Here is a 56,665-nt window from a genome sequence, read left to right as displayed (position 1 = left end):
CACCGCTCATCCACACCGTGCGGCAGGTCGGGTACCGCCTGGCCTAGCCGTCACCCGGAGACCAGCCGCAGGACCGCCGTGCCCGCCGTGACGCCGACCATCTGCACGGCGAGCACCCCGGCCTTGGGCGTGGGTGGAGGGCCCGGCTTGTTCGAGCAGGAGCTGCCGCCTCCACCGGGGTGGAACGACAGCGTGCAGTGCCCCTTGAGCGTGCCCCGGCCTCCGCTCTGGGCCAGGCTCACCTCGAAGTCGATCCCGTCGGCGTGCATCGTGCGCACCGAGAACGTGCCCGGTCCGGCCGATCCGCCGAGCGCGATGTCGACCGGGCCGGACACCGCCACCTCGCACGTCCCGTCGGCGCACGCCGCGTAGTCGGTGCCGTCCGCGGCCGTCGGCGCCGGGGGAGTGGTGGTCGTAGTCGTGGTGGTGGGCGCGGGAACGGCCGTGCCCGACACGGTGCCGCAGCCCGCCGCGACCATCGCGGCGAGCAGCCCACCGGTGATCAGCAGACGGTCCACAGTGGATGGTGTCATGCGATCCAGCGTGGCAGATCACCTGCCGCACGCCGCGCTGCGGCCGGAACCTGCCAACCGCCCGGAGCGATCCCCGCGCGTCACTAGCGTCGGTCCGGTCATCGGGTGGAAGGGGAATCGGCGTGGGAGGGTTGATGTCAGGACGCGACGCCCTCAGGGCCGACCGCGCACGCGCACGGCTGCTGGAGGTGGCGGGGCCGGACCTGTACCGCCGCAACCCCTTCCGGATCACGGGGTTGCCGACCGACGCGTCACCGCGTGAAGTGCGTGCGCGAACGGCTGTGGCGTGAGGCCGCGCGGGCGTGGGGCTTGGCGTTGGAGCACAAGGCGTTCTGGGCGCACGTCGACCACCGGGTGCGTGCGCTGGCCGATCGCACGCTCGACGAGTCCACTGTAGATGGTATGCGGAAGACTTTCGCCCGTGCCCTGCTCGGCCCCCAGGTAGCCCTCGCCGCCGTACGCGGTGACGCCGCGCTGGTGGACCTGGTCGGTGAATGGCCGTTCGACGCCGATGTCGTGGCCGACGCCCGGACCCTCGCCGCGCAGCCGTTGGTCGACCGGATGAAGGCGTTGATCGGCGAGTTCGGCGATCTGCTCGACCAACGGCAGCTCGACGTGATGGCGCGGCGCGCGCCCGCCGAGTTGGTCGAAGCGGCACGGCGGCTGGACCGGGCGTTGCCGTACGGACGTCACCCGGGGACGGCGCGCCTGCGTGAGCAGGCCGCGATCCTGATGAACAACTGCGCGCTCGCCATGATGGACCAACGCCGACCCGATCGGCTGCGGATCACGGCGTTGTTCGCCGAAGCCGAACGGCTGGCCGTGGACGAGTCCACCAAGACGACGGTGCGCGCCAACTTCGAGTCGTTCGAAGACGGTTCGGCCGATGTGGATCTCGGTTCGATCAAGAAGATGTTGGCCAGAGGGCAGTTCCTGGCTGTGGCCGGTCTCCTGGGGCAGGCGCGCAAGACCATCCGTGATCCTCGGAAGAGGCGGGAGATCGACGAGCTGCTGCGGGAGATCCGCGATATCCGGTCCAGTGGGTCGAGGTACGACCTGTCGCCCGGGCGGTCCGGGTTCTTGGCGAGTACGGCTCTGTGCCTGATCCACACGGCGCTGGTGGCGCTGCTGGTGGGCGCGCTGGACGGGTGGGCGCCGATCGTGATGGCGATCGGGGTCGCGGTGCTGGCGTTCTTGCCCTGTGTCACGATCCAGCGGCGGTGGTTCCTGATCGGGCCGATGCAGTGGCCCAAGGAAGTCGGCGCGCTGTCGGTGCTGGCGGGTCTCGGCGGTCTGGTCTGGGCGTTCCTGGTGGTCGGGGTCATGCCGGTGGTCATCAGCGTGGTGGCCTTCCTGGCCACGTGGGTGATCACCTGGAGGACCAGCCGGACGATCGCCGATTGGTGGGACGAGCGATGACGGTGTGGAGCCGATGGCGGGCCGACGCGCGGCAGCGCCGCCACCACCGGCCGTTCCGGATCGCCGAACCCGCCTGGGACGCCTCGGATCGCGCCCGGCTCACGGTGTTCGTGGACGCCGTGGCGAGCGTGCTCGCCGAACGCGCCGAGAGTTCGCGGGAGGACTCTTCGGCGGCCGAGAGCGCGCAGTCGGCCGGCGTGCCGTCGTTGGCCGAGGGGGAGCTGTCGGCGGCGGCGACCAACCTGTGGCGGGCCCGGCGCAAGATCGCGAAGTCCGGTGTGGCCGAGTCGCGCGACGGGAAGCAGGTGGCGCGGTACCTCAGGGCCACGCAGGAGGCGTTGGACCAGGCGGGCGTGGTGATCCAGGACCACGACGGGCTGGAGTTCCACCCCGACCTGTTGATCGAGGTGATGGCCGTCACCGAGGACCCGTCGCTGACCAGGGACGTGGTGGTGGAAACGATCCGACCGTCGGTCTACCTGGGTGACCGGCGCATTCAGATGGGGCAGGTCATCATCGGCGGCCCCGCGGCAGGGGGAGGCACCTCGTGAGCGACACCGTCGACTTCGGCATCGACCTCGGCACGACCAACAGCGCGATCGCCCGGTTCGTGGACGGCCGGACGGTGATGATCAAGAACAACGACCAGTGGGAGTTCACCCCCTCGGCGGTGTGGATCAACAAACGCGGCGAGGTCAGGGTCGGCCGCGCGGCTCGTGACCAGGCCATGCGGGACGTCGACAACGCGCACCTGGAGTTCAAGCTGGAGATGGGGCTGGAGGGTGCGGTCCGCAGGTTCGCGGCGGCGGGCGCCACGCTCACCCCGCCGCAGCTGTCCGCCGAGGTGTTGAAGTCGCTGCGCGACGACGTGACGCAGAGCCTGGGAGCGCCTCCGGAGGCGGCGGTCATCACCGTGCCGGCGGCGTTCCGGCTGCACCAGAACAACGCCACCAGCGAAGCCGCCGCACTCGCGGGCTTCGGTGCGTGCACGTTGCTCCAGGAACCCACCGCCGCCGCCTTCGCCTACGGGTTCCAACACCAGAGCACCGAGGCGTACTGGATGGTGTTCGACTTCGGCGGCGGCACGTTCGACGCGGCGATCGTCAGCACGTACGAAGGCGAGTTGCGCGTCCTCGACCACGCCGGTGACCCGCACATGGGCGGCAAGCTGATCGACTGGGCCATCGTGGACCGCGTGCTGGCCCCGGCCGCCGCGCGTGAGTTCGGCCTGGCCGACTTCAGCCGGGGCAACAGGCTTTGGGCGGCGAACTTCGCCAAGCTGAAGTGGGCCGCGGAGGAGGCGAAGATCGGCCTGTCCCGGCAGGCGGAGGTCAGCATGACGGTCGATCTCAGGACGGCGGACGGCCGGGACGTGGAGTTCGACCACGTCCTGCGCCGCGAGGTGGTCGACGGGCTCGCCGAGCCGTTCTACGCGCGGGCGATCAACCTGTGCCGGGCGGCACTGGCCAAGGCGAACCTCGGCGCCGCGGACATCGACCGGCTGCTGCTGGTCGGCGGGGCGACGTTGGCGCCGGGGCTGCGGGCCAGGCTGGCCGATCCCGAACTCGGGCTCGGCATCACGTTGGACCACAGCCAGGACCCGTCCACCGTGGTGGCCAGGGGAGCGGCTGTGTTCGCCGGCACCGTGCCGCTGGAACGCCCCGCGTACGTGCCCGTGGCCGGTGAATACAGCGTGGAGTTGAGGTATCCGCGCACCACCAGCCTGTCCCGGGTGGCGGTCGGCGGCCGGTTCGGCAGCACATCGTCCACAGTCGACTGGACCGCGTACCGGGTGGAGCTGGACAACCCGACGGCGCGGCCACCGTTCCGCAGCCCGAAGATCACGTTGGACGAGACCGGCGCGTTCGTCGCCGAAGTGGTGTTGACCGAGCTGGACACCTCCACGTTCACGGTGCTGTTGACCGGCCCGCGTGGCGCCAGGGAACGGGTCGTGCCGGACACGTTCACGATCAGGCACTGGGCGAACGAGCCGGGCGGGTCGGTGCTGACCAACGGGTTGGGGTTGGCGCAGGCGGACGGCACGTTCGCGTTGATGCTGGCCAAGGGTGCGCGGCTGCCCGCCGTGACCACGGAGACGTTCCGGACCACGGTTCCGCTCCGGCGCACGGACGCCGACGCGGTGATCCGCATCCCGATCGTGGAGGGCGAACGGGACCGCGCGGACCGCAACCTCGAAGTGGCGGTGATCGAGATCCGGCCTCGGGACGTGCGGATCGACCTGCCGGAGGGCGCCGAGGTGGAGATCACCTTCGAGGTGGACGAGTCGCGCCGGGTGAGCGTGATCGCCGACGTGCCGTTGGTGCAGGAGCAGTTCGAGGCGACGATCGACCTGTCCGTGGTCGCCGCGCCGTCGTCTGCCGCGCTGCGCAAGACGCTCGCCGAGGTCGAGCAACGTGCGGCCGACCTGCGTGGTTCCGCGGAGCGTGCGCTGTCGGAACGTGCGCTGGCCCGGTTCGCACAGCTGGACCAGGAGCGGATGCTGGGGCAGGCCGCCGACGAGGTCCGGGCCGCCGACGGCGACCGTGCCGGCGCGGCGGCGGCCGACCAGCGGTTGCGGGACATCCAGGCGGTGTTGGACGACATCGAGGCCGACGTGCGGCTGCCCAGGCTGCTCGCCGACATGAGCGAGGCGGTGGAGGCGTGCCGTGAGTTGGTCGACCGGGTCGGGACACCGGACGACCTGGTCGAGCTGGCGGACCTGGAGCGGCGGGCCGAGCAGGCGAGGGCTTCGGAGGACGCGGAGGCCGCCGAACGGGTGTGCGGCCGTGCGCTGGACCTCGAAGTGGTGCTGATGCGCCGTGACGGCAGCCTGGACGTCACGGTGTTCCACTACTTCCGCGCCAACGCGGACCGGATGGCGTCACCGGACCAGGCGAGGGTCTTGATCAACCGTGGCGAGCACGCCCTGATGACCGGCGACGCCGGAACCCTGGCCGAGGTGAACCAACGCCTGCGCGTCCTGCTGCCCGCCACCATGCCCGACCCGACCACCGGCGGCGTGCGACGGCAACGGGGGTTCACCGCATGACCGGCACGACCGCACTCACCGGCCCGTCGACCGGCGCGGTTGCGGCGTTGGCGTGCGATGTTCGACTCGCGGAAGCGGCGGAACAGGCTCGGGCGGGTGACTACCGGCAGGCCCTGGCCACCCTTGATCTGTTGCCTGCCGACCACCCGGACCGGCTGGACCTGGTGGCCCGCATCCATGCCCAGTGCGGCTCTTACGCGGCCGCCGAGGCGGCTTGGCGGGAAGTGTTGCGGGTTCGGCCGGACGATGCCGCCGCCTTGCGCGGCTGTGCGCTGATCAGCCGGATCAGGGCCGGTAGGCGGCTTCGACGTCCGGTGCCGATAACCGGTGTGGCGGCCGGTGCCGCTGTGCTCGGGGTGGCGTTGCTGTGGCCGGTGACGTCGACCGTGGAGCACGGCCTGGAACTGCCCAGGTCGGCCGTCGTGGAATCCGTACCCGAACCTGAACCTGAACCCGTACCCGATCGCGGATCGCAGCGGTTGGACGATCTGGCCCGCTCGCTCACCACGCCCGATGTCGTGGTCGAGCGCGGTGACAGCGATGTGCGGGTGACGTTCAGGGAAGGGCTGTTCGGACCGGACGACACCGACCTGACCCCGGCGGGCAGGCAGACCCTTGAGCGCTGGGCGGCCGTGTTGGCGGGCCGGGACGTGCGGGTGACGGTCCTCGGCCACACGGCGACCGTGCCCGGCGGGCCGACGGCGGGTGGTTCGCCGGTGGCCTTGGCCCGTGCCGGGGCAGCGGCGGAGGTGTTGGCGGCGGCCGGTGGACTGCCGTTGACGACGTTCGTCGTGGGCAGCGCCGACCAGTCGAACGTCCCGCACCCGACCGACCAGACGCGCAACCGGACGGTCACGCTGCTGGTCGTGCCACAGGGCGGGTAGGCGGTCAACCGCGGGCACGCAGGAGGGCCATGCCCAGGTGGAGGTCCTGGAGTGCGATGCCCGAGCTGTCGAACACCGTCACGTCGTCGGGTGACGAACGGCCCGGTGCACGTCCCGCGAGGACATCGCCCAACGCGGTCGGCCGGGTGTCCGCCGGTGCGTGTTGGAACTCCCCGATCGTCACGGACTGCTCCGGCCAGTCGCAGAACAGCCGTGCTGACGCGAGCAGGTCCACCGGCAGTTCCTGCTTGCCCTGGGCATCCGAACCCATGCCGGCCACGTGCGTCCCCGGCCGCACCCACGCCGCCTCGAACAGCGGGGCGCGAGAAGTCGTTGCTGTGACGATGATGTCGGCCGACCGGCACGCCTCCTCGGATCCGGTGAGCACCGCGTTCAGCCCCTCCGCCGCCAGATCGGCCACGAACCGCGCACCCCGATCGGCATCACGCGCCACCACGTGCACCACGTCCAGATCACGCACCTCGGCCAGCGCCAAGCACTCGTGCCACGCCTGCGGACCCGTGCCGAAGACCGCCAGCGACCTCGCACCCGGTCGGGCCAGCACGTCGGCGGCAACGGCGTCGGCCGCGGCGGTGCGGAACGCGTTCGCCAACCCCGCCTCGATCACCGCCCCGATCCGGCCGGTGTCCTGGTCGAACAGCAGCACCACCGAGTTGTGCCGCGGCAACCCGCGCTCGGTGTTGCCGGGCCAGTAGCTGCCGATCTTCACCCCGGCGCCCTCCGCCGCCGCGGCCGACTTGACCGTGAACCGGTTGCTCGGCGACGAACCGTGCCCCACCACGACCGGGAACGAACGGCCGGAGCCCGCCGCCTCCAGCAGCGCCGACCGGGCGGCGTCATAGGCCAACGCCCTGGTGACCAGCGCGCTCGACTCCTCTTCGGACAGGAAGATCACCAGCCGTTCACCCGCGTCCACGTCGTGCCCGCGTGACCGGCGAGGCGGTAGCTGTCGTGCTGCGCGGCGGTGGCGCAGGCGTGGTTGGGCAGCACGCGCACCTGTGTGCCGATCGGAAGATCCGGCAGTGGCCGGTCGCTGCCGGGGCGCATCGACAGGATGCCGTGTTCCTGGCTGGCATCGGTCATCAGCAGATCGGGGAACGGCGGTCCGTCGAGCGGTGCGACGAGGCCGTAGCCCTGGTCCGTCGGCTGCCGTGACGTGCCGCGGTCGCGCGAGGTGGCCATCCAGCCGCCGTCGGTCATGATCCAGCCCTTCTCGGGCCGGTGGCCGATCACCGTCACCACCACCGACAGCGCGATGTCGTCCACCGAGCACACGCCGATGCCCGCCATCACCAGGTCGAAGAACACGAAGTTGCCCGCGCGCACCTCCGTCACGCCGGTCAGGTCCGCGACGGCGTGCGCGGTGGGCGTCGAGCCGATGCTCACCACCGGGCACGCGAACCCCGCCGCACGCAGGTCTTCGGCCACCCGGACGGCGGCGGCACGCTCGGCCTCCGCCGCCTTCACCAGAGCGTCACGGGTGTAGCAGAAGTACGACTCGCCGGCGTGGGCCAGCACGCCCCGCAGCTCCGCACCGGCCAGCGCGGCGGCGATGGCCGTGACCTCCGGAGAACCGGGCAACACGCCACCGCGGTGACCGTCGCAGTCGACCTCGATCAGCGCCGGGATCGCGATCCCGGACGCGGTGGACGCCTCGGCCACCGCGCGGGCCTGCACGACACTGTCCAGCAGCACCACCAGATCCACCCCGCGCCGCCGCAACGCCACCACACGGTCCAGTTTGGACGGTGCGATGCCCACCGCGTACACGATGTCGGTGAACCCCTCGTCCGCGAACGCCTCGGCCTCGCGCAACGTCGACACCGTGATCGGGCCCGTGCCGCCGTCGAACAGCAACCTGGCCACGTCCACCGACTTGGCCGTCTTCACGTGCGGGCGCAGGGGAGTGCCGTGCGCGTCGAGGTGTGCGCGCAGGCGGTCGATGTTGCGCCGCACCTTCGCCTCGTCAACGAGCAGGTAAGGGGTCATCGTTCCTCATCGGTGGGATCGGTATCGGTGGGATCGGTCCGGCACGCGGCCAGGTCGGCGTAGAGGGAGGCACGCGAGATGCCCAGACGTGCGGCGACCCGTGGCGCCGCACCACGCAGCTGGAACACCCCGCGCTGGTCGAGAGCCCGCAGCAGGCGCAGGCGTTCCGGCTTGCTCAGGGCGTCCGCGGGTTTGGCGAGCGCCAGCTCCTCGGACCGCACCACGGCGTCGACGACCTCTTCGATGTCGTCGGTGAACGTGGTCGTCGCGGGCGTGACATCGCCACCGGCCAGGTCCGCGAGCAGGTCCCCGACCTGCCGCAACGCCGTCACGTCCAGGTTGACGCACAGCGCACCGAACACCTCGCCGCGCTCGTCCCGCAACGGCATGGTGGACGACTTGATCAACCGGCCTGCGGGCGTGCGGGTCAGGTAGTTGAGCTCGTCGACCGCCTCGTTGCCGCGGGCGAGCACGGCCAGGCCGATCTCGCTCATCGCGCTGCCGACCCGACGCCCGGTCAACTCGCCCGCCACCGCGACCACCGAGTTGTCCGGCTGCCGGTAGTCGTGCAACACCACCTCGCACGACCGGCCGAACGTCGCCGCCAGTCCGGGCATCACGCCCTTGAGCGCCCCGAGGATCGCGTCCGCTGTCATGCGCCACAGTCTAGACATAAAGTCCAAGAGTTGGACAGTCTGTCCATCGATGTCCGGATCGGCGGCTCTCGGGAACAATCCGGGGCCGGGATGTCCGGAACTGGTCGCCCGCACCCTGGGCACCGGCCCGATCGGCCCGTACCAGGTGCGGGCCGCGATCGCCGCCGTGCACGACGAGGCCCCGACCGCCGACGACACCGACTGGCTGCAGGTCCGCGCTCTACGAGGTGCTGGACCGGGTCGCGCCGGGGCCGCTGGTCACCCCCAGTCGTGCCGTCGCGGTGGCGATGGTGCACGGCCCGAAGGCCGGACTCGCCCTCCGTGCCGTACGGCTGCATTCGCCGCGCGAATCGCACAGGCGTATGCGGGTAGCCCACGGCTGGAAGGAGGACGACATGACCAAGCAGCAGGAAAAGGGCAAGCAGAAGACCGCCAAGTCCCGGTCAGCGAGAGCGGACTGGCGGAGCTGACCGTGGCGCAGCTGCGCGACAAGGCGTCCGACCTGGGCGTGACCGGTGTCCACGGCCTGCGCAAGGACGACCTCGTGCACGCCGTTGCCGAAGCCATGGGCAAGCGGAGCGCGCCGCGACCGCGCAGAAGCGACGACTCCAGCGGTGGCGGTGTCCGCCGTGGCAAGGCCTCGTCGAAGAACCTGAAGTACTCGCAGGAGGTCACCTCGACCGACGAGGAGCCCGAGCGGCAGGGTCCGCCTGGAAAACCCGGACCGCGAGGACGCCTGACCCACCCGCGAGAGTCGAACACTCAGGTCCCGAGAGTCGAACGCTCAGAACACCTGAGTTCAACGTTCAGGACAGCGGCCGGCGAACCTGAGTGTTGAACTCAGGGTACCTGAACGTTCGACTCTCGCGTTCTGGGGGTTCGACTCTCGTGTTCTGAGCGTTCGACTCTCGGTTAGCAGCAGTGGTTGCCGCGCCAGGCTTCGCGGCCTTCCTTTACGGCTACGGCGGCGATGACGAGGGCGGCGACGGGGTCGGCCCACCACCAGCCGAGGGTGCTGTTCAGGAGTAGGCCGGCCAGGAGGACGGCGGAGAGGTAGGTGCACAGCAGGGTCTGCTTGGAGTCGGCTACGGCGCTGGTCGAGCCGAGTTCACGGCCGGCTTTGCGTTGTGCGGCGGACAGGACCGGCATCACGGCCAGCGAGACGGCGGCGAGGGCGATGCCCACCGTGGAGTGGTCGGCGGCCTGCGCGCCGAGCAGGGCCCGCACCGATTCGACCGTGACGTAGAGGGCGAGCGCGAAGAACGACAAGGCGATCACGCGCAGCGCGACGCGTTCCCGGCTCTCGTGGTCCTTGGCCGAGAACTGCCACGCCACGGCGGTGGCGGAGGCGACCTCCACCACGGAGTCCAGGCCGAAGCCGATCAACGCGGTGGACGAGGCGATCGTCCCGGCGCTGATGGCGATCACGGCTTCGACCACGTTGTAGGTGATCGTGGCGGCGACGAGCAGGCGGACGCGACGGGTGAGCGTGCGGCGGCGATCGGGGGCGGGGGTCGGCTTCTCGTCAGCACAGCAGCCGTCCGCGCAGCCAGTGCCGGTCGGCGTGAGCTCCAGGCGCGGGTCGGCGGTCATCGTGTGCTCACCGCCGCTTCGTCCACGCAGTCCTCGGTCGGGTCGACCGCCAGCACCACGGCGAGCAGTTCGCTGATCGCACGGGCCAGGTGCGGGTCGGCGATGTCGTAGCGCACCTGGCGGCCCTCGTAGGTGGCGACGACGAGTCCGCAGCCGCGCAGGCAGGACAGGTGGTTGGACGCGTTGGACCGGGTCAGCTCCAACCGCTCGGCCAACTGCGCGGGGTAGCCGGGACCGTCGAGCAGGGCGACCAGGATGCGGCACCGCGTCGGGTCGGCCAGTGCGCGGCCGAGCCGGGCGAGCGCGGTCTCGCGCGTTTCACACGTCAGCACCCGCCGAACTATACAGCTTCAACTGTATCGTCGGTAGCGACAAGGATCCCTTCCGTCCGTTGGGTCGGGATCTCGTCGGGTGGCGTGTGCAGCAACGGATCCGCCTCGGCCAGCAGCTCACGCGCACCGCGCAACCCGGCCGCGATGCGGTCACGTCGTGCGCGCAGCTCGTCCACCCGTTGTCGGGCCTCGGCCACGATGCGGCGGGCGTGTTCACGCGCCTCGCTGACCAGCTGATCGGCACGCGCCCGAGCGGCGGCCTCCTCCTCGGCCATCGCCGCCATGGCCTCGGCCCGCCGACCGCTCATCGCCAGCTCGAAGTCGACCCGGACCTCCTCCCGTAACGCCGCCGCCCGCTCGTCCAGCTCACGCCGCCGCTGCTCGGCCCGCCGGGTCTCCGCCGAGATCCGCTCACCGGCCTGCCGCATCAGGTCCCGGTGCTCCGCCTCCGCCTCGCGCCGCCGCGCGTCGAGCTCGGCCACCAGCCGTTCCGAACGCTCCCGCAACCGCGTCGCGGCCCGTTCCGCCGTCGCCCAGTGGTGCTCGGCGACGGCCTGCGCCCGTGCGGTGATCTCGGCGGCCTCGTCGTGCGCGAGTTCCGCCATCCGCCGCAGGCGTTCGGTGAGCGCGTCCGGCTCGATCGGCGTGCGGCAGATCCGGTCGACGTGCTCCCGCAGTTCGCGGATCTCCGACCGGGCGGCCTCCAGTTGGCGGGCGAGGTCGTCGGCCCGCGCCACGGCCGCGTCGCGATCGACCGCGAGCAACCGCAGTTCGGCTTCGACGCCCTCCACGTAGTGCCGCACCTGCCCCTTGTCGTAACCGCGCCACACCACGTCGAAATCCGCCCGCAACGGCACCAGGTCCACGTCCACCGCCATCACCCGCAACACCTCTCCTCGTCGGCCGGTCGACCCCGGCCGTACCGAAATCCGCATGTGTGATCGACATCATCTTGGTCCTGGTGGATGTTGCGCTCCACCCCCGATCTTTGTTAGCACTCGAAGGCGAAGAGTGCCAGCAGTGGTCAGCCCGCTTGAGGAGAACGTCTTGAGCAGCCTGTCTTCCGCCGTCACGTCCTCGCGTCACGCCATCCGCGCCAACGACCGGTTGCGCGTCGCGCTCGTGGCCCCGCCCTACTTCGACGTCCCACCCAAGGCCTACGGCGGCGTGGAAGCCGTCGTGGCAGACCTCGCCGACTCGCTCGTGGCCCGCGGTCACACGGTGACCCTGCTGGGCGCGGGCGAACCGGGCACCAGAGCCCGGTTCGTGCCCGTCTGGGACCGCACGGTCCCCGAACGCCTCGGCGAGCCGTTCCCCGAAGTCGTCCACGCCGCCGCCGTCCGCCGCGAGATCGAACGGCTGGCCGACGCCGAAGGGGTGGACGTCGTGCACGACCACACCCTCGCCGGCCCGCTCAACGCCCCCGCGTTCGCCGCGATGGGACTGCCGACCGTGGCCACCGTGCACGGCCCCGTTGACACCGAGATGCGCCGCTACTACCGGGAACTCGGCGACGACGTCGGCCTGGTCGCCATCAGCGACCGGCAGCGGGAGCCGGCGCCCGAGCTGAACTGGGTCGGCACCGTCCACAACGCACTGCGGCTGCGCGACTGGCCGTTCCGGGCGCAGAAGGAGGACTACGCGCTGTTCCTCGGCCGCTTCCACCCCGACAAGGCGCCGCACCTGGCCCTGGAAGCCGCCCACGCCGCCGGCGTCCCGCTCGTGCTCGCGGGCAAGTGCGCGGAGCCGATCGAGAAGGAGTACTTCGAGCGCGAGGTCCGTCCCCGGCTGACCGAGCGCGACCACGTCTTCGGCGTCGCCGACGCGACCGAGAAGCGCAAGCTGCTCGCCGCCGCGCGGTGCCTGTTGTTCCCGATCCGGTGGGAGGAGCCGTTCGGCATGGTGATGATCGAGGCGATGGCCTGCGGCACGCCGGTGGTGGCGTTGCGCGCGGGCGCGGTGCCGGAAGTGGTGGTGGACGGCGTGACCGGGTTGGTCCGCGACCACCCCGACGAGCTGGTCGCCGCCCTCCACGACGTGCGCGACCTGGACCCGGCCGCCTGCCGGGCGCACGTCGCCGAGCACTTCGACGTCGACGGCCTCGGCGCGGGCTACGAAGCCGCCTACCGCAAGGTCCTCACCCCCGACGGCGCGCTGACCGCGCTGCGCCGCGACTACGCCGCGTTGGACTCCGCGCTCGACCGCGTCTACGAACGAAACGTCGACGAGCGAAATGCCGACGAACGCAGCGTGGATGAACACGACGTCGATGGCGGACCCGCCCTGCACGCCTCCGGGGACCGGGCGTGACCGCCGACCTGCCACCGGAACCCCTCAACGCGGGCGAACCGGCGCTCACCGGCGGCGTCGGCGGCACCACGACCCTGGTCGAGGGCAGCACGTTCTGCCTGTCCGGCGGCACCGGCGACATCGAACCCGGCACACCGCACGGGCTGTTCTTCCGCGACGCGCGGGTGCTGTCGCGGTGGCAGCTGCGGCTGGACGACCGCACGCCGCACTCGTTGTCGGTGTCGCACCCGGAGGCGTTCGCGGCGCGGTTCGTGCTGCGCAGGCCACCGGCGGCGGGTCTGGCCGACAGCACCCTGCTGCTGGTGCGGGAACGGCTGGTCGGCGACGGCATGCGGGAGACCATCACGGTCGACAACCTGGGCCGCGAGGCCACCGCCGTGCGGCTCGACCTCCACGTGGACGCCGATTTCGCCGACCTGTTCACGGTCAAGGAAGGGCGTGCCGTGCACGGCGGCTCCGACGCCACGGCCGCCGGATCGGAACTGCTGCTGCGCGACCGCAAGGACGGCACGCGCGGCGTGTCGTTCACCGCCACCGCCGAACCGGTCGTGGTGCCGGGGGCGTTGAGCTGGCACGTCGTGGTGCCCGCCGGCGGGCGTTGGTCCACCGAGGTCGTCGTGCAGCCGACCGTCGGCGGCCGACCGGTCCAGCCGCAGTTCGACCGCGGCGAGCGGATCGAGACCAGCGGTCCGGCGCGCAAGATCCGGGCGTGGCGCGCGGCCAGCACCCTCGTCACCGCGACCGACCCGGTGCTGACGGGGGTGTTGCGCCGCACGGAAAGCGACCTGGGCGCGCTGCAGATCCACGACCCGGCGCGCGACGGCCGCCCGTTCGTCGCCGCCGGCGCGCCGTGGTTCATGACCCTGTTCGGTCGCGACAGCCTGCTCACCGCGTGGATGGCGCTCCCGCTGGACGTCGGCCTCGCGCTGGGCACGTTGCAGACCCTCGCCGAGACCCAGGGCACGGCGGTCGACCCGCTGACGGAGGAGGAACCGGGCCGCATCCTGCACGAACTGCGCCTGGGCCCGGACAGCACGGCGGTGTTGGGCGGCAACCACTACTACGGCACGGTCGACGCCACGCCGCTGTTCGTGATGCTCCTGGCCGAGTGCTGGCGGTGGGGCGCGGACCAGGAGGTGGTGCGCTCGTTGCTGCCCGCCGCCGACGCCGCGCTCGCGTGGGTCGACCGGTACGGCGACCGCGACGGCGACGGGTTCGTGGAGTACCGGCGCGCCACCGACCGCGGCCTGGCCAACCAGGGGTGGAAGGACAGCTTCGACGGCATCAACGACGCCTCCGGGCGGCAGGCCATCCCGACGATCGCGCTGTGCGAGGTCCAGGGATACGTCTACGCGGCGTGGCTGGCGCGGGCCGAGTTGGCCGAGGGGTTCGGCGACGAGGCCACCGCCGCACGCCTGCGCGGACGTGCCGAGGAGCTGCGGCAACGGTTCGCCGAGGCGTTCTGGCTGCCCGACCGCGGCTGGTACGCCGTCGCGCTCGACGGGCGCAAGCAGCCGGTGGACGCGTTGACCAGCAACACCGCGCACTGCCTGTGGACCGGCATCGCGACCGACGAGCACGCCGCCACGCTGATCCGGCGGCTGGCCGAGCCGGACATGGACAGCGGGTACGGCCTGCGGACGCTCGCTTCGTCGATGGGCGCCTACAACCCGATGAGCTACCACAACGGGTCCGTGTGGCCGCACGACACGGCCATCGCGGTGGCCGGGCTGCTGCGCTACGCCCACGTGCCCGGCGCCGTCGACCTCGCGCACCGGTTGGCCGACGGCCTGCTCGACGCCGCCGCGGCCTTCGGCGGACGGCTGCCGGAGCTGTTCTGCGGCTTCTCCCGCGACGATTTCAGCACGCCCGTGCCGTACCCGACGTCGTGCTCACCGCAGGCGTGGGCGAGCGCCTCGCCGTTGCTGCTGGTCCGCGCGTTCCTCGGGCTGGAGCCGCATGCGCCGCGCCGGACGCTGACCACCAGACCGCACCTGCCCGAGCGGTGGGGCGAGCTGACCCTGTCGGAGCTGAAGCTGGGCGATGTGACCGCGCAGGTCAGCGCGACCGGGGAGAAGGCCGTCGTGTCCGGCCTGTCAGCCGACTGGACCACCTGACGCCGGTTCGTCCGGCCGGGCCGCGTCGAGCTGGTCGCGGAGGTCGGCGATCTCGGCGCGGGCGGCGGCCAGCGTGTCCTCCAGCTCCAGGATGCGCGTGGTCGCGGCGAGGGAATGACCCTGGTCGAACAGCGCCCGCACGCGTTGGACGAGTTCGAGCTGCCTGCGGCTGTAGCGGCGGTGCCCGGCCTCGGAGCGGTGCGGGCGGACCAGGTCGGCGGTGTCCAGGCTGCGCAGGAACGCCTGCCGCACACCGAGCAGGTCGGCCGCCTGCCCGATCGTGTAGGCCGGGAAGTCGGCGTCGTCGAGTTCGTTCAGGCCCACGACGGACAGCTCCTCCCACCGCAGGCCATCCCCTGACCTACTCGGCGCACGGTAAACCCGAGCGAGTACTTGACACAATCTACAGCAAGCGCTACAACAAATGTGTATCGGTCAGTGACCCGGTGATCGTGGCCTGGGAGTGATCGACGTGAACGGCAGGAGTTGCGTCCCGGAGACCGGGCAGGTCGGTTTCGCCGACCTGGTCCTGGCGGACCAGGGCTGGCTCACCGCCGAGTTCGACGCGATCATCGCCGCCAATTTCGGCACCGCCTCCGAGTACCGGCCGTGGTTCACCCAGCGGGGACCGTCCGGAGGGTTCCGCGGCCCCGACAGGTCGGCCGGACCACGAACCAGTCCCGGGACTCGCGCGGCGCACCGGGTCGATCCCCGCGAGCGGTCACCTCCGCCGCGTCGGATCGACGGTGGCTGATGGTTGACGCGAGGAGGTGAGCGGAAGCGGGGGACCGGCTCGTTCGGCGAGGTGGCTCGCCCCACCGGATCGCCGGGTGCCGTGTCGTGATCGGAATGCCCCGGCCGGCGTCTCGTGACGCATCAGGCGAGCACCACGGGTTTGAGTCCCCCGATGGAGTGTGAATCCGTTCCTGAACGTCATATCCGTCCGCCCGCTGCGACCCTGGGTCGCAGCGGGCACCGCCCTGTCCGCAGCCGCTGTGGAGGATCACCGTGATGAGCCTGGAAAAGCCGTGGAACGACGTGGCCGACCAACTGCGCCCTGTCGAGCCCGAAACCGAGGCCGGGATCGTTGACGAAGAGGCCGCGGTAGGGAAGGCGGAAGACGCTCCGGAACCGCCGGAGGTGATCGAGGCCGACCCGGCGGACGTCGCCGACCAGCAGCGCGTCGTGCCGCTGCCGGACGACCTGCCGGACGACCTGTCGGACGAGTCGGCGGACGAGCCCTGGTAGGGACGGAGCCCTGGTGGCCGGTCAGGGCCTCGCCAGGTCGGTGACCGCCTCGATCAGCTCGGGCCCGTCCAGCAGCACCCGGTCGTTGTGGTCGGCGCCCGTCACCTCGACCGTCCTGGCGCCTGCCGCTGTCGCCACCGCACGGCTCTGCTCGGGCGGCACGATCGAGTCGGACGTGCCGTAGACGACGGTGACCGGCGCGTCGACCCGTGACACGTGCTCCGCGGTCGGGAACGTGTCCAGCAGCAGCAACCGGACCGGCAGGAACGGGTAGTGCCGCGCGCCGACCGAGGCGAGGTCGGTGAACGGCGAGCGCAGGACCAGCCCGGCCGGCGGGTGCTCGGTGGCGAGTTCGGCGACCACCGCCGCGCCCAGGCTCTCGCCGAAGTACAGCAACCGCTCGGGCGGCACGCCGGCATCGCGCACCAGGAACTCGCGGGCCGCGCGGACGTCCAGCGCCAACCCGTCCTCGGTCGGGTCGCCGGGGTTGCCGCCGTACCCGCGGTAGTCGAGGAGCAGCACCGACAGGCCGCGCCCGGTGAGGGCGCGGGCGAGCGGGACGCGCAGGTGGCGGTTGCCGGCGTTGCCCGGCGCGACCAGCACGGTGGCGCCGGGCGGGTCGACCGGGAAGTACCAGGCCGCCAGGCGCAGGTCGTCCGCGGTGACGAGGGTGACGTCCCGTCCGCCGGGCATGATCTCGGCCGCGCCCGGCAACGGCCCGCCGGACGGCAGGTAGATGAGCTTGCGCTGGAACGCGAAGGCGCCTCCGAACACCACGGCCACGATGGTGACGACCACCGCGAGCACTGACAACACCCGTTTGCGCACCGGACCAGTGTCCAATGGCCGCTGCTCCGCCGAGCAGCAGACCGCCGCCGACGAAACCGACGACTTCCAGCAGGCGTTCGGCTCCCGGGACCGGCGATCGCCCGCCCGCGCCGTCCAGCGCGGCACGCACCGCCTGCTCCTGTTCGGCGGAGATGACGCCGGTGTTCACCAGTTCGCGCAGTGCGCTCGCCTGCTCGTCGCTCGGCTTCATCGGTTCCACTCCCACGGCGGGTGACCCCGTTGTCACGGCTCGCCGTGCCCCAGTGTGGTCCTCGTGGCCGTCGCGGGTACACCGCCGGTGGGGACGTCGTGCGTGCTCGGCGTCCTCTTCGGACACGGCGATCGGCCGCCATACGCTACGGGGGTAAGGTTGCAGCCGCTCGCGGGTGACCGCCGTCACTCCCGCCGGGGTCGGTTTGACCCAGGTACCCCCTGGGGGTATAAATGTCCCTGAAGGGCATCCCGTCGGAACGCAATCGGACCGGCGGGGGTGGCCGAAGGGAGTGGGGCCATGCGGGGTTACACGTCGGACAAGGAAGCCTTCCTCAAGCGCTTGCGCCGGGTCGAGGGGCAGGTCCGCGGGGTGCAGCGGATGGTGGAGGACGACGAGTACTGCATCGACGTCCTGACCCAGATCGCGGCGGCGACGAAGGCCCTGCAGGCGGTCTCCCTCGGCCTGCTCGACGAGCACTTGAAGCACTGCGTCTCCGACGCGCTGGCACAGGGCGGCGAAGGCGCCGACGAGAAGGTCCGCGAGGCGAGCGAGGCTATCGCGCGCCTGGTGCGGTCCTGAACCGACACGACAACGAGGAGTACCCGATGTCCGAGTCCACCTACACCGTCACCGGCATGACCTGCGGCCACTGCGTGGCGTCCGTGACCGAGGAGGTCACCAAGATCGACGGCGTGACCGGTGTGGATGTCGACCTGCCGACCGGTGCGGTCAAGGTGACCAGTGCCGCGCCGGTGGCGGAGGCGGACGTCCGCGCCGCGGTCGAGGAAGCGGGCTACGCGCTCGCCGGCTGAACGGCACGACCGGGGTAACCGGTCGGAGGCCGGGACAGGCACGAACGGCATTGCGGCCGATCCGGAGCCCGCCCGTGCGGCGGGCTCCGCCAGTCTTGAGGACTTGATCAATGAACACAGCAGCGAAGCTCTCCGCCTACGGTGCGGTGCTCGCCCTGGTCGCCGGTGGCGCCTGGGTGGCCGGTGGCGCTGTCGGTCCCCTGTCCGTCGAGGCCGCCTCCGGTGGTCACGGCGGGACGTCCGGTGCTGAGGGCACCGAGCAGGGGGACGACCACAGCGGCACCGTCGCGGAGGCCGCTATCGACCAGCCCGCGGGGTTGGCGTCGTCCAGGGGCGGTTTCACCCTCGCGCCCACCGATACGACGCTGACGGCGGGGACCACCAACTCCTTCTCGTTCCGCATCCTCGGCCCCGACGGGGCGGCGGTGACGGCGTTCGACGTCGAGCACGACAAGCGGATGCACCTGATCGTGGTGCGGCGTGACACTTCCGGGTACCGGCACGTGCATCCGGAGATGGCGTCGGACGGCACGTGGAGCGTGCCGTTGGATGTCGCGGAGGCCGGCTCCTATCGGGTGTTCGCGGACTTCAAACCGACCGGTGGCGAGGGCACGACGTTGGGTGTCGACGTCGCCGCGGCCGGCACGTTCGAGCCGCGCACCTACGCGCCGTCGCGGGTGGCGGAGGTCGATGGTTACCAGGTGCGCCTGGACGGTGACCTGGTCGCGGGCAAGGCCTCGTCGGTCCGGTTGACCGTGAGCAGGAACGGCGCGCCGGTCACCGACCTCCAGCCCTACCTGGCGGCGTACGGTCACCTGGTGGCGTTGCGTGAGAGCGACCTGGCCTACCTGCACGTGCACCCGGAGGGTGTGCCGGGTGACGGCAAGACTCCCGCCGGCCCGGAGATCGCGTTCGTGGCGGAGGTTCCGTCGGCGGGCGGCTACCGGTTGTTCCTGGACTTCCAGCACGACGGGGTGGTGCGCACGGCGGAGTTCACGGTGGATACCGCAGGGACGCCGGTCGTGACGTCGCCGGCCGCGCCGGCCGAGGGTGAGGAGGGGCACGGTCATGGCTGACACGCAGATCGAGCTGGCGATCACCGGTATGACGTGCGCTTCGTGCGCGGCCCGGATCGAGCGCAAGCTGAACAAGATGGACGGTGTGACCGCGACGGTCAACTACGCCACCGAGAAGGCCCGGGTCACGTTCCCCGAGGATGTCGACCCGCAGGCGCTGGTGGAGCAGGTGGAGGCCGCCGGCTACCAGGCCGCGCTCCCGGTGCCGAAGTCCGAGCAGGTCGAAGCGCCGGCGGAGGTCGATCCGACGGCGTCGTTGCGGCAGCGGTTGATCGTGTCGGCGGTGCTGTCGGTGCCGGTGGTGCTGTTGGCGATGATCCCGGCGCTCCAGTTCACCTACTGGCAGTGGATCTCGTTGACCCTGGCCGCTCCGGTGCTGGTGTGGGGTGCGTGGCCGTTCCACCGGGCGGCGTGGACGAACCTGCGGCACGGTGCGGCCACGATGGACACGTTGATCTCGATGGGGACGATCGCGGCGTTCGGGTGGTCGTTGTACGCGCTGCTGTTCGGCACGGCGGGCGTCGCGGGCATGACGCACCCGTTCGAGCTGACCATCTCGCGCACGGACGGCGCCGGGGCGATCTACCTGGAGGTCGCGGCCGGGGTGACCACGTTCATCCTCGCGGGCCGCTACTTCGAGGCCCGGTCCAAGCGGCGCGCGGGTGCGGCGCTGCGGGCGTTGCTGGAGCTGGGCGCGAAGGACGTCGGGGTGCTGCGGGACGGCCGGGAGGTCCGGATCCCGATCGGCGAACTGGCGGTGGGCGACCGGTTCGTGGTGCGGCCGGGGGAGAAGATCGCCACCGACGGTGTGGTGGACGAGGGCGGCTCGGCGGTCGACGCGAGCATGCTGACCGGCGAGTCGGTGCCGGTCGAGGTCGGTCCCGGTGACGCGGTGGTCGGTGCCACGGTCAACGCCGGTGGCAGGCTCGTGGTCCGGGCGACGCGGGTCGGCAGCGACACCCAGCTGGCGCAGATGGCGAAGCTGGTCGAGGACGCGCAGAACGGCAAGGCCGAGGCGCAGCGGTTGGCGGACCGGATCTCGGCGGTGTTCGTGCCGGTCGTGATCGCCCTGTCGGTCGGGACGCTGGCGTTCTGGCTGGGTGCGGGTGGCGGCGTGTCGGCGGCGTTCACCGCGGCGGTCGCGGTCCTGATCATCGCCTGCCCGTGCGCCCTGGGGTTGGCCACGCCGACCGCGTTGCTGGTCGGCACCGGTCGGGGCGCGCAGCTGGGCATCCTGATCAAGGGCCCGGAGGTGTTGGAGTCGACGCGTCGGGTGGACACGGTGGTGCTGGACAAGACCGGCACCGTCACCTCGGGTCGGATGAGCCTGGTCGCCGTCCACACGGCGGAGGGCGTCGAGGAGGACGAGGTGTTGCGGCTCGCGGGGGCGTTGGAGCACGCCTCCGAACACCCGATCGCCAAGGCCATCGCGGTCGGCGCGGCGGAGCGGGTCGGTGAGCTGCCCGAGGTCGAGGGGTTCCAGAACCTGGAGGGCCTGGGTGTGCAGGGCGTGGTCGACGGCCGCGCCGTGCTCGTCGGGCGCGAACGGCTGCTGGCCGAGTGGAGCGTGCACCCGGACGAGTCCCTGACGAAGGCCAAGCAGGCGGCCGAGGAGAAGGGACGCACCCCGGTCCTGGTCGCCTGGGACGGCGAGGCCCGAGCGGTGCTGGTCGTGGCGGACACGGTCAAGCCGACCTCGGCCGAGGCCATCCGGCAGCTCCGCGACCTCGGCTTGACCCCGGTGCTGCTGACCGGCGACAACGAGGCATCGGCGCGGGCGGTTGCGGCCGAGGTCGGCATCGACGAGGTGATCGCGGAGGTCCTGCCGAAGGACAAGGTCGACGTGGTGGCGCGGTTGCAGGGCGAGGGCAGGGTCGTGGCGATGGTCGGCGACGGCGTCAACGACGCCGCGGCGCTCGCCAAGGCCGACCTGGGCCTGGCCATGGGCACCGGCACCGACGCCGCCATCGAGGCGAGCGACCTGACGCTGGTGCGCGGCGACCTGCGGGCCGCGGTGGACGCGATCAGGCTGTCCCGGCGCACCCTGGCCACGATCAAGGGCAACCTGTTCTGGGCGTTCGCCTACAACGTCGCCGCCCTGCCCCTGGCCGCCGCCGGCCTGCTCAACCCGATGATCGCGGGCGCCGCCATGGCGTTCTCCTCGGTCTTCGTGGTGTCGAACAGCCTGCGCCTGCGCGGCTTCCGCAGCACGGCGACGTCGGAGGCGCAGCCGGCCCGTTCGGCTGAGTCGACCCGGGAGAAGGTGCCGGCCGGGGTTGCCTGACCGGGGTACCGGATTGACGACTGTGGCCTGGAGCCGATCGGTTCCGGGCCACAGCGCTGTGCGAGGACCTGGGGAATCGGGACCTTGCTAAGCGCAGGAGACGGTGACCAAGGCCAGCAGTCCGCTGACCGCCACGAACGGCGGCAGGACCATCGTCGTCAGACCGGCGACACCACAGGACACCGCCGTGCGCGCCCGGCCCGCGTGCTGATCGGCGTGCCGGAGGTGGGCGAGTCGGGCCTCCACCGCGTCACGGCTCATCGCCAACGCCGACCCGGGCGCACCGCCACTGGTCACCGCCGTCAGCGCCGCACGGACCGACGCCGCACCGCACACCCGCACGGCCACCGCGTCCGCCGCCAACTCCACCAACTCCCGCACCGCCGTCGGCGTCTGCCGGAACAGCGGCAGGAACGGCAGCATCGCGGACAGCGTGTCGGCCGCCGTGACGAGCAGGTGGTGGCGTCCGCGCAGGTGCGCCCGTTCGTGCACGAGCACCGCGTCCACCTGGTCACCGGCCAACTTCCGGGTCAGGCCCTCGGTCGCGACGACCACACCGGGACACCCCGGCAGGCTGAACGCCAGCGGTTCCTCGTGGTCCAGCCACAGGGTGGCCGGACTGCCCGGCTCCTGCCGCGCCGCCAACCGCAGCACCGCCAGGTGCTCGGCCCGTGCCCGCGCCCGCCGACGCACGGTGCGCGTGCCCATGACCGCCAGCCGCACGAGCAGCCCCGCCAGCAACAGCACGCCGACCACCCCGCTCAGCGCCTCGACCTGCGGCGGCGAACCGTGGAGCAGGGTGTCGAAGCACTGCGGGAAGTTGGCGAACGCGTGCGCGCCGTGATCGGGCGTCAACAGCGCGGTGACGGCGAGGCCGGAGGTCGTGACCACGCTGGCGATCGAGGACAGCCACGCCACCAGCACCACCCTCGGGTGCGAACCGGACGCGGTCAGGCGTTTCAGGTGGACGGGTGCGAGCCAGGCGACGAGTCCGGCCCCGAGTAACAGGGCGACCGCGACGGTCACTTCCGGCGGGGCTTTCTGGGCAGCGCCTTGCGCAGCAACTCGGTTTCCCGGTCCGACGCCGACCGTGCGAAGTGGAGCAACACCGCTTCGGGGTCACCCGAGGAGTCGAGCACCTCGCGCAACGCCGCCGACGCGGCCTCGGCCCGGCTCATCGCGGGCTCGTATTGGTACGCCTTGCCGTGCAGCTCGCGGACCACCCATCCCTTGCGGTGCAGGTTGTCGAGGACCGTCATGACCGTGGTGTAGGCGAGCTGCTTGCCCGTGTCCAGCCGGTCCATGACCTCGCGGACCTTCACCGGCTCCGACGTGCGCCACAGCACGTCCATCACCGCTGCTTCCAACTCGCCCAGTCCGTGCATCACGCCCCCTTCGGCGAAGCCATGGTATCGGCATCCGGTCGGGGTGGCGCGGTCCCGGACTACTAGCGGCTATAGTACTTCTGACGACTGGTGCCGTACCCGGTCGAACCGCCGGGAACCCCCGCCGACGCCCTCCGGCGCGATCTCCCCGTCCGTCCACTCGGGACCCAGGAAGTGCTGGGGGCGCAGTCCGTCCAGGGGCACCGCAAGTCTCTGAGGTGGTCCACGGTTTGTGCACGCCTTGAGGGCTGTTCCGGCACTGCGGTGATCGGTCCGGCTGACCTCAGGCGGGGCCGCGGGCGGAGGTCGATTCGCGGACCACGAGGCGGCACGGTTGGCGGATCACGCCGCTCGGGCGTTGGCCGTCGAGAGCGTCGAACAGGTACCTCGCCGCCGTGGTGCCCAACCGTTCCAGTTCCAGGTCCACCGTGGTCAAGGGTGGGCGGCAGTCGGCGGCGAACTCCTCCCAGTTGTCGTAGCCGACGATCGCCACGTCCTCGGGGATCCGCTTGCCCAGGTCGGTGAGGGTGTCGGCGACACCGGTCGCGATCTGGTCGTTGCCGCAGAACACCGCGTCCACCTCGGGGTTGGTGGCCAGCAGCATCCGGGCCGCGTGCCTGCCCCAGCGCTGCGACCACTCGCCGTACAGCGGTGCGCCGCCGGCGAGGCTCAGGCCGTGCTCGGCCAGCACGCGGTGCAGCGCGGTGACCCGGTCGCGGGCGGCGCGGTAGGTCTGCGGGCCGGTGATGTGGCCGATGTGCCTGCGGTGCAACGAGACCAGGTGTTCCACGGCCAGGCGGGCGCCGCCCTCGTCGTCCGCGATCACCGACAGGTCCTCCGGGTCGGTGGACTCGCCGTAGACGTACACGACCGGCACCGGGATGTCGCGGGTGAGCGACGGGCGGATGTCGTTGTCGTCGCCCAGGATGATGAAACCGTCGACCTGCCTGGCCAGCAGCGTGCTGATGTAGTGCCTGCGGCGGATGGCGTCGCCGCGCGCGTCGCACAGGAGCACCGACATCTGCTCGTTCGCCAGCGCGTTCTCCACACCGAGCAGGATCGGGATGGCGAAGCGGCCGCCGAGTTCGTCGGTCAGCAGGCCGATCGTGCGGGTGCGGCCGGAGATCAGGCCCCGCGCCAGCGCGTTGGGCTGGAACGACAGCTCGGCGGCGGCGCGCAGCACGCGGTCGCGCGTCGCGGGGGCCACCTCGTCCCGGGCGTTGATGGCCTTGGACGCGGTGGAGATCGAGACGCCGGCCAGTCGCGCCACGTCGCTGAGGGTCACCGCGTCGGACCGCCGTCGCCCCATCGAAAACCTTTCGAAAAGTTTGTCGAATGCCGAATCGATTGTAGACGCACGTCATCCGGCCGAACGGACATCGTCAACCACGAAGTCGGTCCAGCACAAGGAGCATTGCCGAAAAGGTTTTCGGCTGCCAGAGTGCTGGACGAGGCACCAGAGCGCGGAGGTTGGCATGACAGTGACGTCGCCGGACACCACTGCCGTCGGAGGACGTCCCGTCGTCCCCTCACGCGGTGCGCTGCGACCGCTCGGCCAGGACGAGGTCCGCATCACCGGCGGCTTCTGGGGCGCGCGCCAGGACGTCAACGCCACCGCCACCCTGCCACACGCCCGGTCGTGGATGGACCGGCTCGGCTGGACGGGCAACTTCACCGCGACCGGGCCGACGGTCTCCGTGGCCGACCGCCGTGGCCGGGAGTTCACCGACTCCGAGGTCTACAAGCTGCTGGAGGCCATGTCCTGGGAGGTCGGCCGGGTGCCCGTCGGCGGAGCCGGCAATCAGACCACCGTCGCGTTGGAAACGCAGATCGCCGAGCTGACGAAGGCGATCGCGGCGGCGCAGGCCCCGGACGGTTACCTGCACACCGCGTTCGGTCGCCCCGGCCAACCCGACCGGTACAGCGACATGCAGTGGGGCCACGAGCTGTACTGCACCGGGCACCTGCTCCAGGCGGCCGTCGCACGGGCCCGGACCGGTGGCGGTCACGAGGACCCGTTGCTGGCCGTGGCCCGCCGCGCCGCCGACCACGTCTGCGACACGTTCGGCCCCGACGCCACGCCCGGCATCTGCGGGCACCCGGAGATCGAACTGGGCCTGGTCGAGCTGGCCCGCGTCACGGGTGAGCAGCGCTACCTGGACCAGGCCGCGCTGTTCGTCGAACGACGCGGCCACCGGACGTTGCCGCCCCACCACTTCGGCTGGTCCTACTTCAGCGACGACGAGCCGGTGCGGCAGTCCACCGTGCTGCACGGCCACGCGGTGCGCGCGCTCTACCTGGCCGCGGGCGCCGTGGACGTCGCGGTCGAGACCGGTGACGACGAACTGCTCCGGAAGGTCGCCGCCCAGTTCGACCGGACGCTGGCCCGGCGCACGTACCTGACCGGCGGCATGGGCTCGCGGCACACCGACGAGGCGTTCGGCGACGATTTCGTGCTGCCCGCCGACCGGGCGTACTCCGAGACGTGCGCCGGGGTGGCCGCGATCATGCTCGCCTGGCGGCTGCTGCTGGCCACCGGCGACGGGCGTTACGACGAGATCGTGGAGCGCATCCTCTACAACGTCGTGGCCACCGCGATCGGCGACGACGGCCGGTCGTTCTTCTACGCCCACACCCTCCACCAGCGCACCCGGACCGCCGCGCTCGCGGACGACGAGGAGCAGTTGGGCTTCGGCGGCGGCCCGCGGGCGCCGTGGTTCGAGGTGTCCTGCTGCCTGCCGAACGCGGCACGCCTGCTGGCCGGCCTCTCCTGCTACCTGGTCACCGCCGACGACACCGGCCTGCGCCTGCACCAGTACGCCGACTCGGAGATCTCCACCTGCCTCACCGACGGGCGTGAGGTGGGCTTGCAGGTGCGCACCGACTACCCCGACAACGGCACGGTGACCGTGCGCGTGACCAAGACCGACGACCGGCCTTGGTCGATCACCCTGCGCGTGCCGCAGTGGGCGGCCGGCGCGGAACTCGTCACCACCTACGGACGCCGTCACGTGCCCGCGGGCGACATCGTGGTGTACCGGACGTTCGCGGTGGGCGAGGAGATCCGCCTGGAACTGCCGATGCGACCCCGCTTCACCGCGCCCGACCCGCGGATCGACGCGACGCGCGGCTGCATCGCCGTGGAACGCGGGCCGCTCGTGTACTGCGCCGAGGCGGTGGGCGAGGGCGCCGATCTCGACACCCTGCGCGTGGACGGCACCGTGCCGCCGGTCGACACCGAGGCCGGCGTCGCGGTGCGCGCCCGGTTCGACGCCCGCGGCCGGGAATCGTGGCCGTACGGCCCGCCCGAGCCGGACACCCCGAACGCATCACCGACCACATCGCTCGACCTCGTGCCCTACCACCGCTGGGCCCGGCGTGGCCCGTCGACCATGCGGGTTTGGCTGCCCACCACCTGACCCCGTCCAGACCGTGCTCGAACCAAACCGTGCTCGAACCGGACCGTGCTCAAAGGAGAGACCGGTGAAAACCAGAGGTCTTCGTGTTGCTTCCGCCCTGACGGCGGGCGTGCTGGTCCTGGCCACTGCTGCCTGCGGTGACGAGGGGACGGGTGCCGCGGACGACGGCGCGGTGCTCACGCTGTGGACCCGCGCCGCGACCGAATCGGTGTCGAAGGCCTACGCCGACGCCTACAACGCCACCCACCGCAACAAGGTCGAGGTGACCGCGTACCCCAACGAGGAGTACCCGGCCAAGCTCGCCTCGGCGGCGGGTGCGAAATCGCTGCCCGACCTGTTCGCGGCCGACGTCGTGTTCGCGCCCCAGTACGCCTCGCAAGGCTTGTGGGCCGACGTGACCGACCGGCTGGCCGGGCTGGCGGTGAAGGACCGCGTCGCGCCGTCGCACCTGAAGGCGGGCACGTGGGAGGACCGCAACTTCGCGTTACCGCACACCATCGACCTGTCCGTGCTGCTGTACAACAAGGACCTCTACACGCGGGCGGGCCTCGACCCGGAGAAGCCGCCGACCACCCTGCGCGAGTTCGCCGACCACGCCCGCAAGATCGACCAGCTGGGCGGTGACGTCAACGGCACCTACTTCGGCGGCAACTGCGGCGGCTGCGTCGAGTTCACCCTGTGGCCGTCGGTGTGGGCGGCGAACGGCGACGTGCTCGACCCCGAGGGCGAGGAGGCGAAGGTCGACTCCCCGGAGATGGCCGACGTGTTCGCCCTCTACCGCGAGCTGTACGAGGAGGGCGTGGCCGCGCCCGCGTCGAAGGACGAGGCCGGTCCGACCTGGTTGGGCGCGCTGCAGAGCGGCAACGTCGGCATCGCCCCCGCGCCGTCGGTCTGGCTCGACACGTTGGAGAAGAAGGGCCTGGAGCTGGGCGTGGCCCCGATCAGCGGGCTGACCGGCGGCGAGTCCACCTTCGTCGGCGGTGACGCGCTCGGCATCGGCGCCACCAGCGAGAAGGTCGAGCAGGCGTGGGACTTCCTGGCCTGGACCACGTCCGACGAGGCGCAGGTCGAGGTCGTGGCCAAGAACAAGGGCGTGCCGACCCGCACCGACCTGGCGGAGAACAAGTACTCCTCGGCGGACCCGCGCACGGTGCTGATCAACGGCCTGGTGGCCAAGGGCAGGACGCCCTACGCGAGGAACTTCAACGTCTCGTTCAACGACCCGCAGAGCCCGTGGCTGCAAACGGTCCGCGGCGCGCTGTTCGGGGACGCGGGCAAGGCGTTGGCCGACGGCAACACCGCCATCACGAAATCACTCCAACAGGGCTGAGGCAGCCACCGGAGGCTCGGATGTCCACGACAACGACGTCACCCCCGAGCGCGCGAACCGGTCCGCCACGCCGGCAGACCGCGCCCGCGCCACCCGCCGGACGGCGTGGTCGACGTCTGCGCGCGCTGGTCGGCGCCGCCTACGCCGCGCCGACGGCGGTCATGGTGGTGCTGTTCTTCCTGGTGCCGTTGGCGCTCGTGGCGTGGATGTCCCTGAACCGCTGGCCGCTGCTGGGCAAGCCGTCGTTCAACGCGCCGGCCAACTACAGCGGTATCGCCGAGGACGAGTTGTTGCACTCGGCGGCCTGGTTCACGGTCAAGTACACGGTGATCATCACGGTGCTGCTGTTCGTGGTCGCGTTCGGGCTCGCGGTGCTCGTGCAGCACCGCCGTCCGGGTGTCGGCTTCTTCCGCACCGCGTTCTTCCTGCCGATGGCGGTCGGCTTCGCCAGCGCGTCACTGCTGTTCCTGGGGCTGCTCAGCGACGAGATCGGGCCGGTGACCGACCTGCTGGCCGAGTTCGGACTGGTCGACGGTTACGTGTCGTGGACCAGCGGCAGCCCCGATTCCGCGCTCGCGTCCGCGGTGCTGCTGGTGCTGTGGCGGTTCGCCGGGTTCAACATGCTGATCCTGCTGACCGGGCTGCAGGCCATCCCGCCGGACGTCTACGAGGCCGCGCGGGTGGACGGCGCGAACCGGTGGCAGACGTTCCGCCGGATCACGCTGCCGTTGATGCGGCCGACGATCGCGCTGGTGGTCACCCTGATGACGACCGGTTCGCTGCTGGCGTTCGACCAGTTCTGGATCCTCACCCGCGGCGGGCCGGACAACAGCACCACCTCGCTGGTGATGGTGATCTACCGGGAGGCGTTCATCCGGCTCGACCTCGGTTCGGCGGCGGGCATCTCGGTGGTCCTGCTGGCCGTGCTCGTCGTGTTCAACGTCATCCAGTTCCGCGTGCTGCGCCGGAGGTCTTCGTGAAGGACACTTCGCGCGCCCGCTGGGGCTACTACGTCACCGGCACGGCTCTCGCGATCCTGTTCCTGTTCCCGCTGGTGTGGAGCGGGTTCGCGTCCGTGCGCACGGACACCGGGTTCGGGCTGGAGAACTACGACCGGCTGTTCAACTCCGCCAACGGCATCGAACTGCGGCACGTGCTCAACAGCGTCGTGGTCAGCGCGCTCACGGTCGGCGGCACGCTGTTCATCGCCACGCTGGGCGGCTACGCGTTCGGCCGGTTCCGCTTCCCCGGCCGGGACGTGCTCTTCCTGCTCACGCTGGCGATCCTGATGGTGCCGTACGCGACCATCCTGATCGCGCTCTACGTGCTGCTCGGCTGGTTGGGGCTGGAGGACTCGCTGATCGGGCTGAGCCTGGTGCTCATCACGTTCCAGCTGCCGTTCTCGGTGTTCATGATGCGCAACTCGTTCGAGGCCGTGCCGCTGGAGTTGGAGGAGTCGGCCCGCGTCGACGGCTGCACCACCGTCGGCACCCTCGTCCGGATCATGCTGCCCGCCGTCCGTCCGGGCCTGGTCACCGTGGGCCTGTTCGCGTTCCTGACCTCGTGGAGCGAGTTCTTCGCGCCGCTGATCCTGCTCAACTCGACCGACAAGTTCACCACCACCCTCGCCGTGGTCAACATGCGGACCGCGAGCCACGGGTCGATCGACTACGCCGCGCTGGAAGCGGGAGTGGTGTTCATGGCAGTGCCCTGCCTCGTGCTCTTCGCCGCCATGCAACGCAGCTACGTCCGCGGGTTCACCTCAGGCGCCGTGAAGGGCTGAACCCACCGGACGGAGGCTGTTCCGTGCCGATCCTTTCTGGCAAACCGGAAGGAGGATCGCAGTGTCGCGATCCTGGAAGAGAACAGTACTGAGTGCGCTCGCCTTGGCATTGGCCCTGAGCGGTGCGGGTGTCGCGCAAGCCGAGCAGGCGCGTGACGTCACGGCCGCCGCCAACCCCGCCACCTGGAGCCCGCCGTCGAACCTGGTCACCCCACTGGACCAGGTGTGGCGGCACCAGGAGAGCACCTACGGCGACCTGTACGGGTTCCGCAACTACGGCTGGGACCAGATCTTCGTCAACGGCGGGTACCTGAACTTCTGCGTCCGCTGGGACTCGTCGGCCCCGGTGAGCGCCGCGCTGCGCGACCGCATCCACGCCAAGCTCGCCGAGCAGTACAAGAAGTGGACGGACGCCATGGTGGGCCACAACAACTGGCCCTACGCCCAGGTGCCGATCAAGGTCGTCGGCTGGGCGGTCCGCGACCGCAACACGTTGCAGTGGACGGACAACTCGGTCGACATCTACGTCAACAACATCCGCGAGAACGCGCCGCAGTGCGCCGAGGGGTGCGGGCGGTTCTTCAACCGCAACGGCACCTACCCCAACTGCCCCGGCGGCACGCCGCGGCACTACGACCAGTCGCTGTGGCTGACCGCCGGCATGGGTGGCGGCGCGGGCGGCGACTGGGGCCAGCGGATGGGTAGCGAGTACTTCGTCAACAGCCTCAACTCGCCGAACGTGACCATCCTGCTGCACGAGATCGGCCACACGTTCGGGCTGGACGACTTCTACGACTGGACGCCGTCCGGTGTCAGCAACTTCATCATGAAGGCGGGCAGCTCGGCGTCGATCACCGAGTTCGACCTCTGGATGTTCCGCGACTGGTGGCGGCACCTGAAGAACCGCTACGGCCGCTGAGAGTGACGCCGGTGTCCCCGCACCCTGCGGGCGGGGGCACCGGCCCCTCCGTCACGGAAGGTGACGCGCATGTCCCCGCACACCCCATCCCGTCGTGCCGTCCTGCGCGCGGGCGCGGTGGTCGCATCGGCCGCCGCCCTGCCCGCCCTCGCGAACACCCCCGCCGCCGCCGAGCCGACCGCCGCCGATCAGAGCAGAGCCGCCGCGAGACCGGACACCGGCGTGTCGGCGGAAGCGTTCCCGCTCGGCGTGGTGACCCTGCTCGCCGGACCGTTCCAGTCCAACACCACCCGCACGCACACCTACCTGAAGTTCCTCGACCCGGAACGGCTGCTGCACACGTTCCGCCTCAACGTCGGCCTGCCGTCCTCGGCCGTCCCCTGTGGAGGGTGGGAGTCGCCGACCACCGAGTTGCGCGGCCACTCCACCGGCCACGTGCTCACCGCGCTCGCCCAGGCCTACGCGATCACCGGCGACACGGCGTTCCGCACCAAGGGCGACTACCTGGTCACCCAGCTCGCCGCCTGTCAGGACCGGGCGCAGACCGCCGGGTTCAACACCGGCTACCTGTCCGCGTTCCCGGAGAGCTTCATCACCAGGGTCGAGGAGCGCCAACAGGTCTGGGCGCCCTACTACACCCTGCACAAGATCATGGCCGGCCTGCTGGACATGCACCTGCTCGCGGGCAACGCACAAGCGCTCACCGTGCTCACCCGCATGGCCGCCTGGGTCGGCCTGCGCAACGGCAGGCTGACCCTCGCGCAGCGGCAGAACATGCTGAAGACCGAGTTCGGCGGCATGAACGAGGTGCTGGCCAACCTGTACCAGGTCACCGGCGACCCGGCGCACCTGACCGCCGCGCAGTACTTCGACCACGCCGAGATCTTCGACCCGTTGGCCACCAACACCGACGCGCTCAACGGCTACCACGCCAACACCCAGATCCCCAAGGCGCTGGGCGCGATCCGCGAGTACCACGCCACCGGCCTGACCCGGTACCGCGACATCGCCACCAACTTCTGGAACATCGTGGTGGGCGCGCACTCCTACGCCATCGGCGGCAACTCCAACGGCGAGTACTTCAAGGCGCCTGGCCGGATCGCGTCGGAGCTCTCCGACCACACCTGCGAGTGCTGCAACACCTACAACATGCTCAAGCTGACCCGGCAGCTGTTCCGCACCGACCCGAAGGCGCACTACTTCGACTTCTACGAGAAGGCCCTCTACAACCACCTGCTCGGCGCGCAGAACCCGGCGTCCGCGCACGGCCACCACAGCTACTACGTGCCGCTGCGGCCCGGCGGCCAGCGCACCTACAGCAACGACTACCAGGACTTCACCTGCTGCCACGGCACCGGGATGGAGACGAACTCCAAGCACGGCGACAGCATCTACTTCCACGCCGGCAACACCCTGTACGTCAACCTGTTCATCGCCTCCGTGCTCACCTGGCCGGGCCGGGAGATCGCGGTTCGGCAGGACACCGGGTTCCCCGAGTCGCCCGCCACCCGGCTCACCGTCACCGGTTCCGGCCCGATCGACCTGCGGGTGCGCATCCCGTCGTGGGCCGCCGGCGCCCAGGTCAGGCTCAACGGCGTGGTGCAGGACGTCCCGGTCGTGCCGGGCACGTACGCGCGCCTCGACCGGACGTGGGCGAGCGGTGACGTGGTGGACGTCAGCCTGCCCATGGCGTTGACGCGGGAGAGCGCCCCGGACAACCCGGCCGTGCAGGCGGTCAAGCACGGTCCGATCGTGCTCGCGGGCGGGTACGGCACCAACAACCTCACGTCGATGCCCACGCTCCAGCCCGCGACACTGCGCGCCACCACCACCCCGTTGCGGTACACGGCGACGGCGAGCACGGGTCAGGTGACGCTGCTGCCGTTCTACCAGATGCACGGGCAGCGCTACACGGTCTACTGGAACGTCACCGACACGCCCGCGCCGCCGCCGTTCATCGCGCACTACCCGTTCGACGAGGCGGCGGGCTCGGTGGCGGCGGACGCCACCGGCAACGGCCGGACCGCGACTCTCGCCGGCGGCGCGGGGTGGACCACGGGCCGCAGCGGCTCGGCGGTAGACCTGGGTGGTTCCGGTCAGCACGTGCTCCTGCCCGCCGGTCTGCTCACCGGGGCGACGGCGTTCAGCGTGGCAACGTGGGTGCGGCTGGATGCGGTGACCACGTGGGCGCGCGTGTTCGACTTCGGCACCGGCACCGGCGCGTACCTGTTCCTCACCCCGCGCAGCTCGGCGGGCGGTCTCCGGTTCGCGATCACCACCGGGGGCGCGAGCGCCGAACAGCGCATCGACGCGTCGTCACCGCTGCCCGCCGGCGCGTGGGCGCACGTCGCGGTGACGCAGACCGGCAACCTCGGCGTGCTCTACGTCAACGGCGCCGAGGCGGCCCGGAACACGGCGCTCACCGTGCGCCCGTCCGCGCTCGGCAGCACCACGCAGAACTGGATCGGGCGTTCCCAGTACGCGGGCGACCCCTACCTGGACGGCGCCGTGGACGGCTTCCGCGTCTACGGCCGCGCCCTCACCGCCGCCGAAGTGGCCGATCTCCACACGACCGGCCGTTAGCCCGAGAACATCCCCCACCGAAGGACACACAAATCCATGCGTACCCGACACAGGGCGGTGAAGCTGGGCGCGGCACTCGCGCTCGTAGCGTCCGCCGTCGTCAGCCCGGCCGCGTTCGCGGCCAACCCGATCATCACCAGTTACTACACCGCCGACCCCGCGCCGCTGGTCGTCGGCAACACCATGTACATCTACGCGGGCCGTGACGAGGCGGCCCAGGGCAACAACAACTTCTACATGCGCGAGTGGCGGGTGCTGTCCTCGACGGACGCCGCCAACTGGACCGACCACGGCGCGAAGGCGAACATCGGCACCTTCCCGTGGGCGGGCGCGGACGCGTGGGCCAGCGAAGTCGAGGCGAAGAACGGCAAGTACTACTGGTACACCTCGGTCAACGGCAACGGCGCCGGGTGGATGGACATCGGCGTCGCGGTCGGCGACAGCCCGCTCGGCCCGTTCCGCGACGCCAAGGGCGGGCCGCTGATCAGCGACAGCACGCCCAACTCGTCCGGCCTGAACATCGACCCGACCGTGTTCACCGACGACGACGGCCAGAGCTACATCTACTGGGGCGGCTACTGGGGCGCCCGTGCCGCGAAGCTCAAGTCCAACATGATCGAGCTGGACGGCCCGGTCGTCACGCCGCAGGGCCTGTCGAACTTCTGGGAAGCGCCCTGGATGTTCAAGCGCAACGGTCTCTACTACATGATGTACGCGGCCAACGACACCAGCGGCTGCGTCACCAACTCCAACTACGCCTGCCAGCGCTACGCCACCGCCACCAACCCGATGGGCCCGTGGACGCACCGCGGCGTCGTGCTCGACCAGGTCTCCTCGACCACCAACCACGCGGGCGTCGTGCAGTTCAACAACCAGTGGTACATCGTCTACCACAACGCCAACGCGCCCGGCGGCGGCAACTTCCGCCGTTCCGTCGCGGTGGACCTGCTGCACTTCAACTCCGACGGCACGATGCGCAAGGTCACGCAGACCACGTCCGGCCCGCCGCCGAACCCCTCGGGCCCGCCGGCCGGCGGCACGAACCTCGCCCCCTCGGCCACCGCTTCGACGTCGTACGTCTCGTCGTGGGAGAGCCTGGCCGCGATCAACAACGGCGGCGTGCCCGCGAACTCCGGTGACCGCGCCAACCTGGCCTACGGCAACTGGCCGGAGCGGGGCACCCAGTGGATCGAGTACACCTGGCCGACCGCGCAGTCGATCAACAAGGTGGCCACCTACTGGTTCGACGACGACCAGGGCATCGACCTGCCCGCGTCGTGCCAGGTGCAGTACTGGAACGGCAGCGCGTACGTCGACGTGCCCGGCCAGTCGGCCTGTGGTGTCGCGGGGAACACCTTCAACACCACCACGTTCACCACGGTCAACACCACCCGACTGCGACTGAACATCACCTCGAAGCCCGACTTCTCGACGGGGGTGTTGGAATGGCAGGCCTTCCAGGCGTGACCCGGCGGCTGGCGACGGTCGCGGTGCTCGGCGCGCTCCTCGTGCCCGTGCAGTCCGCGTCCGCCGCGCAGACCATCGGTTACCCCACGTTCAACGGACCTTCCGTGCCCGCACCGCCGGTCGGCTACAGCACCGGCAGCACCATGAAGGCCATCTACGACGCCGAGAGCGGCGGCACCGACTTCTGGGTGGACCGCCTGCTCGCCCGACCCGGCAACGACCCGGCCGGCACGTGGCTGATGACCCGCGGTCGCGGCCTCTACATGAACACCCACAACCCCGGTGTCATCGGGTTCGGCGGCAACGCCGCGTACTGGGACAACATCAGCAGCCAGAACGCCTACTCGATCGCGGTCAGCCCCGGCTCGTTCAGCGAGCAGGTGAGCAGCCGGCTGCAGACGCCGAGCCACTGGAAGGGCGTCTACACCAGCGGCTCGATCCGGGTCGAGGTGGCGAAGTTCATCACGCACAACAACGTCGCCGTGACGAACCTGACCCTCACCAACACCGGCAGCTCGTCCAGCACGCTCGCGCTGCGGGCCACTTCGCCGTACGCGACGACCGCGAGTGGTTCCGAGCTGACCGGCAGCAGGCAGGTCAAGAACAACCTGACCACCATCCGGCCCCGGTTCTCCGGTGACGGGTTCAACGTCGCCAACGGCGGGCTCGACCGCTCGGTGACGCTGGCCGCCGGCCAGTCGACCACCACCAAGGTCGTCATGGGGTTCGTCACCGACGAGATCCCCGAGTCGCTGACCGAGTACAACGCCTACCGCGGCCACTCGCCGTCGGTCGCGTTCGCCACCCACGTCCGCGACTACAACCGCTGGTGGGCGGACAACATCCCCTACATCGACGTGCCGGACCCGGCCATCAAGAAGAACATCTACTACCGCTGGTGGTTGATGCGCTTCAACTACCTCGACGTCGACATCCCCGGCCAGGACTTCCAGTTCCCGGTGTCGATCGAGGGCGTCACCGGCTACAACAACGCGATCGCGCTGACCCAGCCGATGCACATCGACGACCTGAAGTACCTGCGCGACCCGATCTACTCGTACGGGCCGTGGCTGTCGGTCGGCCAGTCGTCCAAGGGCGGCCGGTTCATGGACAACCCTGGCGACCCGGAGAACTGGTCGAACTCCTACACCCAGTACATCTCCGAGGCGGCGTGGCGCAGCTACCAGATCCACGGCGGCCAGCCGGCCGTCGCGGGCAACCTGGCCAAGTACGCCGAAGGTGACGCGAAGGGCCAACTGGCCACGTTCGACACCAACGACAACGGCGTCATCGAGTACGACTGGGGCGCCATGACCGGCAACGACGCCGACGCGGTGTCGTTCGACTGGCGGGCGGGCAACCTCGACCGGGCCGAGACGGCGTACGTGTGGAGCGGCGCCATGGCCGCGCAGCAGGCGTACTCGCTGATCGGCGACACGGCCAAGGCGAACGAGATGCAGGCGCTCGCCGACCGCATCCGCAACGGCGTGGTCAACACGCTGTGGAACCCGTCCCGGCAGCTGCTGGAGCACAAGCACGTGGCCACGAACACCCACGTGCCGTGGAAGGAGATCAACAACTACTACCCGTTCTCGGTCGGCCTGATGCCGAACACCGACCAGTACAAGCAGGCGCTGCGGCTGTTCGCGGACCCGGCCGAGTACCCGGTGTTCCCGTTCTACACGGCCAACCAGAAGGACAAGGCCGCGGCCGCGGCGGCGGGCCACCCCGGTTCGAACAACTTCTCCACCATCAACTCGACGGTCCAGTTCCGGCTGTACTCGTCGGTGCTGCGCAACTACTCGAACCAGTGGATGTCCGCCGAGGACTACAAGAAGCTGCTCTACTGGAACACCTGGGCGCAGTACATCGGCGGCAACACGCAGTGGCCCGACGCCAACGAGTTCTGGGCGGACTGGAACGTGGGCACCCGCAACATCGACTACCGGTCGTGGATCCACCACAACATCCTCGGCAGCAGCAACTGGACCGTGGTCGAGGACGTGGCCGGGTTGCGCCCGCGCACGGACAGCCGGATCGAGCTGTCGCCGATCAACATCGGCTGGTCGCACTTCGCGGTCAACAACCTGCGCTACCGCAACATGGACCTGAGCGTGGTGTGGGACGACCCGGCCGACGGCGTCACCCGCTACAACGGCGTGCCGCAGGGGTATTCGGTCTACCTGAACGGCACGCGCGCGTTCACCGTCGACCGGCTCACCAGGGTGCTGTACGACCCGGCGACCGGCCAGGTCACCTTCCCGTCCGGTGCCGGTGTGGTGAACTACAACGTCGCGATCAACGGGTTGCAGGCGCCGCAGAACGTGGCGCACAACAGCACGCGCATGGTGGACATCTTCGCCAAGGCGGGTGTCGACCTGACCTCCACCGCGCCGAACCTGGCGCAGGGCGCGGGCGTCACGGCGTCGTACACGGCCTCCGGCACGTCCACCGGCGCCGCGGTCGACGGGTTCCCGATCAACGAACCCCTGTGGGGCACGTCGGGATCACCCAACGGCTCGGACTGGTACGAGATCGACTTCCGGCAGCAACGCACGGTCGACGAGATGCGGCTGTACTTCCGCGACGACCGCGCGGGCAACCGCTACCGCGCGCCGTCGTCGTACCAGGTGCAGTACTGGAACGGCAGTGCCTGGGTGAACGCGGCCGGGCAGACCAAGACGCCGGGGACGCCGAAGGCCAACTACAACCAGGTCCGGTTCACACCGGTGTCCACGCAGCGGATCCGGGTGCAGCTGACGCACGCGTCCGGGTTCAAGACCGGGCTGACCGAGGTGAAGGTCTACAACCGCGGCGGGGGCACCGACCCGAATCCGCCGCCGGCGAACGTCGCTCTGGCCGCGACCCCCTCGGCGTCCTACACGTCGCCGTGGGAGTCGGTGGCGGCGGTCAACGACGGCATCGACCCGTCGTCGTCCAACGACACCGTCAACCCGCGGTGGGGCACGTGGCCGAACACCGGTGAGCAGTGGGCCGAGCTGACGTGGGACTCGGCGAGATCGGTGAAGTCGGCGCAGGTGTACTTCTTCGACGACAACCAGGGCATCGACCTGCCCGCGTCGTGGAAGGTGCAGTACTGGAACGGCTCGGCGTACGTCGACGTGGCGGGCGCGAGCGGTTATCCGGTGGCCGCCGACCGGTACCAGGAGGTGACGTTCACCGCGGTGAGCACGACCCGGTTGCGGGTGGTGCTCCAGAGCGGGGCCGACTCGGTCGGCCTGCTGGAGGTGAAGGCCTTCAGCTGATCGTTGCGCTTGTGGGAACGGGGGACCGGCTCTGCTCGGCCGGTCCCCCGTTCCGCGTTCTCAGCAGCCGCCGCAGTTGTAGTAGGTCACGTCCCAGTGGTTGCTCTCCAGGAAGTAGATGTTCCCGGAGCCGGAACGCCACTTGTTGCCACCGATGTAGGTGAAGTTGGCCCGGATGTAGTTGCCGACGCAGGAGTAGAGGCTGTAGTCGAGCTTGTAGCCGTTCCAGTGGCTGTAGGTGCCGCTGGCGTGGCCGGTCTCGGTGCCTCCGGTGATGTTCAACGCGCAACCGCTGGCGCGCTTGAGGGTTTCCGCGCCCTGGACCGTGGTCAGGTTGATCTGCGAGAACGACGTGCAGGTCGGGTTGTTGCGATCGCTGCAACCACCGCTGGACGACCAGGTGATGCCGGCGGCGCGGAAGCGGGCCGCGGCGTCGGCGTGCGAGAGCTTGGTGACCAGCGCCGTGACCGGGGTGTCGGCGGCGGGCTGGAAGACGACGTCCTGGTGGGTCGGGGCGGGCGAAGCCGAGGCCGTGGTCGCGCCGGTGATGGTGAGCAGTGCCGTGGCGACGGCCACGACGGTGGCGCGTAATCGACCGGTACGCATGGGGAACCGTCCTTTCGACGGGCAGCCCTCGTCGACCCGGGATGACCGGGTGGGCGGGGGGATGCGGCAGGGGTCGACGGACAGCGTAGGTGCTGTTAGGCCCCATCAGCGTTGTGACAGGGGTGCTTGTTTGCCGGTGTCCGGCAAGGAAGCCGGTCTCGGAGTGGCCGACGTCCGGCGTTGTCCGGTGCACCCGTGTCGATCACCATTAGTGCAGGTCAGCGAGGCGCTGAAGGACATTCCGCGATGACGAGGGGCACTGGGGATTCGCGGCGGCGCGGCGTTGATCACGGCGGGTACCACTGCCTTCGGTGTCCCGCTGGTCTTCCGGCGCTTCCGGGGGGACGTGCTGGTGGGGGATAGGGGATAGGGGATAGGGGGAACGGTTCGCGCCCGTCGGGGAGCGGGAACTGATCGGCGCACCGGAGCACGGGCAGCACAACGCCCGTGCTCCGGTGCGCCGCTGTCCACGTGCGGTCCGGCCGGCGGGACGCGCGGGGCGAATCCATTCCGGACGTATGGACCGGGACCGGCCGGCCGAGGAACGCGCACGAAAACTCCGCCGAGTGTCTCTACCAAACTACTAACCGGCTACGTAGGGTGCGACCGTCGAAGGGTACCGGCTCCGATTTCGGAGGTTTGTCAATGCGCGGTAGACGTGCTCGAAATGTCCGCAGGATCTCGTTGCTCGGCGTGGCGATCCTTACGCTGAGCCTGGCCACCGCCGGATCGTCCGGCGCACACCCGGACCACGGCGGCGGTCGGGAGGACTTCCCCGGCGAAGGGGTCGCCGACGGTTCCTACAAGCAGCACGACGGCGACGAGGGCCACCTGCCCGCGGTGTCGCGGAACGTGACCCTGGTCGGCAAGGCCGCGGTCACCAACCCGTCCGGCGCGGGCAACACGGGACGCGTGGCGGACGTGACCGCGTTCGGCGACTACGCCTACCTGACCGCGTTCCGCGAGCCGACGTGCGAGAACACCGGCGTGCACGTCATGGACATCTCCGATCCCGCGCACCCGGCCGAGGTGACGAGCGCGTTCATCCCGACCAGTGACGGGTCGTACGCGGGCGAGGGCATCCAGGTCGAGCACATCGACAGCCCGCTCTTCCACGGCGACCTGCTGATCCACCAGAACGAGACCTGCCCCGGCGAGACGCCCACCGGGCCGAACTCGGGCGGCATCTCGCTGTGGGACGTCACCGACCCGCGCAGCCCCAAGCCCCTGGCACTGCACACCGGCGACTTCACCAACGCCGCGGGCGGCCTCGACCCCGCGCCCAACCAGACCCACAGCATGAGGATGTGGACCAACGCGTTCGACGGGCGGGTCTACGTCGCGCTGGTCGACGACGAAGAGGGCACGGACGTCGACATCCTGGACATCACCGACCCGCGCCACCCGGTGCTCGTCAACGACGAGCTCGACCTGGGCGCGGTGTTCGGCGTCGACCAGGCGGCCCCGAGCAACCTGACCTCGGTGTTCAGCCACGACATGATGATCACCAAGGTCGGCCGCCGGTACGTCATGAACATGAACTACTGGGACGGCGGGTACGTGCTGCTCGACGTCACCGACCCGCGGCCCGGCAAGGTGAGCCTGATCGCGGAGAGCGACTACGCCGCGTTGGACGAGGAGCGGTTGGCGCGCGGGCAGGAGATCAGCCCCGAGGGCAACGCGCACCAGTCCGAGCTGTCGCCGAACCGGAAGTTCATGATCGGCACGGACGAGGACTTCAACCCGTTCCGGATCGTCGCGAAGGTCGACTCCGGGCCGCACGCCGGCACCGAGTACACCGCGACCCCCGCCGCCGACACGAAGCAGATCGACGAGAACACCACGGTCAGCGGCGCGGTCACCTACGTCGGTGACGCCTGCGCTCCGCTGCCCGCGGGCACCGGGACCGCGCTCGTCGAGCGGGGCACGTGCACGTTCCAGGCCAAGCTCGACGCCATCATCGCCGCCGGCTACACGGCCGGCATCGTGTTCCAGAACCACCGCGACGACTGCCTGAGCCAGGTGTCCATGGCCGCCGCCGGTCCGATCCCGTTCGTGTTCGCCAACCGGTTCGCCGGCCTGCGGCTGCTCGGCGTCCCGGGTGTCACCGAGGCCACCGCGTGCGCCACCACCACCCCCGCGACCGGGGGTGAGTCGACCACCATCAAGTCGGTGTTCGACGGTTGGGGCTACGTGCGGCTGTTCGGGACCGACGTGCCGTCCAAGCCCGGCACGACCGGTTCGATCCGCCAGATCGACACCTACGCCGTGTCGGAATCGCAGGACTCGGCCTACGCGAGCGGGTTCGGCGACCTGTCGGTGCACGAGGTGGCGATGGACCCGGAGAACAGCAACACCGCGTACCTGTCGTACTACGCCGCCGGGCTCCGCGTCGTGAAGTACGGCCGCAACGGCATCCAGGAGGTCGGCGCCTTCATCGACGAGGGAGGCAACAACTTCTGGGGCGTCGAGGTCTGGAAGGACGAGACCGGCGAGAAGTACGTGCTGGCCAGCGACCGTGACCACGGCCTGTACGTGTTCCACATCGACTGCTGACACCGCGATCGGACGGGGCCGCACGGCGTCACACCGTGCGGCCCCGTCGTCGTCTCCCGCAATCGTGCGGGATCAAGCCGGTCGTTCGAAGATCAGCTCCAGGCCGTCCTCCTCGTCCCACTGCTCGCCGACCTCGACGAACCCGAAGCCCGCGATCGTGGCCAGGGACGCCGTGTTGTCCGGGCCGATGGTCGCCCGCACGGTCCGGGCCGAGGGTTCGGCGGCGGCACGGCGCAGGAGTTCGACCAGCGCGGCCCTGGCGTAGCCGCGGCGGCGGAAGGCGGGGTCGACGGAGTAGCCGATCTCGACCATGCCGGACTCGTCGGGTGGGCCGTGGAAGCCGGCGTGCCCCACCACCGCGCCGTCGTCCACCAGGGCCAGCCGTGCCATCCACCGGGCGTTGCCGGGGTCGGCCGCCATCTGGTCCAGCCGGTAGCGCCACAGCCACCGCGCCCGGTCGGTCAGGAAGTACTCGGTCAACTCGACCTCGGCCGCGGTCGGGTCGCCGTCGAGCAGGGCGGCCATGACGCGGCCGTCCAGCTCGACGAAACGCACGTCGTCTGCTGTCACGGTGCGCATGGTCGTACCCCTCACGCCCCGGCGTCCAGCGAGTTCTGCCGTATTTTGACAGGTACTTGTCAATCTGCGAGATTGTCCACCGTGATCCCGCTGTCCGATCGCGGACTTGAGTTCTCCCATCTCCTGATCGAGGTCTTCCGGGTGAACGGCCTCCTGCTCGCCGCCGGTGACGAGTTGGCCGCGCCCGCGGGCCTGACCAGCGCACGGTGGCAGGTGCTCGGCGTGGTCGACCACGGGCCGACCACGGTCGCCGAGGTCGCCAGGACCATGGGCCTGACCCGGCAGGCCGTGCGCCAGACGGCGGCCAGTCTCGTGCGGGACGGCATGGTCGTGCTCCAGGACAACCCGGACGACCGCCGTGCCAAACGATTGGCGCTCACACCCCGCGGTCGGTCGGCGCTGCGCGAGGTCGAACGCCGTCAGGCCGCGTGGGCGAACGAACTGGCCGCCCGCATCTCCCTCGCCGAGATCCAAGCCGTCACCGGCACGCTGCGCGACCTCGGCGACCTCCTGGAGGACCGATGACCGTCATCCCGCTGCTCCCGTGCGCCTCGATCGACGACATGCTGGAGTTCTACTCCGCGCTGGGTTTCGAGCGAACGTACCGGCAGACCAAACCCAACCCCTACCTGGCAATGCGCCGGGAGGACGTCGAGCTGCACTTCTTCGGCATCCCCGGCTTCAAGCCGGCCGATTCCTACGGCAGCTGCATCGTGCAAGTGCCCGACACCGGCGTCCTGCACCGCGCGTTCGCCGACGGTCTGCGCACCGCCTACGGCAAGGTCCCGCTGTCCGGCATCCCGCGGATGACCCGGCCGAGACCGCGCAAGAACGCCGATGGCCTGGCGGGCTTCTCGGTGGTCGACCCGGGCGGCAACTGGATCCGGATCTTCCCGGCGCCGGACGCGCCCACACCACCCGCCGCGACCGGGAAGCTGGCCAAGGCGCTGGAGAACGCCGTGGTGCTCGCCGACAGCCACGGCGACCCGGCACAGGCGGCCAAGATCCTCGACGGCGCCCTGCACCGGGTCACGGACGCGAGCGCGGTGGAGCGGGTCGAAGCCCTGGCCTACCGCGCCGAGTTGGCGTTCACGTTGGAAGACCCGGAACGGGCCGCCGCGGTGCTGGACGAATTGGGCGGAATCCCGCTGAACACCGAGGAACGCGAACGTCTCGCGGAGACCCTGGCGAACGTCGAGGAGCTGCGCCGCGAAGGTTGACGACAACCCTCGCCGCTTCCCCGAGGCATGATGGAGGTCGTGAGACTTCCGGGACGCCACAAGGCATTCCGGCCTTCGAGGGGGAGAAAAACGAGTTGACTACAACCGAGGCAGTCACTTCCGACAGTGACGGCGTCATGTTGACCGGCAGGCTGTTCCAACCCGCCGAACGCAGCACCGAACGCGCGCCGAACGTCACGGTCGCGGTCGACACCGCGCCCGCCCACTTCGGACGGACGCTGCGATGATCCTCGTCACGGGTGCCACCGGGAACGTCGGCAGCGAGGTCGTCGGGGCGCTGCTCCGCGCCGGTGCGGACGTGCGGGCGTTGGTGCGGAACGAGAACGTCGTCCTGCCTGAGGGAGCCGAGCGCGCGATCGGCGACCTCAACGACCCGGACTCGCTGACGCCCGCGTTGCGCGACGTCCGGGGCGTGTTCCTGCTGCCCGGCTACCGGGACGTGGACGGTCTGCTGGACCGGATGTCGCGGGCCGGCGTGGAGTGGGGCGACGTGCCGGTGGCGAGCATCGATCCGCTCGACATCGGCGAGGTGGCGGCACGGGCGTTCCTGGACGGCAAGGGCGGTCAGGCCTTGCAGCTCTGCGGCCCGGAAGCGCTGCTGCCCGCGCAGCGGCTCGAGGTGCTGGGTGACGTGCTCGGCCGGGACCTGGGGTTCGAGGCCCTGCCGGACGACGTGGCCAGGGCCGAGATGGAGGCCGCGATGCCGGTCGAGTACGTCGACGCGTTCTTCTCCTTCTACAGCGACGGCACGCTGGACGAGGCGAGCGTGCACCCGACCGTCGAGGAGGTGACCGGGCGTCCCGCGCGGAACTTCCGGCAGTGGGCGGAGGCGCACGCGGACGCGTTCCGGGCCTGACGCCGGCGTGGCCGGCGTGGTGTCGTCACGCCCACGCCCACGCCCACGCCGACCGGCCGTGCGGTCACGGGTAGTCGCGCTCGTCGTACTGGTCGAGGGCGAGCAGGGTGCGGATGGTGGCGGCGGCGTCGCTGCCGTCGTGCGCGATCGCCGCCTTGACCGCCTCGACCACCGCGTCGACGGTCGGCGCGAGGGCGGCGCGCTCCCAGTGCGGCTGCGCCAGGTCGGCTTCGGCCAGCAACGTCGTCATGGCGGGGACGACGTCGGCCGGCCAGACGACGGCGCGCAGTTCGGCGACGTGGGTCCGGTTGGCCCGCGCGGTGGCGTCGGCCAACGCGCGGACGTCGGCGATCGGTCGGCCCGCGTTGATGCCCTGCTCCAGGTGCTCCAGGGCGAGGTTGTAGGGCTTCACGATCGTCAGGTAACGCCGGGCCGCCTCGTCCTTGGACAACGCGACCGGCGTGGCCGAAGTCGTCGTCGGAGGCGGCGAAACCGTCGTGGACGTCGGTGCCGCGCTCGGACTCGCCGCCGGTTCAGCGGAGCAGCCGGTGATCGCGAACAGGGCTATCAGAGCGCCCGTCGCCGCGTTGCGCATGGTTGCGAGTCCTCCCCAGTGGTGGCGCGGGCGATCGCCGCAGCCGGTCGCGACGACTCTAAGCCCAATACCGGTGACTTAGGGTCGTTTGTGGTGCTTGTTGGCGGAGACGGCGCGGTAGGGCGGTGCGATCCGGACTGCTTCGCCGGGGTCCGGGCGTTGTCCGGTGGCGGCGGTGTGCATCAGCGACCGGATCGCGTAGTGCACCAGCAGGTGCCCCCACACTTCCTGCTCGACCCCGTCCGGGGAGCGTGAGCGCAGCACCTGCCCGGCACCGGGTTGATGGGTCTTCAGCTCGTCCAGCGCGGTCTCGATCTCCCAGCGTTGGCAGTACAACGCGGCCAGTTCCGTCGCGGGCGCCTTGCGGTGGTCGAGGATGGTGGTGATCAACCGGTAGGGCGCGGCCTGTGCCGGGCGTGCGGGATCGTCCAGGGTGTACTCGACCACCCGCACCGTCACCGGATCCCTGCGCCGGTAGTGGTCTTCGGTGGCCACGATCTCCGACAGGCAGGACCCGTCGGGCAGTTCCTGGCGCACCGGCAGCACGATGTTCGCCCGGACCCGCCACAACAGGTCCGCGCCGTTCGCGGACGCGGCCCGCCACAACGGCAACCCGGCGAACCCGCGGTCGGCGATCAGCAACTCGCCCTTGCCCAGGCCGGGGAACAGGTCCCGGGCCAGGGTCGCCTCGGCCTCGGTGATCGGGCCCAGCGTCGCCGCGACGATCGCGTGCGTGCCGCACTCGGCCACCGCCACCACCCGCACCTGCGGGACGACGGCCCCGGCACGCTGTCCCGCGGCGCCCTCGACGCGCGCCGGGTCGGGGAACGGCTGGGCCCGCTGGGCGGGCGGCTGGAGGTGGACGCGGTGCCGGGCTGGGGCACGACGGTGACCGTCGAGGTCCCGCTCGGACCGCCGGACACCCCGCGCGAGGACCCGCTGACCGTGCTGGGCGCGCGGGAGCTGGAGGTGCTCGGTCAGCTGGCCCGCGGCCGGCGCAACCGGGACATCGCCCGCGAGCTGCACATCAGCGAGTCCACGGTGAAGTTCCACGTGGCGAAGATCCTGGAGAAGCTGGGCGTCGGCTCACGCGGCGAGGCCGCCGCACTGGCCCACGAGTGGGGTGCGGCCGCCGCGCGCGCCTAGCCGCAGTGCCAGTGACTCAAGCTGTTTCCCGGAGTTGTTCCCAGCCCAGCCAGGCGTCCCCGGGGAGACCGCCGCGACTGGAACCCGGGGGCGACCCGACCGGGGACTCCGGCCGGGAACGTGTGCCGCCATCACAAGGTTCCTGACCTGCGAATTCAGGCGCTGGGTCACTGGTGTTGACTCCGAGCCCGCTGTCGGAGCGTCCGTCACGGCGGGCTAGCAGCCGTTTGTCGGGGTGGCAACCGACGAAGGTCGGGAATTGTTGTTAAAGCGTCCCTGAGTGAACTGGTTAAGGCGCGGAATAGGCTGTGACCTGAATCACAGCCTATTCTTTTCCGTTCTTCGTGAGTCATCATTCCGCAGGGTTGTAAAGCCCGTCCCCACCCTGCACGGAGGACTCCGGATGCTCGAACAGCAGAACAGCCGGCGCGGACGCGCCACCCTCCTCGCCGGCGCGCTCGCCCTCGGCGCGCTCACCGTGCTCAGCCCGTCGGCGGCCGGCGGCACGACCGTCGCCCAGGCCTCGCTCGACTGCGTGACCGACGCCTTGTCCGCCGCCCGCGTCAAGCCGGGCGCCGGCGGCCAGGAGCGCAACGAGATCAGCCGGGCCGAAGCCGAGCGGATGAACCGCGACCTGCGCGAGCGCGTCGCCGCGGCGAAGGCGAACGGCCGGGTCGAGGCCGCCGCCGGTGGCACGATCCCGGTCGTGTTCCACGTCGTCACGGGCACCGGTGGCGTCGGCGGCATGACCGACGCGACCATCGCGCAGCAGATGAGGGTGCTCAACGAGGGCTACGCCGGCGCCGAGGCGCCCGGTGTCGCCGCGGACACCGGCTTCACCTTCGTCCTCCAGGAGACCAAGCGCTGGTCGAACAACACCTGGTTCACCGGCGTCGACAAGGCGCGCGTCGAGAAGCAGATGAAGTCGTCCACCAGGGTGGGCGGCGCGAGCACGCTGAACGTGTGGTCGGTCGACATCGACGGCCTCGGCTTCGCGACGTTCCCCAGCTGGTACACGCGCGACCCGCTGCTGGACGGCGTGGTCATCGACTACTCCAGCGTGCCCGGCGGCAGCGCGACGAACTTCAACCTCGGCAAGACGCTGACCCACGAGGTCGGCCACTGGATGGGCCTGTGGCACACCTTCCAGGGCGGCTGCACGGCGACCAACGACGAGGTGGCCGACACCCCGGCCCAGTCCAGCTACAGCACGGGCTGCCCGGAGGGTCGCGACTCGTGCACGCTGCCCGGTCTCGACCCCGTCCACAACTACATGGACTATTCCTACGACAGCTGCTACAACCAGTTCACCCCCGGCCAGAACACCCGCATGCAGGACGCGTGGATCGCGTACCGCAGCGGTAAGTGATCAATGCGGAAACCCCGCGTTCCTCTCCGGAGGAATGCGGGGTTTCCCATTCCAGCGGCTCAACGGCGGCAGACGCCCGCCGGTGGCTGCGCTGAACGGCCGTAACGAAAGCCCCCGCTCGGGCGAACCTGGAGCTATCAGCGAGAGCGGGGTGTGCTCGATGACCGTCGTCGACATCCACTGCCACGTGTTCAACGCCGACGATCTGCCTGTGCGTGGCTTCCTCCACCGCGTCCACCTGCACAACGCACCGTTGGGCGCGGCGGCGGCCGGTCTGCTCGACCGGGTGGTCCAGGGCTTCGCGCCCGGTTTCGCCCGCGACATGGCGCGGCTGGACGCCCTGCTCGGCGGCGAGGTCGGGCCGGACGCGGCACAGGCGGCACAGGCGTCGCAGGACTTCGAGGCGGACGTGGAGCGGACGTTCATCCTGCTCCAGGCGACCGACCCGGACCTGCTCGCCCACGCGGGCACTGCGCTCGTGGCCGAGGAGGCAGGCGTCGGCGCCCTCGGCCAGGTGTCGCTCTCGGACGTCCTGGACGCCTCCAAGCGGCTCCTGCGCTGGGTGATGCTGTTCGGCCGGTCCCGGCTGGACCTGGTGGCGAACCTGGTCCGCGATTTCGACAACCAGCTGGACCTGGCGATCCCGCTCCTGGTGGACCTCGGCACGGGCCTGGGCGACGTGGCCACGACCACCGGCAGGCAGCAGGTGGAGCTGTTCGAGAAGCTGAGCCGGGCCACGATGCGCGGCGTGCTGCCGGACGTGGGCGACGTGCGGCTGCACCCGTTCGTCGGGTTCGACCCGCTGAGCGAACTCCGGGCACGGCGCGCGGACGCCATCGAGAAGCCGCTCGACCTCGTGCGCACGGCCGTGGCGGAGTACGGGTTCGTCGGGGTGAAGGTGTACCCGCCGATGGGCTGGCGGCCGACCGGCAACCGGGAACGGCCCGGACTGCCCCGCGAGGACGCCGATGAGCTCGACCGCATCGTGCACGACCTCGCGGAGTGGTGCGCGGCCGACGACGTGCCGATCACCGCGCACAGCGCCGACACGAACTACGCCGACCCGACCTACCAGGAGTTCGGCAGTCCCGAGGAGTGGTTGGCGCTGCTGGACGCGCACCCCGGCCTGCGGCTGAACCTCGGCCACTTCGGCGGGGTGCCGACCGGGGGCAGGCCGCAGCGGATCGCCGCCGCCATGGCCATGAGACCCGGCCTGTACGCCGATATCGGCAACCACGGCGTCGGTGACGAAGCGGAGCTCCAGGCGTACTTCGACATGCTCGCCGCGCTGATGTCCACTTCGGACCTGGCCGAGCGCCTCATGTACGGCTCCGACTGGTACATGGTAGCCGCCCAGAAGGGCTACCAGGCGTTCCTCCAGACCTACCGGACCCGCTACACCGAGGAGTTCGGCGCGGACCGCGCGGCCGGGTTCCTCGGCGGCAACGCGTTGTCCTTCCTCGGTTTCGACGACCCGGCGAACCTCAACAACCGCAGGCTCACCGCGCGGTACCAGCGGTTCGCACCCGAGAACCTGCCCAACTGGCTCAAGCAATGATGTGGAGGCGACCATGCCTCGTCCGGTGATCGCGGAACTGCTCCGCCTCACGCCGAACCCCGACAACCTCGACCACCTCGCCGACTACCTCGGCGACCACCGCGACGAGCTGCTGGCGACGACCGTCCGCGCCCGTGCGGTCGTCGGTCCGCGCGTCGACCTGGCGCCGGACCTCGCCGCGGACCTCGAACCCGATATCGCGCACCGCCAGGAGGACCTGGTCGACCTGGGCGCACGGGCGCTGCGCACGCTGCGCGAGTCCGGCCCCGACGCCGAGATCAGCGACGAGGAAGCCCTCGGGCTGGAGGCGATCGTCAACCTCGCCCTGCGCCCGGCGTTGCTGATGCGCAAAGGGGAGTTCGAGCCGCCCGAGGTCACCTGGCGGGTGCTGGAGACCTTCCGCGACAGCATCCGCGACGCGTCCAGCCGGGTCGGCCGCATCCAGCTCGCCAACCCGGGCTTCGGCGCGCCGCCGTACCTGGGCACGGGTTTCCTCGTGGGCGACGGCGTGATCATGACCAACGGCCACGTGGCCAGGGCGATGCGCATGCCGGACGGCAGCTACCCGCCGGGCCGCGCCACGCTCGACTTCACCGACAACCCGGACGCGGGCGGTTCCACCCGGGTGGACATCGTGGAGATGATCGGCGTGCACCCCGGCTACCCGCCGCGACCCGACCTGGCGCTGTTCCGGGCCGATGTCGCGACGCCGCCGTTCGTCGTCCGGTCGGTCCCACCCGAACCGCTCACCGGCCGCGTCGTCTACGTGATGGGTTATCCGGCGCGGGACGACCGCAACGAGGCGGACGCCATGCGCCGCGTGTTCGCCGACATCTACAACGTCAAACGGCTGCAACCGGGCGGCGTGATGTCCTACGACCACGGCAACCGGACGTTCCGGCACGACTGCTCGACGCTGGGCGGCAACTCCGGCTCGTGCGTGGTGGACCTGGAGTCCAACCAGGTGCTCGGGCTGCACTTCGGCGGTATCTACCTGAAGCACAACGAGGCGGTCGCGTTGTGGGCGCTGCGCGACGACCCGCTGCTCGTCGGCGCGGGCGTCGAATTCGACTGAACGAGTCCGGCCGAACGGGTCGGACCGAACGGGTCGGACCGAACGAGTCCGGCTGAACTCGACCGGCTGAAGGGACGGGGAAGCGCCATGGCGAACTTCGCGATCGTCATCGGCATCGACCGGTACGACAACCCCGATTTCGCCCTGAGCGGGGCCGTTTCGGACGCGCTGCGGTTCGCGGACTGGGCGAGCGCGCACGGCGACGTGCCGCCGGAGAACCTCCGCCTGCTGCTCAGCTCCACCACCGACATCGACCGGGAGCACGGGGCCGCCGACTCCGCCGCGATCGCCGCCGTCGTCCACGAAGTCCTCCAAGGCGCGGCGGCACAAGCGGACCGGCTGTTCTTCCACTACGCCGGACACGGGCTGACCGCGCCGGGGATCGTGACCGGCGGTCCGGGTGAGCCGATGCTGGTGCCGTCCGACGTGGCGGTGTGGACGCGGGACGAGCGGCTGCTGGTGGGCTTCTCGCAGGTGATCACCCGGCTGCGGATGGTCAGGCCCGCCACGCAGTTCTTCTTCATCGACGCGTGCCGGGACTTCACGCTGGAAGGCGTGTACCAGCCGGTGATCGGGCCGGCGACGAGCGCGTGGGTGCCGGTGGGTGACGCGGAACAGGCGCTGAGCGCACAACACATCCTGTATGCGACATCCCCCGGTCAACGCGCGGCCGAGGACGAGCGCCGCAGGCAGGGCATCTTCACCCCCGCGCTGGTGGACGGTCTGCTCGGCGCGCACCGGGCGTTGGCCTGGTCGCAGGAACTCGGCCAGTACGAGGTCCGGTTCAGCACGCTCGCCCGGCACGTCAAGGCCGCGGTCCGCCGGCGCCTCGCGGCGGTGGAAGGCGCCGACGAGTTCGTGCAGGAGCCGCAGACGCCGCTGACCGGCGCGGAGGACGCGGTCCTGGCCCGCTTCGCGCCCGACGAGGTGCCGAAGGTCCAGGTGCGCATCCAGGTCGACCCGCGCCTGGCCAGGCAGGCGTGCCGGCTCAAGGTCGCCTACCCGTTGCCGGGCACGGAGGCGGTCATCTGGGTGGACGGTCCGCCGGTCGAGCAGAGCTCGGTGGTGGAACTACCGCCGTTCGACTACACGTTCAGCGCCGAGTCGCCCGGCTACACCGAGGTCCGCCAGAGCCACGGCGTCTACGAGCCGAGGGTGATCGCGCTGCGGTTGGACAGCCGGTCCGATCCCGCGCGGTCGGACGTGCCCGAGGGCGGGGACGGCGAGTTGGTGGTCACGAGCCCCGACAGCTCGGCCGTGATCGGGATCTGGAACGGCGAGCGCAAACAGGTGGCGAGCGGTTCCGGCATGGTCTACGCGCGACTCGGACCGGGCCTGTACCGGGCACGGCTGATGCTGCCGGAGGGTGGCGGGGGCGAACGACTGGTCGAGGTGGTCGCGGGACGGATCATGTCGATCGTGCTGGACGCGCCGCCGCCCGCGCTCACCGCCGCGCCGATGGAGTTGTTGCGCCGGCACGAGATCCGGCCCGACGAGCACGGTTACCTGGAACCCGCCGAACAGCTCGGGCCGATGGCGCGGCCGTCGCTGGGGTCGCTGCTCGCGTTCGCCGCGTTGGCCGCCAACGGCGCCGAACAGGCGGAACGGCTGCGCGGCCTCGGCGTGGCCGACGTGTGGGACCTGCCGCACGGCGGGTCCGCCGTGTTGGCGATCGTCGGCTCGAACCGGTCCGAGGGGCTGCCCGCGGACGCCGAACTGGTCGTGCGGGACCAGTGGGGGAGCACGCTGGACCGCGGCCTGTTCGACGTCCTGCCGCGGTTCCCGGTCGCGGCGCAGCGGCACGTCGTGCTCCCGCCGGGGCCCGCGCACGTCGAGCTGCGGTTCCCCGGGCACACGCCGACGCGTTACGCGATCACCCGGCTGCCCAACCGCATCACCGTCCTGGTGACCGTGCTCGAACCGCACGGCCGGGTCGAGGTCCAGCAGTACCTGCTGCCCGCCGCCGGCGACAACCCGAAGGCGCGCCTCGACCTGCGGCGGATGCACCGGATCGAGCTGGCGCAGCGGTTCTACTCGACCGGCCAGTCGGTGCCGCGCCTCGACGATCTCGACGACCTGTTGTACGGCAAGTGGATCGACCCGCTGTTGGGGTGCCTGGCCGGGTACATGCTCATCCGTCAGGGAGAGACCGATCGCTTCAGCGCGATCGCCGTGCACAACATGCTCAGGCACTTCCCCGGACTGCCGGACAGCTACGTGCTGGCGGCGTTGTGCGAGCCGGAGGAGCGCGACGAGTTGTTCGAGCGGGCGTTGGCGACCGGGATCCCGGTGTTCGCCGAGGGGTTCCGGGCGCTGTACGAGTGGGTGGTCGCGTCCGGTCGGCCCGTTCCGCCCGAGATGGCGGACATCGCGACGGATTCGGTGCCCGGATCGCCGTGGACGGCGTGGGCGGCGGACCGGCCGACGTTCGTGGTGCGCGACGGGACGTTCGAGGTGCCGCCCTTCGGGTGGGACGACCTGACCAACGCCCACGACCGGATCCGGCGGGTCATCGGGGGCGTGGGGCGGGTGGAGCCGGCGGACGGCCCTTCGTTCAGCGGCACGGCGTTCCTCGTCGCTCCCGGTGTGGTGGCGACACCGACGTTCGTCGTCGACGGTTTCGCGGCCGGGCGGCGGTTCACGGTCGACTTCCGGGCCGAACCCGAAGGCCGGCCGATGCGGTTCGCCGTGCTGGACGTCTGCCGCGTCGTGGGGACGGACCCGGAGACGGTGCTGTTGCGCTTGGCGGAGCGTTCGGACGAGGACGAGGCGCTGCCCGACCCGGTGCCGGTGGCGCGGCGGGCGGTGGAGCCGGTCAGCGGCCGGACGGTGGTGGTCGTCGGGCACCCGGCGTTCGACTCGCCCGCCGGGGCGGTGAAACGCGTCCAGCCGGGGCGGATCCTGGGCTTCGACGGCCAGGTGATCCGCCACGACGCCACAACGGCGCCCGGCACCGCGGGTGCGCCCCTGGTCGATCCGCACACGGGCCTGGTCATCGGCATCCACTACGCGGCACAGTTCGGCGACCGCAAGGAAGGCCGCGCGTTGCCGGTCTGGAAGCTGTGGCCCCGGTGAGCCTCACCCGGCGCGTCGGCTGCCGGCCCCGGCCGGTTCGACGGCTTCGGCGAGGCGTTTGTCGAGGGTGACGCGGACCAGGGCGGCGGCGAACCGGGCCAGGTCCTCGGCGGGCACGAGGCGGGCCAGCGCGCGACGGTCCTCGGGCAGGCCGATGCGACGCGCGCCGGCCAGGGCCTTGTCGTCCAGGAACGGCCGCAGTTCCGGCCACACCAGTTGCGCCTCGCGGCAGAAGATGGCCGAACCCACCGGGCCCAGGCGTGGTGTCTTCTCGAGTGACGCTCGGATCTCGGACACGTCGCCGCCCGCTTCCCCGCGCAGCCTGCGGAGGTCACCCCGGTAGTCGTCCAGCAGCAGTTGGGCGCCGTCACCGAGTGCGGTCGCGGTGCTCTCGTCGTAGCGGACGTAGTGGGCGCGGCCGAGTGCGTCGACGCGTTGCTGCCACGTCGTCTTGAGCGTGCCGCGCGGGGTGGTGCAGCCCGCGTCCGCCAGCTCCCGTGCCGCCGCCACGGCGATGTCCGCGCGGATCCGGGTGGACAGCAGCACGCTGAGCACGAGCAGCCGGTACAGCGCCGACGGCGTGTCCGTCAGCCGGATGCCCGCCTGCTCCGCGTACGTCTGCCCGCCCTGGTCGAGCAGCCGCCGGGCTCGGTCTTTGTGCGTGGTCATGCCGTGGGGTTACCCCGCCGGGTCCACGGCCACGTCATCAACGCCCACACGCCGAGCACGATCATGCTCTCGGGCACCAGGTACCACGGCCAGTCCCCGAGCAGGTCCAGCACGGACCCGGTCGGCGGTTTGCGGTTCAGGTAACCGTAGTTGGAGCCGAGCGCCAGGTTGAGCACGAACACCGCCGCCGCCCACGCCGCGGTGATCAGCACGGCCAGCCGGTAGCCGCGCCAGTCCGGCCGCAGCCCGAGTCCCCACGTCAGGTAGATGGCGGCCCAGACGACGAACAGGTGCGTGGCCCAGAACAGCAGGAACCCGAGGGCCGGGAAGTCCACCGTCAACACGGGCGTGACCAGGGCCTGGACGCTCAACGTCAGGCCCCAGTAGTAGGTGAGCGAGAACGCCCACCGGCGTTGGGACCACAGCGCGTACGCGGCGATCGGGCCGGCCAGGTCGGACAGTTGCAGCGGCAGCGAGTACTGGACGTTCCAGCGCGGCGGCAGCATCAGGTACGTGTGGATGGCCACTTCGAGGAGCAGGACCACCGCCGCGAACGCGCGTGAGAAGCGACGTGACGGCCGGGCGCGCCCGATCGTGACCACGGCCGCCGCTCCCACCGCGAACAGCCCGAGCACCACCCAGTGCGACGGGCCGTACGCGGTGAACTCGTGGTCGATCGCTAACGACACCACACATGGGGCTACCCGGACACCGGCGGTCGATACGCGGCTCAGTTCGGGCTGGCGGTGCTCGGGTGGACGTCGTCGAGCGTGGGGACCACGGTGAGGAACCGGTCGACTTCGGTGAGTTGCAGCGGGCGGATCACCGAGCGGTGGTTCGCCACGACCACGAGCTGCACGCCCGCCGCGACCGCGCGGGTGTGGGCGTCGATGAGGGCCGCGATGCCGAGCGAGCCCAGCACCGTCACCCCGGACAGGTCCACGACCAGCACCGGCGGTCGCCGTTCGAGTTGGGCGTCCAGTTCGGCGCGGATCAGGTCGACACCCGCCAGGTCGACCTCGCCGGTGACCAGGGTGACCGCGAGGCCGTGGACCTCGGTCGTCTCGACGGCCAGGTCCTGCGTCTCGACGGCCCGGTCCTCGGTCGGCCGATGCCGATCGGTCATGAGTCGCCCCCTCGGTGACCTGCTTTGTGACCGTGGCGTCGTCCCGGGCGCGCCCGGCGTTACGTCCGGGTCGACCGTGAAACCGAAAGGGTTACCCCGTTCGCCCGCCGGGTACTCGTCCGATCTCCGGCACTTGCGGAGGTGGTGCGAATGTCCGGACCTCGGTACCGCGATGCGCGTGGCGCGGTTGTGGTCGGGTTCGACGGCTGGTCGGGGGCTTGGTCGGCGGCGCGGCTGCCCCGGGCGGTGGTGCGCGGGCACGTCTCGGTGGAACCGTTCACAGTCGCCGCCGAATGTGAACGACCGCGTTCGGCGCCTCTCCGGAGTGCGGGCACGAATCGTTTCGAGGCGGCACACCAACCCGATCCGCCCGATCCGCTGCTCCCGCACCCCGACCCGGTCCCGCGCCGACCGCAGCCGCCGGGGCCCGAGCCGGTGCCGCCGAAGCCGATCCCTCAGCCGGTGCCGCCGACGTCCGGCCGCTGACCGTGCCACGACAGGAGGAGCAGGGCGGTCGGAATCACGACGCCCATGCCCAACGTGAGACCGCTTGGGCGAGCGCGTCACCCGGCGGCAGGTCGTGCAGATGGGTGGTGTGGAACACACTGTGCACAATGAAAAGCAGGGTAGACACCGTGAACAGCAGGTTGGCGATCAGGGCGGTGCGGACCAGGCGGCGTTCCACGGTGACTGCGGCTACCGCGAGCACGAACGTGTACGCGAGGGTCGCGGCGCCTACGTCGCGCATCAGGTGCTCGTTGTACGGCGGCAGCACGGACACCCACGGGTGGTCTGGTGTGGGGACCTTGTCGTAGAACAGGCGGGGGAGCAGCAGTTGCACCACACCGGCCAGGCCCTGGCTGACGGCGAGGAAGACCAGACCGGCGCGCAGCCACGTGCGTGCGCTCATCGCCGCTTACCCCGGTACGAGACGGCCGACGGGTCGGGGTGCGCGGCCAGGTAGTCCTCGAACGTCACCGTGCCCGACGCGTGGTCGGGGGCCAGGTGGCCGCCGTCGCGGTAGGCGCGGAACGTCCGGCCCGGCAGCCGGAACGGCAGCACCAGCCGTCGGCGTCCGGTCGCGCGGAGGAACGCGGCGGCGAGGTCGCGGGCGTGCCTGACCTGCGGCCCCGCGAAGTCGGGTGCGCGGCCCAGTGGTTCGCCGACGGCGAGTTCCGCCAGGCGGTCGGCCACTTCGCCCGCGTCGACGGGCTGGAAGCGCAGCGCGGGCACCGGCATGACCGGCGATGTGGCCGCTCCCGCGAACAGCGTGCGCAGCAGGTCGTGGAACTGGGTGGCGCGCAGGATCGTATGCGGTAGGGTGGATTCCGCGATCAACCGCTCGGCCGCTCGTTTCCCCTGGTAGTAGGCCAGGGGCACGCGGTCGACGCCGACGATGGAGACGTACACCAGGTGTGCGCCGGCGTGCCGTGCCGCCTCGACCACCGTGCCCGCGACGGTGGCCTCCGCGTGCCGGCCGAACGCGGTCGCGCAGTGCACGATCACGTCCGCGCCGGCCACCGCCTCCCGGACGCCCTGCCCGGACTTCAGGTCCGCGACCGCCCAGTCGCGGTCTGGCGAGGGCCGCGGGCCGCGGCTCATCACCCGCACCTCGCGTCCCTCGCGCACCAGCCGTTCGACCACCTTCCGGCCGAGTAGACCGGTACCGCCGGTCACCAAGATCCGCTTGCTCATGGACTGCTCCTCCCGGTTCGTCGCCCATCAAGAACCGGCGAGACCTCCGGAATGTGACAGCTGCCCGCTGAGGAAGCGCAGTTTGCCGGGGTTGGCGATGATCCGAACGGCCCGGATGCGACCGTCCGCGATCTCCGGGGCCAGCACGCCGAGCACGGACCCGCCGGCCGACGCGAGCACCGCCGGTTCGCCGTTGACCTCGACCACCGCGGTGTCCAGGCCGGCGGAGAACCGCTCCACAGCTCCGACGAGGTACCGGACGACGCGGTCACGGCCGACCACCGGGCGCCGCGCCGTGCCGACCCGGCCGCCGCCGTCGGCCCAGGAGGTGACGTCGGCGACCAGCGTCTCCTCCAACGCGGCCAGGTCACCGTCCCGTGCCGCCGCCAGGAACCGCTCGACGTACCCGGACTCGACGCACCTGGACTCAACGCACCGTCCACGGTCGACACCGGCTCCGGCAACCAGTGCCCGACGTACCGCTCCCGCTGCACACGCGCCGACGTGAGCCGGTTGAGGCACAGGTTCGTCACCACCTTGGCCAACCAAGCCGCCGGCGACGCGACCGCACCCCGCTCCACCCCGTTCCACCGCAGGAACGCGTCCTGCACCACGTCCTCCGCGTCCTCCGCGGACCCGAGCAGCCGGTAGGCCAGCCCCCACAACCGGCCGCGCTGCCCCTCGAACTCCACCAGCGCATCGGCAGCCACCACCCCCGAATTGTGCAGCAGCCGCACCTCCGCGTTCAGGTCGCGTTACCGGGCGAGGAGGTCGCGGAGGGCTTTGATGACCTCGGCGGGTGCTTCTTCGGCCATGAAGTGGCCGCACGAGACGGTGTGGTGCTCCAGGTCGGGCGCCCATTCCCGCCACCGGGCGGCGGCGTCGAAGCCGAGCGCGGCGCCCCAGTCCTGCTGGAGCACGGTCACCGGCATCCGCAGCCGGTTACCCGCGTCCTTGTCGGCCTGGTCGTGCCGGACGTCGACGGTGGCGGAGGCGCGGTAG

General features: G+C 70.8%; 55 protein-coding genes and 3 pseudogenes (2 of these 58 only partly in view). 34 read left to right on the top strand and 24 right to left on the bottom strand.

The features are described from left to right. Positions 1-47, top strand: the 3' portion of a protein-coding gene (locus FM051_RS29015; RefSeq protein ID WP_158848845.1) for a response regulator transcription factor. It extends 607 nt beyond the left edge of the window; 47 of the gene's 654 nt are visible here — the last part of the coding sequence; the start codon falls outside the window, past its left edge; its stop codon occupies positions 45-47. A 3-nt stretch (positions 48-50) separates the two neighbouring features. Here FM051_RS29015 and FM051_RS29010 read toward each other — a convergent pair whose 3' ends face one another. Then, positions 51-533, bottom strand: a complete 483-nt coding sequence (locus tag FM051_RS29010; RefSeq protein ID WP_158848843.1) for a hypothetical protein — start codon at positions 531-533, stop codon at positions 51-53. Positions 534-667: 134 nt separating this feature from the next. On the opposite strand from FM051_RS29010, the gene FM051_RS29005 reads away from it, so the two are divergent. The 5 genes from FM051_RS29005 to FM051_RS28985 are packed head-to-tail and all read left to right on the top strand — an operon-like array spanning position 668 to position 5,885. Further along, complete coding sequence (locus FM051_RS29005; RefSeq protein WP_158848841.1) at positions 668-823, top strand: hypothetical protein; 156 nt, start codon at positions 668-670, stop codon at positions 821-823. Next, the gene (locus tag FM051_RS29000) at positions 801-1,952 is read left to right on the top strand and encodes a hypothetical protein (RefSeq protein WP_158848839.1); all 1,152 of its coding nucleotides are present in this window, start codon (positions 801-803) and stop codon (positions 1,950-1,952) included. Before FM051_RS29005 ends, FM051_RS29000 begins: the two co-directional genes overlap by 23 nt. Continuing rightward, the gene (locus tag FM051_RS28995) at positions 1,949-2,503 is read left to right on the top strand and encodes a hypothetical protein (protein WP_158848838.1); all 555 of its coding nucleotides are present in this window, start codon (positions 1,949-1,951) and stop codon (positions 2,501-2,503) included. The genes FM051_RS29000 and FM051_RS28995 overlap by 4 nt, the downstream gene beginning before the upstream one ends. After that, positions 2,500-5,001 carry an Hsp70 family protein gene (locus FM051_RS28990; RefSeq protein WP_158848835.1) on the top strand — a complete coding sequence of 834 codons (2,502 nt, stop codon included), beginning with the start codon at positions 2,500-2,502 and terminating at the stop codon, positions 4,999-5,001. Before FM051_RS28995 ends, FM051_RS28990 begins: the two co-directional genes overlap by 4 nt. Then, entirely contained in the window at positions 4,998-5,885 is an 888-nt protein-coding gene (locus FM051_RS28985) for an OmpA family protein (RefSeq protein WP_158848833.1), read from the top strand. Before FM051_RS28990 ends, FM051_RS28985 begins: the two co-directional genes overlap by 4 nt. Before the next feature lie 4 nt (positions 5,886-5,889). Here FM051_RS28985 and FM051_RS28980 read toward each other — a convergent pair whose 3' ends face one another. From FM051_RS28980 to FM051_RS28970, 3 genes are read right to left on the bottom strand one after another with little or no spacing between them, the layout of a single operon-like run. After that, the gene (locus FM051_RS28980) at positions 5,890-6,822 is read right to left on the bottom strand and encodes an ornithine cyclodeaminase family protein (protein WP_202919066.1); all 933 of its coding nucleotides are present in this window, start codon (positions 6,820-6,822) and stop codon (positions 5,890-5,892) included. Next, a complete protein-coding gene (locus FM051_RS28975; protein ID WP_158848831.1) occupies positions 6,798-7,895 on the bottom strand; it encodes an alanine racemase in 1,098 nt (365 codons plus the stop codon). Before FM051_RS28975 ends, FM051_RS28980 begins: the two co-directional genes overlap by 25 nt. Continuing rightward, positions 7,892-8,551, bottom strand: a complete 660-nt coding sequence (locus FM051_RS28970; protein WP_158848829.1) for a helix-turn-helix transcriptional regulator — start codon at positions 8,549-8,551, stop codon at positions 7,892-7,894. The genes FM051_RS28975 and FM051_RS28970 overlap by 4 nt, the downstream gene beginning before the upstream one ends. 100 nt (positions 8,552-8,651) lie before the next feature. Between FM051_RS28970 and FM051_RS28965 the strand changes: the two are divergent. Next, a pseudogene (locus FM051_RS28965) lies at positions 8,652-8,871 on the top strand (RNA polymerase sigma factor); the annotation flags it as partial. A 152-nt stretch (positions 8,872-9,023) separates the two neighbouring features. Continuing rightward, the gene (locus FM051_RS28960; RefSeq protein ID WP_158848827.1) at positions 9,024-9,389 is read left to right on the top strand and encodes a Rho termination factor N-terminal domain-containing protein; all 366 of its coding nucleotides are present in this window, start codon (positions 9,024-9,026) and stop codon (positions 9,387-9,389) included. Between the two features lie 74 nt (positions 9,390-9,463). Here FM051_RS28960 and FM051_RS28955 read toward each other — a convergent pair whose 3' ends face one another. Genes FM051_RS28955 through FM051_RS28945 form a run of 3 tightly spaced genes read right to left on the bottom strand, consistent with a single transcriptional unit; the run spans position 9,464 to position 11,366 of the window. Then, entirely contained in the window at positions 9,464-10,144 is a 681-nt protein-coding gene (locus FM051_RS28955; RefSeq protein WP_158848825.1) for a cation efflux transmembrane domain-containing protein, read from the bottom strand. Beyond that, positions 10,141-10,476 carry a Cd(II)/Pb(II)-sensing metalloregulatory transcriptional regulator CmtR gene (gene cmtR, locus FM051_RS28950; RefSeq protein WP_158848824.1) on the bottom strand — a complete coding sequence of 112 codons (336 nt, stop codon included), beginning with the start codon at positions 10,474-10,476 and terminating at the stop codon, positions 10,141-10,143. The genes FM051_RS28955 and cmtR overlap by 4 nt, the downstream gene beginning before the upstream one ends. A gap of 8 nt (positions 10,477-10,484) precedes the next feature. Beyond that, on the bottom strand, positions 10,485-11,366 hold the full coding sequence (locus FM051_RS28945) for a coiled-coil domain-containing protein (RefSeq protein ID WP_158848823.1): 882 nt from the start codon (positions 11,364-11,366) through the stop codon (positions 10,485-10,487). A gap of 157 nt (positions 11,367-11,523) precedes the next feature. On the opposite strand from FM051_RS28945, the gene FM051_RS28940 reads away from it, so the two are divergent. Next, on the top strand, positions 11,524-12,786 hold the full coding sequence (locus FM051_RS28940; protein WP_238412722.1) for a glycosyltransferase family 4 protein: 1,263 nt from the start codon (positions 11,524-11,526) through the stop codon (positions 12,784-12,786). 8 nt (positions 12,787-12,794) lie between these two features. After that, on the top strand, positions 12,795-14,903 hold the full coding sequence (locus tag FM051_RS28935) for an amylo-alpha-1,6-glucosidase (RefSeq protein ID WP_158849011.1): 2,109 nt from the start codon (positions 12,795-12,797) through the stop codon (positions 14,901-14,903). Here the strand turns inward: FM051_RS28935 and FM051_RS28930 are convergent. Next, positions 14,883-15,227: a MerR family transcriptional regulator gene (locus tag FM051_RS28930; protein WP_158848821.1), complete on the bottom strand. Its 345-nt coding sequence runs from the start codon at positions 15,225-15,227 to the stop codon at positions 14,883-14,885. The two genes, FM051_RS28935 and FM051_RS28930, sit on opposite strands and share 21 nt — an antisense overlap. Positions 15,228-15,375: 148 nt before the next feature. Here FM051_RS28930 and FM051_RS28925 point away from each other — a divergent pair, with 148 nt between their 5' ends. Together FM051_RS28925 and FM051_RS28920 are read left to right on the top strand one after the other, a co-directional pair. Beyond that, positions 15,376-15,657 (top strand): hypothetical protein, encoded by a 282-nt coding sequence (locus FM051_RS28925; protein WP_158848820.1) that lies wholly within the window; start codon positions 15,376-15,378, stop codon positions 15,655-15,657. Positions 15,658-15,914: 257 nt separating this feature from the next. Next, positions 15,915-16,151 carry a hypothetical protein gene (locus FM051_RS28920; protein WP_158848819.1) on the top strand — a complete coding sequence of 79 codons (237 nt, stop codon included), beginning with the start codon at positions 15,915-15,917 and terminating at the stop codon, positions 16,149-16,151. Positions 16,152-16,172: 21 nt separating this feature from the next. Here FM051_RS28920 and FM051_RS28915 read toward each other — a convergent pair whose 3' ends face one another. Further along, positions 16,173-16,979 carry an alpha/beta hydrolase gene (locus tag FM051_RS28915; RefSeq protein ID WP_202919065.1) on the bottom strand — a complete coding sequence of 269 codons (807 nt, stop codon included), beginning with the start codon at positions 16,977-16,979 and terminating at the stop codon, positions 16,173-16,175. Here FM051_RS28915 and FM051_RS28910 point away from each other — a divergent pair. From FM051_RS28910 to FM051_RS28890, 5 genes are all read left to right on the top strand, one after another. Beyond that, entirely contained in the window at positions 16,972-17,214 is a 243-nt protein-coding gene (locus FM051_RS28910) for a hypothetical protein (RefSeq protein ID WP_158848817.1), read from the top strand. The genes FM051_RS28915 and FM051_RS28910 overlap by 8 nt on opposite strands. A gap of 276 nt (positions 17,215-17,490) precedes the next feature. After that, on the top strand, positions 17,491-17,772 hold the full coding sequence (locus FM051_RS28905; RefSeq protein WP_158848815.1) for a metal-sensitive transcriptional regulator: 282 nt from the start codon (positions 17,491-17,493) through the stop codon (positions 17,770-17,772). A gap of 26 nt (positions 17,773-17,798) precedes the next feature. Next, positions 17,799-18,005, top strand: a complete 207-nt coding sequence (locus FM051_RS28900) for a heavy-metal-associated domain-containing protein (RefSeq protein ID WP_158848813.1) — start codon at positions 17,799-17,801, stop codon at positions 18,003-18,005. Positions 18,006-18,115: 110 nt separating this feature from the next. Beyond that, on the top strand, positions 18,116-19,081 hold the full coding sequence (locus FM051_RS28895; protein ID WP_158848811.1) for a hypothetical protein: 966 nt from the start codon (positions 18,116-18,118) through the stop codon (positions 19,079-19,081). Then, positions 19,074-21,365 (top strand): heavy metal translocating P-type ATPase, encoded by a 2,292-nt coding sequence (locus tag FM051_RS28890; RefSeq protein ID WP_158848809.1) that lies wholly within the window; start codon positions 19,074-19,076, stop codon positions 21,363-21,365. Before FM051_RS28895 ends, FM051_RS28890 begins: the two co-directional genes overlap by 8 nt. Positions 21,366-21,452: 87 nt before the next feature. Here the strand turns inward: FM051_RS28890 and FM051_RS28885 are convergent, their stop codons facing one another. The 3 genes from FM051_RS28885 to FM051_RS28875 all read right to left on the bottom strand — a co-directional run bounded on the left by FM051_RS28885 (position 21,453) and on the right by FM051_RS28875 (position 24,059). Next, on the bottom strand, positions 21,453-22,391 hold the full coding sequence (locus FM051_RS28885) for a M56 family metallopeptidase (RefSeq protein ID WP_158848807.1): 939 nt from the start codon (positions 22,389-22,391) through the stop codon (positions 21,453-21,455). After that, positions 22,388-22,750, bottom strand: coding sequence for a BlaI/MecI/CopY family transcriptional regulator (locus tag FM051_RS28880; RefSeq protein WP_158848805.1), 363 nt, complete (start codon positions 22,748-22,750; stop codon positions 22,388-22,390). Before FM051_RS28880 ends, FM051_RS28885 begins: the two co-directional genes overlap by 4 nt. A gap of 283 nt (positions 22,751-23,033) precedes the next feature. Next, positions 23,034-24,059: a LacI family DNA-binding transcriptional regulator gene (locus tag FM051_RS28875; RefSeq protein ID WP_158848803.1), complete on the bottom strand. Its 1,026-nt coding sequence runs from the start codon at positions 24,057-24,059 to the stop codon at positions 23,034-23,036. A 166-nt stretch (positions 24,060-24,225) separates the two neighbouring features. Here FM051_RS28875 and FM051_RS28870 point away from each other — a divergent pair, with 166 nt between their 5' ends. The 8 genes from FM051_RS28870 (at position 24,226) to FM051_RS28835 (ending at position 37,517) form a co-directional block, all read left to right on the top strand. Further along, complete coding sequence (locus tag FM051_RS28870; protein WP_158848801.1) at positions 24,226-26,169, top strand: glycoside hydrolase family 127 protein; 1,944 nt, start codon at positions 24,226-24,228, stop codon at positions 26,167-26,169. A 64-nt stretch (positions 26,170-26,233) separates the two neighbouring features. Further along, on the top strand, positions 26,234-27,499 hold the full coding sequence (locus FM051_RS28865; protein ID WP_238412720.1) for an ABC transporter substrate-binding protein: 1,266 nt from the start codon (positions 26,234-26,236) through the stop codon (positions 27,497-27,499). 20 nt (positions 27,500-27,519) lie between these two features. Further along, the gene (locus FM051_RS28860) at positions 27,520-28,479 is read left to right on the top strand and encodes a carbohydrate ABC transporter permease (protein WP_158848799.1); all 960 of its coding nucleotides are present in this window, start codon (positions 27,520-27,522) and stop codon (positions 28,477-28,479) included. Then, on the top strand, positions 28,476-29,282 hold the full coding sequence (locus tag FM051_RS28855; RefSeq protein ID WP_158848797.1) for a carbohydrate ABC transporter permease: 807 nt from the start codon (positions 28,476-28,478) through the stop codon (positions 29,280-29,282). The genes FM051_RS28860 and FM051_RS28855 overlap by 4 nt, the downstream gene beginning before the upstream one ends. Positions 29,283-29,385: 103 nt before the next feature. Then, the gene (locus FM051_RS28850) at positions 29,386-30,201 is read left to right on the top strand and encodes a hypothetical protein (protein ID WP_238412719.1); all 816 of its coding nucleotides are present in this window, start codon (positions 29,386-29,388) and stop codon (positions 30,199-30,201) included. Between the two features lie 69 nt (positions 30,202-30,270). Continuing rightward, positions 30,271-32,784, top strand: coding sequence for a glycoside hydrolase family 127 protein (locus FM051_RS28845; protein ID WP_158848794.1), 2,514 nt, complete (start codon positions 30,271-30,273; stop codon positions 32,782-32,784). Positions 32,785-32,820: 36 nt separating this feature from the next. Next, positions 32,821-34,251, top strand: a complete 1,431-nt coding sequence (locus FM051_RS28840; protein WP_158848792.1) for a glycoside hydrolase family 43 protein — start codon at positions 32,821-32,823, stop codon at positions 34,249-34,251. Continuing rightward, positions 34,230-37,517: a discoidin domain-containing protein gene (locus tag FM051_RS28835; RefSeq protein WP_158848790.1), complete on the top strand. Its 3,288-nt coding sequence runs from the start codon at positions 34,230-34,232 to the stop codon at positions 37,515-37,517. The genes FM051_RS28840 and FM051_RS28835 overlap by 22 nt, the downstream gene beginning before the upstream one ends. A gap of 60 nt (positions 37,518-37,577) precedes the next feature. Here the strand turns inward: FM051_RS28835 and FM051_RS28830 are convergent, their stop codons facing one another. Then, positions 37,578-38,123 carry a hypothetical protein gene (locus tag FM051_RS28830; RefSeq protein WP_158848787.1) on the bottom strand — a complete coding sequence of 182 codons (546 nt, stop codon included), beginning with the start codon at positions 38,121-38,123 and terminating at the stop codon, positions 37,578-37,580. Between the two features lie 693 nt (positions 38,124-38,816). On the opposite strand from FM051_RS28830, the gene FM051_RS28825 reads away from it, so the two are divergent. Next, positions 38,817-40,679: a PA domain-containing protein gene (locus FM051_RS28825; protein WP_158848785.1), complete on the top strand. Its 1,863-nt coding sequence runs from the start codon at positions 38,817-38,819 to the stop codon at positions 40,677-40,679. Positions 40,680-40,751: 72 nt separating this feature from the next. Here the strand turns inward: FM051_RS28825 and FM051_RS28820 are convergent, their stop codons facing one another. Next, the gene (locus tag FM051_RS28820; protein WP_158848783.1) at positions 40,752-41,258 is read right to left on the bottom strand and encodes a GNAT family N-acetyltransferase; all 507 of its coding nucleotides are present in this window, start codon (positions 41,256-41,258) and stop codon (positions 40,752-40,754) included. An 81-nt stretch (positions 41,259-41,339) separates the two neighbouring features. Between FM051_RS28820 and FM051_RS28815 the strand changes: the two genes are divergently transcribed. The 3 genes from FM051_RS28815 (at position 41,340) to FM051_RS28805 (ending at position 43,355) form a co-directional block, all read left to right on the top strand. Continuing rightward, positions 41,340-41,783 (top strand): MarR family winged helix-turn-helix transcriptional regulator, encoded by a 444-nt coding sequence (locus FM051_RS28815; RefSeq protein WP_158849006.1) that lies wholly within the window; start codon positions 41,340-41,342, stop codon positions 41,781-41,783. Beyond that, positions 41,780-42,478 carry a VOC family protein gene (locus FM051_RS52090; protein WP_158848781.1) on the top strand — a complete coding sequence of 233 codons (699 nt, stop codon included), beginning with the start codon at positions 41,780-41,782 and terminating at the stop codon, positions 42,476-42,478. The genes FM051_RS28815 and FM051_RS52090 overlap by 4 nt, the downstream gene beginning before the upstream one ends. A gap of 244 nt (positions 42,479-42,722) precedes the next feature. Next, positions 42,723-43,355 (top strand): NmrA family NAD(P)-binding protein, encoded by a 633-nt coding sequence (locus FM051_RS28805; RefSeq protein WP_158848779.1) that lies wholly within the window; start codon positions 42,723-42,725, stop codon positions 43,353-43,355. Positions 43,356-43,419: 64 nt separating this feature from the next. On the opposite strand, the gene FM051_RS28800 is transcribed toward FM051_RS28805, so the two are convergent. Continuing rightward, a complete protein-coding gene (locus FM051_RS28800; protein ID WP_158848777.1) occupies positions 43,420-43,950 on the bottom strand; it encodes a hypothetical protein in 531 nt (176 codons plus the stop codon). A 147-nt stretch (positions 43,951-44,097) separates the two neighbouring features. After that, positions 44,098-44,730: pseudogene (locus FM051_RS28795) on the bottom strand (IS4 family transposase); the annotation flags it as partial. Between FM051_RS28795 and FM051_RS53300 the strand changes: the two are divergent. From FM051_RS53300 to FM051_RS28770, 5 genes are all read left to right on the top strand, one after another. Then, a complete protein-coding gene (locus tag FM051_RS53300) occupies positions 44,680-45,096 on the top strand; it encodes a helix-turn-helix domain-containing protein (RefSeq protein WP_338019503.1) in 417 nt (138 codons plus the stop codon). The pseudogene FM051_RS28795 and the gene FM051_RS53300 sit on opposite strands and share 51 nt — an antisense overlap. A gap of 403 nt (positions 45,097-45,499) precedes the next feature. After that, positions 45,500-46,465, top strand: a complete 966-nt coding sequence (locus tag FM051_RS28785; RefSeq protein ID WP_158848775.1) for a zinc metalloprotease — start codon at positions 45,500-45,502, stop codon at positions 46,463-46,465. A gap of 160 nt (positions 46,466-46,625) precedes the next feature. Continuing rightward, complete coding sequence (locus tag FM051_RS28780) at positions 46,626-48,023, top strand: amidohydrolase family protein (RefSeq protein ID WP_158848773.1); 1,398 nt, start codon at positions 46,626-46,628, stop codon at positions 48,021-48,023. A gap of 13 nt (positions 48,024-48,036) precedes the next feature. Continuing rightward, entirely contained in the window at positions 48,037-49,098 is a 1,062-nt protein-coding gene (locus FM051_RS28775; RefSeq protein ID WP_158848771.1) for a trypsin-like serine peptidase, read from the top strand. 87 nt (positions 49,099-49,185) lie between these two features. Then, on the top strand, positions 49,186-52,173 hold the full coding sequence (locus FM051_RS28770) for a trypsin-like peptidase domain-containing protein (protein ID WP_158848769.1): 2,988 nt from the start codon (positions 49,186-49,188) through the stop codon (positions 52,171-52,173). A gap of 3 nt (positions 52,174-52,176) precedes the next feature. Here FM051_RS28770 and FM051_RS28765 read toward each other — a convergent pair whose 3' ends face one another. The 8 genes and pseudogenes from FM051_RS28765 to FM051_RS28735 form a co-directional block, all read right to left on the bottom strand. Beyond that, the gene (locus tag FM051_RS28765; protein ID WP_158848767.1) at positions 52,177-52,842 is read right to left on the bottom strand and encodes an endonuclease; all 666 of its coding nucleotides are present in this window, start codon (positions 52,840-52,842) and stop codon (positions 52,177-52,179) included. Beyond that, on the bottom strand, positions 52,839-53,534 hold the full coding sequence (locus FM051_RS28760; RefSeq protein ID WP_158848765.1) for a YwaF family protein: 696 nt from the start codon (positions 53,532-53,534) through the stop codon (positions 52,839-52,841). Before FM051_RS28760 ends, FM051_RS28765 begins: the two co-directional genes overlap by 4 nt. Positions 53,535-53,572: 38 nt before the next feature. Then, the gene (locus FM051_RS28755) at positions 53,573-53,968 is read right to left on the bottom strand and encodes an STAS domain-containing protein (RefSeq protein WP_158848763.1); all 396 of its coding nucleotides are present in this window, start codon (positions 53,966-53,968) and stop codon (positions 53,573-53,575) included. Between the two features lie 520 nt (positions 53,969-54,488). Beyond that, the gene (locus FM051_RS28750) at positions 54,489-54,878 is read right to left on the bottom strand and encodes a hypothetical protein (RefSeq protein WP_202919063.1); all 390 of its coding nucleotides are present in this window, start codon (positions 54,876-54,878) and stop codon (positions 54,489-54,491) included. Then, on the bottom strand, positions 54,875-55,663 hold the full coding sequence (locus FM051_RS28745; protein WP_158848761.1) for an SDR family oxidoreductase: 789 nt from the start codon (positions 55,661-55,663) through the stop codon (positions 54,875-54,877). The genes FM051_RS28750 and FM051_RS28745 overlap by 4 nt, the downstream gene beginning before the upstream one ends. Positions 55,664-55,690: 27 nt before the next feature. Then, positions 55,691-56,185 carry a sigma-70 family RNA polymerase sigma factor family protein gene (locus tag FM051_RS28740; RefSeq protein ID WP_338019504.1) on the bottom strand — a complete coding sequence of 165 codons (495 nt, stop codon included), beginning with the start codon at positions 56,183-56,185 and terminating at the stop codon, positions 55,691-55,693. 32 nt (positions 56,186-56,217) lie between these two features. Then, positions 56,218-56,277, bottom strand: a pseudogene (locus FM051_RS53755) (hypothetical protein); the annotation flags it as partial. Between the two features lie 141 nt (positions 56,278-56,418). Next, positions 56,419-56,665, bottom strand: partial view of an alpha/beta fold hydrolase gene (locus FM051_RS28735; protein ID WP_158848759.1) — the end only. 632 nt of this gene lie beyond the right edge of the window; the window shows 247 of its 879 coding nt (coding positions 633-879); its start codon lies off the right edge, out of view; the stop codon is at positions 56,419-56,421.

The organism is Saccharothrix deserti (genome assembly GCF_009769385.1).
GTDB classification, from domain to species: Bacteria; Actinomycetota; Actinomycetes; order Mycobacteriales; family Pseudonocardiaceae; genus Actinosynnema; species Actinosynnema deserti.
The sequence above is the reverse complement of the archived record's forward strand: the minus strand, read 5'-3'. Positions and strand labels throughout refer to the sequence as shown.

What these genes read in the sequence shown, in the direction of transcription:
- FM051_RS28765 (WP_158848767.1), bottom strand. Translation starts at nt 52,842, where the DNA reads ATGACCACGCACAAAGACCGAGCCCGGCGGCTGCTCGACCAGGGCGGG.
- FM051_RS28970 (WP_158848829.1), bottom strand. Translation starts at nt 8,551, where the DNA reads ATGACAGCGGACGCGATCCTCGGGGCGCTCAAGGGCGTGATGCCCGGA.
- FM051_RS28900 (WP_158848813.1), top strand. Translation starts at nt 17,799, where the DNA reads ATGTCCGAGTCCACCTACACCGTCACCGGCATGACCTGCGGCCACTGC.
- FM051_RS28870 (WP_158848801.1), top strand. Translation starts at nt 24,226, where the DNA reads ATGACAGTGACGTCGCCGGACACCACTGCCGTCGGAGGACGTCCCGTC.
- FM051_RS28780 (WP_158848773.1), top strand. Translation starts at nt 46,626, where the DNA reads ATGACCGTCGTCGACATCCACTGCCACGTGTTCAACGCCGACGATCTG.
- FM051_RS28785 (WP_158848775.1), top strand. Translation starts at nt 45,500, where the DNA reads ATGCTCGAACAGCAGAACAGCCGGCGCGGACGCGCCACCCTCCTCGCC.
- FM051_RS28905 (WP_158848815.1), top strand. Translation starts at nt 17,491, where the DNA reads ATGCGGGGTTACACGTCGGACAAGGAAGCCTTCCTCAAGCGCTTGCGC.
- FM051_RS28755 (WP_158848763.1), bottom strand. Translation starts at nt 53,968, where the DNA reads ATGACCGATCGGCATCGGCCGACCGAGGACCGGGCCGTCGAGACGCAG.
- FM051_RS28875 (WP_158848803.1), bottom strand. Translation starts at nt 24,059, where the DNA reads ATGGGGCGACGGCGGTCCGACGCGGTGACCCTCAGCGACGTGGCGCGA.
- FM051_RS28920 (WP_158848819.1), top strand. Translation starts at nt 15,915, where the DNA reads ATGAGCCTGGAAAAGCCGTGGAACGACGTGGCCGACCAACTGCGCCCT.
- FM051_RS28770 (WP_158848769.1), top strand. Translation starts at nt 49,186, where the DNA reads ATGGCGAACTTCGCGATCGTCATCGGCATCGACCGGTACGACAACCCC.
- FM051_RS28895 (WP_158848811.1), top strand. Translation starts at nt 18,116, where the DNA reads ATGAACACAGCAGCGAAGCTCTCCGCCTACGGTGCGGTGCTCGCCCTG.
- FM051_RS52090 (WP_158848781.1), top strand. Translation starts at nt 41,780, where the DNA reads ATGACCGTCATCCCGCTGCTCCCGTGCGCCTCGATCGACGACATGCTG.
- FM051_RS29005 (WP_158848841.1), top strand. Translation starts at nt 668, where the DNA reads ATGTCAGGACGCGACGCCCTCAGGGCCGACCGCGCACGCGCACGGCTG.
- FM051_RS28985 (WP_158848833.1), top strand. Translation starts at nt 4,998, where the DNA reads ATGACCGGCACGACCGCACTCACCGGCCCGTCGACCGGCGCGGTTGCG.
- FM051_RS28835 (WP_158848790.1), top strand. Translation starts at nt 34,230, where the DNA reads ATGGCAGGCCTTCCAGGCGTGACCCGGCGGCTGGCGACGGTCGCGGTG.
- FM051_RS28830 (WP_158848787.1), bottom strand. Translation starts at nt 38,123, where the DNA reads ATGCGTACCGGTCGATTACGCGCCACCGTCGTGGCCGTCGCCACGGCA.
- FM051_RS28890 (WP_158848809.1), top strand. Translation starts at nt 19,074, where the DNA reads ATGGCTGACACGCAGATCGAGCTGGCGATCACCGGTATGACGTGCGCT.
- FM051_RS29010 (WP_158848843.1), bottom strand. Translation starts at nt 533, where the DNA reads ATGACACCATCCACTGTGGACCGTCTGCTGATCACCGGTGGGCTGCTC.
- FM051_RS28775 (WP_158848771.1), top strand. Translation starts at nt 48,037, where the DNA reads ATGCCTCGTCCGGTGATCGCGGAACTGCTCCGCCTCACGCCGAACCCC.
- FM051_RS28880 (WP_158848805.1), bottom strand. Translation starts at nt 22,750, where the DNA reads ATGCACGGACTGGGCGAGTTGGAAGCAGCGGTGATGGACGTGCTGTGG.
- FM051_RS28805 (WP_158848779.1), top strand. Translation starts at nt 42,723, where the DNA reads ATGATCCTCGTCACGGGTGCCACCGGGAACGTCGGCAGCGAGGTCGTC.
- FM051_RS28750 (WP_202919063.1), bottom strand. Translation starts at nt 54,878, where the DNA reads ATGAGCGCACGCACGTGGCTGCGCGCCGGTCTGGTCTTCCTCGCCGTC.
- FM051_RS28800 (WP_158848777.1), bottom strand. Translation starts at nt 43,950, where the DNA reads ATGCGCAACGCGGCGACGGGCGCTCTGATAGCCCTGTTCGCGATCACC.
- FM051_RS28975 (WP_158848831.1), bottom strand. Translation starts at nt 7,895, where the DNA reads ATGACCCCTTACCTGCTCGTTGACGAGGCGAAGGTGCGGCGCAACATC.
- FM051_RS28955 (WP_158848825.1), bottom strand. Translation starts at nt 10,144, where the DNA reads ATGACCGCCGACCCGCGCCTGGAGCTCACGCCGACCGGCACTGGCTGC.
- FM051_RS28745 (WP_158848761.1), bottom strand. Translation starts at nt 55,663, where the DNA reads ATGAGCAAGCGGATCTTGGTGACCGGCGGTACCGGTCTACTCGGCCGG.
- FM051_RS28860 (WP_158848799.1), top strand. Translation starts at nt 27,520, where the DNA reads ATGTCCACGACAACGACGTCACCCCCGAGCGCGCGAACCGGTCCGCCA.
- FM051_RS28840 (WP_158848792.1), top strand. Translation starts at nt 32,821, where the DNA reads ATGCGTACCCGACACAGGGCGGTGAAGCTGGGCGCGGCACTCGCGCTC.
- FM051_RS28845 (WP_158848794.1), top strand. Translation starts at nt 30,271, where the DNA reads ATGTCCCCGCACACCCCATCCCGTCGTGCCGTCCTGCGCGCGGGCGCG.
- FM051_RS28820 (WP_158848783.1), bottom strand. Translation starts at nt 41,258, where the DNA reads ATGCGCACCGTGACAGCAGACGACGTGCGTTTCGTCGAGCTGGACGGC.
- FM051_RS28995 (WP_158848838.1), top strand. Translation starts at nt 1,949, where the DNA reads ATGACGGTGTGGAGCCGATGGCGGGCCGACGCGCGGCAGCGCCGCCAC.